Source organism: Streptococcus sp. SPS1 (assembly GCF_030439915.1).
Lineage (GTDB): Bacteria > Bacillota > Bacilli > Lactobacillales > Streptococcaceae > Streptococcus.
This window is the reverse complement of sequence record NZ_JAQFJG010000003.1, coordinates 1-57,671: the sequence shown is the minus strand read 5'-3', so window position 1 is coordinate 57,671 and position 57,671 is coordinate 1. Positions and strand designations below refer to the sequence as shown.

52 protein-coding genes, 1 tRNA gene, 1 pseudogene and 1 riboswitch (1 of these 55 running past the window's edge) are annotated in these 57,671 nt (G+C 39.7%); of the genes and pseudogenes, 9 read left to right on the top strand and 45 right to left on the bottom strand.

Annotated features, from left to right (window positions below; all coding sequences use genetic code 11):
* The 14 genes from PCY12_RS03470 to PCY12_RS03405 form a co-directional block, all read right to left on the bottom strand.
* On the bottom strand, positions 1-183 hold the 5' portion of the coding sequence (locus tag PCY12_RS03470; protein ID WP_301351548.1) for a 6-phospho-beta-glucosidase. Its footprint begins 1,248 nt before the window's first position; 183 of the gene's 1,431 nt are visible here — the first part of the coding sequence; it begins with the start codon at positions 181-183; its stop codon lies beyond the left edge, outside the window.
* Positions 184-331: 148 nt separating this feature from the next.
* Positions 332-1,084 (bottom strand): MurR/RpiR family transcriptional regulator, encoded by a 753-nt coding sequence (locus PCY12_RS03465; protein ID WP_023932686.1) that lies wholly within the window; start codon positions 1,082-1,084, stop codon positions 332-334.
* Between the two features lie 8 nt (positions 1,085-1,092).
* The gene (locus tag PCY12_RS03460; protein WP_173218358.1) at positions 1,093-1,815 is read right to left on the bottom strand and encodes a MurR/RpiR family transcriptional regulator; all 723 of its coding nucleotides are present in this window, start codon (positions 1,813-1,815) and stop codon (positions 1,093-1,095) included.
* Positions 1,816-2,344: 529 nt separating this feature from the next.
* Positions 2,345-3,700 (bottom strand): 23S rRNA (uracil(1939)-C(5))-methyltransferase RlmD, encoded by a 1,356-nt coding sequence (gene rlmD / locus PCY12_RS03455; protein WP_301351545.1) that lies wholly within the window; start codon positions 3,698-3,700, stop codon positions 2,345-2,347.
* A gap of 73 nt (positions 3,701-3,773) precedes the next feature.
* Positions 3,774-4,748 carry a DUF1002 domain-containing protein gene (locus PCY12_RS03450; RefSeq protein ID WP_301351543.1) on the bottom strand — a complete coding sequence of 325 codons (975 nt, stop codon included), beginning with the start codon at positions 4,746-4,748 and terminating at the stop codon, positions 3,774-3,776.
* Between the two features lie 72 nt (positions 4,749-4,820).
* The gene (gene pmp23, locus PCY12_RS03445; protein ID WP_301351541.1) at positions 4,821-5,435 is read right to left on the bottom strand and encodes a cell wall hydrolase Pmp23; all 615 of its coding nucleotides are present in this window, start codon (positions 5,433-5,435) and stop codon (positions 4,821-4,823) included.
* Positions 5,435-6,409 carry a nucleoid-associated protein gene (locus PCY12_RS03440; RefSeq protein WP_061477793.1) on the bottom strand — a complete coding sequence of 325 codons (975 nt, stop codon included), beginning with the start codon at positions 6,407-6,409 and terminating at the stop codon, positions 5,435-5,437. The genes pmp23 and PCY12_RS03440 overlap by 1 nt, the downstream gene beginning before the upstream one ends.
* A 7-nt stretch (positions 6,410-6,416) precedes the next feature.
* Entirely contained in the window at positions 6,417-7,673 is a 1,257-nt protein-coding gene (gene glyA, locus PCY12_RS03435) for a serine hydroxymethyltransferase (RefSeq protein ID WP_301351539.1), read from the bottom strand.
* Positions 7,674-7,733: 60 nt separating this feature from the next.
* Complete coding sequence (locus PCY12_RS03430) at positions 7,734-8,165, bottom strand: GNAT family N-acetyltransferase (protein ID WP_301351537.1); 432 nt, start codon at positions 8,163-8,165, stop codon at positions 7,734-7,736.
* Position 8,166: 1 nt separating this feature from the next.
* Positions 8,167-8,769, bottom strand: a complete 603-nt coding sequence (locus PCY12_RS03425) for an L-threonylcarbamoyladenylate synthase (RefSeq protein WP_301351535.1) — start codon at positions 8,767-8,769, stop codon at positions 8,167-8,169.
* Positions 8,753-9,589 (bottom strand): peptide chain release factor N(5)-glutamine methyltransferase, encoded by an 837-nt coding sequence (gene prmC / locus PCY12_RS03420; protein ID WP_301351533.1) that lies wholly within the window; start codon positions 9,587-9,589, stop codon positions 8,753-8,755. Before prmC ends, PCY12_RS03425 begins: the two co-directional genes overlap by 17 nt.
* A complete protein-coding gene (gene prfA / locus PCY12_RS03415; RefSeq protein WP_001028819.1) occupies positions 9,589-10,668 on the bottom strand; it encodes a peptide chain release factor 1 in 1,080 nt (359 codons plus the stop codon). Before prfA ends, prmC begins: the two co-directional genes overlap by 1 nt.
* A 9-nt stretch (positions 10,669-10,677) precedes the next feature.
* Positions 10,678-11,157: a GNAT family N-acetyltransferase gene (locus PCY12_RS03410; protein ID WP_173283042.1), complete on the bottom strand. Its 480-nt coding sequence runs from the start codon at positions 11,155-11,157 to the stop codon at positions 10,678-10,680.
* The gene (locus tag PCY12_RS03405) at positions 11,147-11,746 is read right to left on the bottom strand and encodes a thymidine kinase (RefSeq protein ID WP_301351531.1); all 600 of its coding nucleotides are present in this window, start codon (positions 11,744-11,746) and stop codon (positions 11,147-11,149) included. The genes PCY12_RS03410 and PCY12_RS03405 overlap by 11 nt, the downstream gene beginning before the upstream one ends.
* Before the next feature lie 122 nt (positions 11,747-11,868).
* Here PCY12_RS03405 and PCY12_RS03400 point away from each other — a divergent pair, with 122 nt between their 5' ends.
* Entirely contained in the window at positions 11,869-12,051 is a 183-nt protein-coding gene (locus tag PCY12_RS03400) for a 4-oxalocrotonate tautomerase (RefSeq protein ID WP_001117401.1), read from the top strand.
* 137 nt (positions 12,052-12,188) lie between these two features.
* A complete protein-coding gene (gene mnmE / locus PCY12_RS03395) occupies positions 12,189-13,562 on the top strand; it encodes a tRNA uridine-5-carboxymethylaminomethyl(34) synthesis GTPase MnmE (RefSeq protein WP_301351529.1) in 1,374 nt (457 codons plus the stop codon).
* 45 nt (positions 13,563-13,607) lie between these two features.
* Here the strand turns inward: mnmE and dapA are convergent, their stop codons facing one another.
* The 5 genes from dapA to PCY12_RS03370 all read right to left on the bottom strand — a co-directional run bounded on the left by dapA (position 13,608) and on the right by PCY12_RS03370 (position 16,954).
* Complete coding sequence (dapA, locus tag PCY12_RS03390) at positions 13,608-14,543, bottom strand: 4-hydroxy-tetrahydrodipicolinate synthase (RefSeq protein ID WP_000121606.1); 936 nt, start codon at positions 14,541-14,543, stop codon at positions 13,608-13,610.
* 56 nt (positions 14,544-14,599) lie between these two features.
* The gene (locus PCY12_RS03385; RefSeq protein WP_301351527.1) at positions 14,600-15,676 is read right to left on the bottom strand and encodes an aspartate-semialdehyde dehydrogenase; all 1,077 of its coding nucleotides are present in this window, start codon (positions 15,674-15,676) and stop codon (positions 14,600-14,602) included.
* A gap of 225 nt (positions 15,677-15,901) precedes the next feature.
* Positions 15,902-16,156 carry a hypothetical protein gene (locus tag PCY12_RS03380; RefSeq protein ID WP_301351525.1) on the bottom strand — a complete coding sequence of 85 codons (255 nt, stop codon included), beginning with the start codon at positions 16,154-16,156 and terminating at the stop codon, positions 15,902-15,904.
* Positions 16,157-16,272: 116 nt separating this feature from the next.
* Positions 16,273-16,345: transfer RNA gene (locus PCY12_RS03375), tRNA-Thr, on the bottom strand.
* Positions 16,346-16,444: 99 nt separating this feature from the next.
* Positions 16,445-16,954, bottom strand: a complete 510-nt coding sequence (locus PCY12_RS03370) for a QueT transporter family protein (protein WP_000737071.1) — start codon at positions 16,952-16,954, stop codon at positions 16,445-16,447.
* A riboswitch (PreQ1 riboswitch) is annotated at positions 16,952-17,048 on the bottom strand. Its footprint overlaps the gene before it by 3 nt.
* A 28-nt stretch (positions 17,049-17,076) precedes the next feature.
* Here PCY12_RS03370 and PCY12_RS03365 point away from each other — a divergent pair.
* Together PCY12_RS03365 and mscL are read left to right on the top strand one after the other, a co-directional pair.
* On the top strand, positions 17,077-17,508 hold the full coding sequence (locus PCY12_RS03365) for a GtrA family protein (protein WP_262078757.1): 432 nt from the start codon (positions 17,077-17,079) through the stop codon (positions 17,506-17,508).
* Positions 17,509-17,589: 81 nt separating this feature from the next.
* A complete protein-coding gene (gene mscL, locus PCY12_RS03360) occupies positions 17,590-17,967 on the top strand; it encodes a large conductance mechanosensitive channel protein MscL (protein ID WP_000916792.1) in 378 nt (125 codons plus the stop codon).
* Positions 17,968-18,007: 40 nt separating this feature from the next.
* Here mscL and hemH read toward each other — a convergent pair whose 3' ends face one another.
* Positions 18,008-19,102 carry a ferrochelatase gene (hemH, locus tag PCY12_RS03355; RefSeq protein WP_301351523.1) on the bottom strand — a complete coding sequence of 365 codons (1,095 nt, stop codon included), beginning with the start codon at positions 19,100-19,102 and terminating at the stop codon, positions 18,008-18,010.
* Positions 19,103-19,248: 146 nt separating this feature from the next.
* Between hemH and pepT the strand changes: the two genes are divergently transcribed.
* On the top strand, positions 19,249-20,472 hold the full coding sequence (gene pepT / locus PCY12_RS03350) for a peptidase T (RefSeq protein WP_301351521.1): 1,224 nt from the start codon (positions 19,249-19,251) through the stop codon (positions 20,470-20,472).
* 38 nt (positions 20,473-20,510) lie between these two features.
* On the opposite strand, the gene PCY12_RS03345 is transcribed toward pepT, so the two are convergent.
* The 4 genes from PCY12_RS03345 to adcAII all read right to left on the bottom strand — a co-directional run bounded on the left by PCY12_RS03345 (position 20,511) and on the right by adcAII (position 28,280).
* Complete coding sequence (locus PCY12_RS03345) at positions 20,511-24,050, bottom strand: pneumococcal-type histidine triad protein (RefSeq protein ID WP_301351519.1); 3,540 nt, start codon at positions 24,048-24,050, stop codon at positions 20,511-20,513.
* A gap of 210 nt (positions 24,051-24,260) precedes the next feature.
* Positions 24,261-27,134, bottom strand: a complete 2,874-nt coding sequence (locus tag PCY12_RS03340; protein ID WP_301351711.1) for a pneumococcal-type histidine triad protein — start codon at positions 27,132-27,134, stop codon at positions 24,261-24,263.
* Positions 27,113-27,355 (bottom strand): pneumococcal-type histidine triad protein, encoded by a 243-nt coding sequence (locus tag PCY12_RS03335; protein ID WP_301351517.1) that lies wholly within the window; start codon positions 27,353-27,355, stop codon positions 27,113-27,115. The genes PCY12_RS03340 and PCY12_RS03335 overlap by 22 nt, the downstream gene beginning before the upstream one ends.
* Before the next feature lie 7 nt (positions 27,356-27,362).
* Positions 27,363-28,280, bottom strand: a complete 918-nt coding sequence (gene adcAII / locus PCY12_RS03330) for a zinc-binding lipoprotein AdcAII (protein ID WP_301351515.1) — start codon at positions 28,278-28,280, stop codon at positions 27,363-27,365.
* A 153-nt stretch (positions 28,281-28,433) separates the two neighbouring features.
* On the opposite strand from adcAII, the gene PCY12_RS03325 reads away from it, so the two are divergent.
* Positions 28,434-28,649: a hypothetical protein gene (locus tag PCY12_RS03325; protein ID WP_301351513.1), complete on the top strand. Its 216-nt coding sequence runs from the start codon at positions 28,434-28,436 to the stop codon at positions 28,647-28,649.
* Here PCY12_RS03325 and PCY12_RS03320 read toward each other — a convergent pair.
* The 5 genes from PCY12_RS03320 to PCY12_RS03300 all read right to left on the bottom strand — a co-directional run bounded on the left by PCY12_RS03320 (position 28,622) and on the right by PCY12_RS03300 (position 32,834).
* On the bottom strand, positions 28,622-30,013 hold the full coding sequence (locus tag PCY12_RS03320) for an amino acid permease (RefSeq protein ID WP_301351511.1): 1,392 nt from the start codon (positions 30,011-30,013) through the stop codon (positions 28,622-28,624). The two genes, PCY12_RS03325 and PCY12_RS03320, sit on opposite strands and share 28 nt — an antisense overlap.
* Before the next feature lie 120 nt (positions 30,014-30,133).
* Positions 30,134-30,691, bottom strand: a complete 558-nt coding sequence (sdbB, locus tag PCY12_RS03315) for a thiol-disulfide oxidoreductase-associated lipoprotein SdbB (protein ID WP_301351509.1) — start codon at positions 30,689-30,691, stop codon at positions 30,134-30,136.
* 10 nt (positions 30,692-30,701) lie between these two features.
* The gene (ccdA2, locus tag PCY12_RS03310) at positions 30,702-31,409 is read right to left on the bottom strand and encodes a thiol-disulfide oxidoreductase-associated membrane protein CcdA2 (protein WP_301351507.1); all 708 of its coding nucleotides are present in this window, start codon (positions 31,407-31,409) and stop codon (positions 30,702-30,704) included.
* Positions 31,410-31,612: 203 nt separating this feature from the next.
* Positions 31,613-31,888: an HU family DNA-binding protein gene (locus PCY12_RS03305; protein WP_001284637.1), complete on the bottom strand. Its 276-nt coding sequence runs from the start codon at positions 31,886-31,888 to the stop codon at positions 31,613-31,615.
* Between the two features lie 106 nt (positions 31,889-31,994).
* A complete protein-coding gene (locus PCY12_RS03300) occupies positions 31,995-32,834 on the bottom strand; it encodes a DegV family protein (protein WP_261061081.1) in 840 nt (279 codons plus the stop codon).
* 141 nt (positions 32,835-32,975) lie between these two features.
* Here PCY12_RS03300 and PCY12_RS03295 point away from each other — a divergent pair, with 141 nt between their 5' ends.
* Positions 32,976-33,824, top strand: a complete 849-nt coding sequence (locus PCY12_RS03295) for a YitT family protein (RefSeq protein ID WP_301351506.1) — start codon at positions 32,976-32,978, stop codon at positions 33,822-33,824.
* 87 nt (positions 33,825-33,911) lie between these two features.
* Here PCY12_RS03295 and PCY12_RS03290 read toward each other — a convergent pair whose 3' ends face one another.
* The 5 genes from PCY12_RS03290 to PCY12_RS03270 form a co-directional block, all read right to left on the bottom strand.
* The gene (locus tag PCY12_RS03290; RefSeq protein WP_054363885.1) at positions 33,912-34,829 is read right to left on the bottom strand and encodes a bifunctional riboflavin kinase/FAD synthetase; all 918 of its coding nucleotides are present in this window, start codon (positions 34,827-34,829) and stop codon (positions 33,912-33,914) included.
* Between the two features lie 257 nt (positions 34,830-35,086).
* Entirely contained in the window at positions 35,087-35,947 is an 861-nt protein-coding gene (locus PCY12_RS03285; RefSeq protein WP_301351504.1) for a methionyl aminopeptidase, read from the bottom strand.
* Positions 35,948-35,962: 15 nt separating this feature from the next.
* Positions 35,963-37,240 (bottom strand): CBS-HotDog domain-containing transcription factor SpxR, encoded by a 1,278-nt coding sequence (spxR, locus tag PCY12_RS03280; protein ID WP_049511172.1) that lies wholly within the window; start codon positions 37,238-37,240, stop codon positions 35,963-35,965.
* Complete coding sequence (locus PCY12_RS03275) at positions 37,233-37,784, bottom strand: GNAT family N-acetyltransferase (RefSeq protein ID WP_301351503.1); 552 nt, start codon at positions 37,782-37,784, stop codon at positions 37,233-37,235. The genes spxR and PCY12_RS03275 overlap by 8 nt, the downstream gene beginning before the upstream one ends.
* Before the next feature lie 15 nt (positions 37,785-37,799).
* Complete coding sequence (locus tag PCY12_RS03270; RefSeq protein ID WP_175879955.1) at positions 37,800-39,059, bottom strand: UDP-N-acetylglucosamine 1-carboxyvinyltransferase; 1,260 nt, start codon at positions 39,057-39,059, stop codon at positions 37,800-37,802.
* A 459-nt stretch (positions 39,060-39,518) separates the two neighbouring features.
* Here PCY12_RS03270 and PCY12_RS03265 point away from each other — a divergent pair, with 459 nt between their 5' ends.
* Positions 39,519-40,784 carry an ISL3 family transposase gene (locus tag PCY12_RS03265; RefSeq protein ID WP_301351501.1) on the top strand — a complete coding sequence of 422 codons (1,266 nt, stop codon included), beginning with the start codon at positions 39,519-39,521 and terminating at the stop codon, positions 40,782-40,784.
* A 140-nt stretch (positions 40,785-40,924) separates the two neighbouring features.
* Here the strand turns inward: PCY12_RS03265 and eno are convergent, their stop codons facing one another.
* Positions 40,925-42,229, bottom strand: coding sequence for a surface-displayed alpha-enolase (eno, locus tag PCY12_RS03260; protein ID WP_000022821.1), 1,305 nt, complete (start codon positions 42,227-42,229; stop codon positions 40,925-40,927).
* 163 nt (positions 42,230-42,392) lie between these two features.
* Between eno and PCY12_RS03255 the strand changes: the two genes are divergently transcribed.
* Positions 42,393-42,839, top strand: coding sequence for a DUF1694 domain-containing protein (locus PCY12_RS03255; protein ID WP_301351499.1), 447 nt, complete (start codon positions 42,393-42,395; stop codon positions 42,837-42,839).
* Here the strand turns inward: PCY12_RS03255 and PCY12_RS03250 are convergent.
* The 10 genes and pseudogenes from PCY12_RS03250 to PCY12_RS03205 all read right to left on the bottom strand — a co-directional run.
* Positions 42,836-43,951, bottom strand: coding sequence for a glycerate kinase (locus tag PCY12_RS03250; protein ID WP_301351497.1), 1,116 nt, complete (start codon positions 43,949-43,951; stop codon positions 42,836-42,838). The genes PCY12_RS03255 and PCY12_RS03250 overlap by 4 nt on opposite strands.
* Before the next feature lie 8 nt (positions 43,952-43,959).
* Complete coding sequence (serB, locus tag PCY12_RS03245) at positions 43,960-44,604, bottom strand: phosphoserine phosphatase SerB (RefSeq protein ID WP_301351495.1); 645 nt, start codon at positions 44,602-44,604, stop codon at positions 43,960-43,962.
* 58 nt (positions 44,605-44,662) lie between these two features.
* The gene (gene glgA, locus PCY12_RS03240; RefSeq protein WP_301351492.1) at positions 44,663-46,096 is read right to left on the bottom strand and encodes a glycogen synthase GlgA; all 1,434 of its coding nucleotides are present in this window, start codon (positions 46,094-46,096) and stop codon (positions 44,663-44,665) included.
* Positions 46,093-47,232 carry a glucose-1-phosphate adenylyltransferase subunit GlgD gene (gene glgD, locus PCY12_RS03235; RefSeq protein ID WP_000687041.1) on the bottom strand — a complete coding sequence of 380 codons (1,140 nt, stop codon included), beginning with the start codon at positions 47,230-47,232 and terminating at the stop codon, positions 46,093-46,095. The genes glgA and glgD overlap by 4 nt, the downstream gene beginning before the upstream one ends.
* Entirely contained in the window at positions 47,222-48,364 is a 1,143-nt protein-coding gene (locus tag PCY12_RS03230; protein WP_049512069.1) for a glucose-1-phosphate adenylyltransferase, read from the bottom strand. Before PCY12_RS03230 ends, glgD begins: the two co-directional genes overlap by 11 nt.
* Positions 48,354-50,282, bottom strand: coding sequence for a 1,4-alpha-glucan branching protein GlgB (glgB, locus tag PCY12_RS03225; RefSeq protein WP_301351490.1), 1,929 nt, complete (start codon positions 50,280-50,282; stop codon positions 48,354-48,356). The genes PCY12_RS03230 and glgB overlap by 11 nt, the downstream gene beginning before the upstream one ends.
* A 382-nt stretch (positions 50,283-50,664) precedes the next feature.
* Positions 50,665-52,944: a type I pullulanase gene (gene pulA / locus PCY12_RS03220; RefSeq protein WP_301351489.1), complete on the bottom strand. Its 2,280-nt coding sequence runs from the start codon at positions 52,942-52,944 to the stop codon at positions 50,665-50,667.
* A gap of 112 nt (positions 52,945-53,056) precedes the next feature.
* Complete coding sequence (ligA, locus tag PCY12_RS03215; protein WP_301351487.1) at positions 53,057-55,015, bottom strand: NAD-dependent DNA ligase LigA; 1,959 nt, start codon at positions 55,013-55,015, stop codon at positions 53,057-53,059.
* Positions 55,016-55,078: 63 nt separating this feature from the next.
* Positions 55,079-56,980: an ABC-F family ATP-binding cassette domain-containing protein gene (locus tag PCY12_RS03210; RefSeq protein ID WP_301351485.1), complete on the bottom strand. Its 1,902-nt coding sequence runs from the start codon at positions 56,978-56,980 to the stop codon at positions 55,079-55,081.
* Between the two features lie 161 nt (positions 56,981-57,141).
* Positions 57,142-57,671 (bottom strand): annotated as a pseudogene (locus PCY12_RS03205) (hypothetical protein); the annotation flags it as partial.

Here is a 57,671-nt window from a genome sequence, read left to right as displayed (position 1 = left end):
ATCATGATTCGGATAATATTCGTCAGGTAAGACGCTATCAGTAATCTGTCGAGAGTGGCTAGCACTTCCAACCGTCATCACATCGGCTATCGAAATGCCTTTTCCACCTTTATCATATCCTCCTTCAATTTGGTGAGCAGCAACTGCCCCACCCCATAAAAAGCCTTCTGGTATTTTTGCCATTTTACCAATCCTTTCTGTATTTTGTACTAGCGCTATGAACAAGTCTATTTTATAACATACTGTATCTGCTGACAATAGATATTGAGATAGAAAATAAATGTACAGTCGAACAATATTTGTTACATAAAAAAAACAAGAGTTTTCACTCCTATTTTTTTAAATAAACTTGGTAACGTAAGGATTCTAAAAAATAGACAACTGGAATCTGAGTGGTCAAATTAGTGGAACGTAGCGAGGAATCTGCGTAGGCAACTGGCATAAAGTAGGATAAATTTATATCCGATAGCTGTGATAAAGTGGAAATATCTGTATTTGTCAGACTAACAATCTTAGCATTTCTTTCTTTGAATCCCTGTACCAGAGTTAGAACTTCTTCTGTCTCACCGCTGACACTTAGAGCAATAACCAAAACATCCTCCAAATTAGAATGATGCAATTTCAGAGAATAAAATGGGTTAGTAATAGCAAAGCTAAGAATACCGATTCCAGAAAAAAGATATGAGCCATATTCTGCCAAACTTAGACTAGTACCCACCCCTAAAAAGATAACTTGTTTGGCTTGAACGATCAAGTCTGCTATCTCTGATAGTTGTTTTTTTAAAGCTTCATCTTGGACACTAGTCTGTAAAAATTGTATTGCTGGAATATCAATAGGAAAGTAGTGACGATGTTTATTTTCCTTATCTTCCGACCTTGACAAGGCATATTTTAAATCATTGTAGCTATCAAATCCCATCTTTTTCGCAAAACGAATGATGGTTGTTGTCGATAGATTTATAGATGTCGATAGCTCTCTGATAGTCATCGTAGCAACTTTATCTCTATGTTGCAATATAAAATTATACACGCTTAATTCACTATTATTTAGCCCTTTTACTTTATGATAATCAAATAAATTCATAGACACCCTTATGCTTTTGTAGTATATAGTTGTTTCATTAACATTTCAATAATGAGAATAACAGGTACCTGCGTCGTAATATTAAACCCATTTAAAAATAATTGAGGAACATGATAGGTTATGGAGCAATCAGATAGCCTTGACAATGTTGATTCCAATGTATTTGTGATGGCAATAACTGGACAACCTTTTTCCTTTAATTTTTGTACAATTTTCAATGTTTGAGAAGTCTCACCAGATTCGGATAAGGCAATGACACAAGTTTTTTCCATACTGTTTTGTAGCACTGGTTGCCAAGGATCTTCAATACACATACTAAATTTGCCAATATTTGAAAAATAGCGCGCTCCATATCGACCTAAAGTTCCAGAGGAACCAATTCCGACAAAAACAATCTGTTCAACTTTCTTTAAGATTGCCACAGCCTCCATAATCAGCTGTAAAAAAGTATCTTGCTCAGTATAATCAATGAATAGCTTCAAAGAATGATTGTCTTGATTGTTTAAAATAATTTGCTCATTTTTTAAATATTCTTTATAAGCAATCTTAAAATGGCTATATCCATCAAATCCTAGATGCTTGCAAAATCGTTGTACGGTTCCAACTGATACATGTGCAAGTTGGGACAATTCCTTGATTGTCATAGAGGATATATTTTCATTTTCTAAAATAGTTGTATAAATAGCATTTTCTAAGTCGTTAAAACTTGCTACAACCTCATAACTAAACATATAATTCCTTTTTCTATCTCTATTGATTTGCTTACAATGTAACAAAAAACTAATAACCAAAGTGTTCTACACTAAAATAATGGAGAGCATAATGGCTATAAAACCAAGTCAGCATTAAAATCTATTAGAAAACCAGACGAATCAGATTTGTCTAACGAGACATGGTTAAGAGAAAATACTTTAAAACAGTATTGCCTTATGTCCTAGATTATATCATATTTTTGAGCATACTTTGAGTATTGTTAGTTAATTGACTTAAAAGAAACATAACAAGAGCTTATCTCTATTAAATTGTCTCAATTTCAATCGCCCATTCTGGAGATATGTAAGGTGGGGACGTTTCTATTCCCACAATCTCCTTGTCAATGGAAACAAACACGTACCCACAGGGTAAATGGAAATAGAAACTGATAATTTCTAGCTATCACTTCTATTCATTCCAAAAATTTTCTCACTCTGATACTTCCCCACGCCAATACAAAAAGCCTTGCAATCAAGGCTTTTCGTTATCCCTTTCATTCAAAGGTTTCTAGGTTTTTACGAGCAGAGCAACACACTCCACATGATGCGTTTGAGGAAACAAATCAACCGGCTGGACTTTCTTCAATTCATATCCTAACTCTTGGTAGAGTTTGATATCACGCGCCATGGTTGCGACATTGCATGAGATATAGGCGATGCGGTCTGCTCCTGTTTGGCTACTTGCCTTGATAAAGCTTTCGGTTAAGCCCTTGCGTGGAGGATCAACCAAGATAACGGTTGGTTGAATTCCTTCCTTGAGCCAATTCTTCATGGCATTTTCAGCTGTATCACAGACATAGTTGGCGTTTGAAATATTGTTCAGCTGAGCATTCTTTTTGCTATTCTCAACCGCTTCTGGAATGACTTCAACACCATAAACTTCCTTGACGTGTTTCGCAACAGAGAGGCCAATCGTTCCGATACCAGAATAGGCATCAATGACCACATCATCTTCTTTTAATTCAGCAAAGTCAATGGCTGTTTGATAAAGCTTCTCTGCCATTTCAGTATTGACTTGGTAAAAAGCGGGGCCAGCGATTTGGTAGTCATTTCCCAACATCTGGTCAGTGATAAAGTCTTGTCCATAAAGTGTGCGCCATTCCTTACCAAAAATAGCATTAGTGTTCTGGTCATTGATATTTTGCATAACAGACACAATCTCTGGAAACTGCTTGATTAGTTGTTCAATCACTTGCTCCACACGAAAAACTTTGGGACGAGTTGTCACCAAAATGACCATGATTTGACCTGAATAGTGTCCGCGACGCACCACAAGGTTTCGAATCAAGCCAGCTTGTTCCTTTTCATCATAAGGTTTCAAATCATAACGGCGGAGCAAGTCGCGTAGGGCTACTACTAGCTCGTCAATTACAGGATCCTGGATAAAGAAATCTTCCAGTGGCATGAGATCGTGGGAATTCTTACGGAAAAACCCAGTTTCCAAGACACCATTTACTCGACGAACAGGGACCTGTGCCTTGTTGCGGTACTTGATTGGATTTTGCATACCTAGCGTTTCAGTAACCTCTATATCAGAAATTCCTGCAATCTTATATAGACTGTCCTTAACTTGCTTGGTTTTAAACTTAAGCTGTTCTGGATAGGCAAGATGACCTAAATCAGCAATTCCTGAACGCAGATAAGCCAAATCTAAATCTTGATTACGGTGTGGCGACTGGACTAGGTATTCTTCCACTTTCCCAAAACCAATCTTTTTATTGACCTTGAGGACACGCATGAGGATTTTTTCACTCGGTAAAGCATTCTCTACAAAAAAGACCAAACCATCCACCTTGGCAACTCCTGCGCCTTCATGGGTCAAGTCAACAATTTCAACTTCTACAATATCATTTTTCTTTAACATTCTCTTCTCTTTCTATTGGCCGACAAAAAAGACGGCAACGTTACGGTTACCATCTATTATACCATGAAATTTCTTAAGAACCAAAACTCTTGAAGAAGTTGACAATGGCTTGCCAGAGGGAGCTTAAGAAGTTACCACCTTCTTCTAGCGCCTTATCCGCATCAAAGTTAAGGTTAATATTTTTAAAACTGTCGCCAGCTTGTGAAACAATACTTTGTTTCAGATCATTTAGGGTTTTAGTGAAGTCTGCGTTGCTGAGGATATCACTTTTTGAGAGATTTAAAGCAAAATTGATGATGATATTGATCTGGTTTCCTGTTATCACCTGATCAAGTTTGTAATTTTTTAAGGTATCTTCAACGATTTTACGGACATCTTCCTCTGTCAGATTTCCCTTGCTTTCTTTAGCTTTGGCAAGTCCTGACTTAATATCGGCTAGGGCAACGTTTAATTTATTAGCATCATAGCCTGTTTTGTCCTTGTTTTCAGCATTGATATCTGACAAAGCCTTTAGCTCTTCTTGAGCCAAGTCTTTGTTGGCCTGCGGCACCTTAGCTCCATTATCTTCTAGCGAATAGTAAATCCCGGCTAAGGCACTCTCACCTGTAACTGGAATAGGGGCTGCTACAGTGATTTTGGCGTGTTCCACACCCAAAGTTACGGCCGCATTGCGGTACATATCCTGCGTCACCTTAGTAATGTTTTCTGGTGTTTCAATCTTGACCTCAAGTGGCGACTTGTCTCCTAGCTTTTGAATCTTGGCTGATGAATACAACTGTAAGCTAGAGGCATTGGCCACATTCATAATCTTAGAATAGACATCAGGTGTCATGGTCTTGAGTTCTTTGGTGTCTGTCGAGGCATTGTAGCCTAGTTTTTTAAGGGTTTGATTTTTTTGGTCTTCAGATAATGAAGAACCTAGGACATATTCAGGTTGAACATAGGTTTCATCGATAACTTTTTGAACATCTGTTGCTGCATGGGCGCTATTTATAGCTGTTACTGCCCACAAGACCGCAGCACTAGTCAGAAAGAGTTTCTTTCTCATAGGGAATTTCCTCCTTTACCTTTCTAGAGTAATATATCTATCTTAAAGAAAACTTATAAAAAAACACCTGGACTAGCCAGATGTTGAAAAGAGAGTGAAACATTTGATGATGTAAAGGTTGAGTTGCACCTGTCTAGAATAGTAATAATTTCCTCCATTTACATAGAGTTCGGCTCCATGGAAAATGGAAATGGGGTGAATATAACTATAAGTCTTTCCAGTGGTATTGCCAAGCAAGGGAGCAACAGTCTCACGAGAGTACTGTTTGGCCAGAGCCAAGGTATTTTCCTTGCCATTTTGGGAGATAAAATCGATATAGGCAGGGCCAAAATTATAAGCTTGCACAGCCGTCCAGACATCAACGTCCTTCTTTTGGGCCAGATGGAGATTGTCTGTCAGAGTTTGCACACCTTGCCTAATGCTAGAGGCATTATCATTGATGGTGTTGGTGGAACCACTGGCAGACTCACTAGACTGCATAACATCGCCTTCTTTTCCTTTTGTTTCGGTATAAATCATAGCGAGCACAAGCTCTTCGTTTGCTGGGGTGTCTTTTTCACTCAAGATTTCTCGCACCATGGGTTGATAGGTCATAACTTGCTTAACATCTTGGTGAACGCGGTAAGCTTTGTAGCCAGCAAAAAGGAAGACTGCTAGTACAAGCACTCTTCGAATTCGTTTAAACATTATTTACTTTGGATATCCTCGATATTTTTGATTAAGATAGAGTAGGTTCCATTGTCGTTTTGGATAAACTCAACAGACTCGGCGTCTTGATAGACGTTATTAGGAACGATGAGCTCAATTCCATTTGACAAGGAAAGTTTTTGGTTTTCAAATTTTTTAAGCTGACGACTGGCATCAATTTCATCAAATTGAACTGGCTCTGGTACAGCTTCCTTTACTTGATCAATAAAGCTCAAACGAGCTGTCAGATTGTTGTCAAAAAGGTCGTTGGCCAATTTTTCAGGTGACAATTCATTACTTTCTTCCAGATTGTTAAAAATCGCTGATTTGACCTTGGATTGAAATTGAAAATCATCTGTGTTAAAAGTCTCAGCAATTCTCTGGGCCGTTTTTTCCAGTTCTTTGATAGATTTCTTAGGTGAAATCTTAGGGGCTACAGCAAGAAGATTTTCTGAAAAATAGTTCAAGAAAGCCCCATTGTACTTGATTCGTTTTTCAATCAGATGGTACTTGCGACTCTGAAGATTGACCACCAAGGCCTCATCAGCACCCGTTCCAAATCCAGGCAGGTTATTCTGAGTCAGCTTGATTGGATTATCAACTTCTCCACCGAGGTGAGTCAAGGTCTCACGCAGAGCAATTCGCAAGAAAGCGAAATGTTCTACACCTTCTTTAGAAAATTGCACAAAAATCAAGTCATTGGTCTTGAGATTTTCAGAAATACTGAACTCTTCTTTCCAGAGATTAGCCAGTGTTACTGATGTCTCCAACAAATCGTCTGTGATATGATTGAAGAAGGGATTTTCTTCCTCGAAAATCCCAGTCTTGGCTTCATCTGAATACACACGTTCAATTTTTTTACGCAAGTATTCTTCGATTTTTGGAGTAATATTGAGAAGCTTATCCGCTAGGAACAGCTCGGTATCATCCGGACTGAACTGGTGAATAATGGCTTTCTTAATATAAATGTCCATAAAAGTTTTAGTCCTCGTATAGTGGGAAGGCATCTGTCAATTCTTTAACTTCACTTCTCACTTCTTCTAAGACAGCTTTATTTTCTGCATTTTTAAGGGTTTTAATGATCAATTCAGCCACTTTGCGACTTTCTTCTTCACCAAATCCACGCGCAGTAATGGCTGCAGATCCGATACGAATCCCACTTGTCTTGAATGGTGACAAGGTTTCGTAAGGGATTGAATTTTTATTTAGGGTAATATTGACTTCATCCAGCAAGTTTTGAGCAACTTTTCCGTTTTCTACAACCTTAGTCACATCCACTAGGAAGAGGTGGTTTTCAGTTCCGCCAGAAATGATACGGAAATCAGGGTCTTGTAAGAATACATCTGCCATAGCCTTACTGTTCTTGATGACATTGGCAGCATATTCCTTGAAGGCTGGATCCAAAACTTCTTTGAAGGAAACTGCCTTAGCAGCAACAACATGCTCCAAAGGACCACCTTGAATACCTGGGAAAATAGCTGAATTGATTTTCTTGGCAAGTTCTTCGTCATTAGTCAAAATCAAACCACCACGAGGGCCACGAAGGGTTTTGTGGGTTGTGGTTGTCGTGATATGAGCGTATGGTACTGGGCTTGGGTGAAGACCAGCAGCAACCAAACCAGCGATATGAGCCATATCTACCATAAGTTTAGCCCCAACAGCGTCCGCAATTTCACGGAATTTTGAAAAGTCGATAATTTGAGAATAGGCTGAAGCACCTGCTACGATCAGTTTTGGTTTTACTTCTTGGGCTTGTTTCAAGATAGCATCAAAGTCCAAGAGTTCTGTTTCAGGATCCACACTATAAGAAACAAAGTTGTAGGTTTGACCTGAGAAGCTAACTGGAGCCCCATGAGTCAAGTGACCACCTGCAGCCAAATCCATTCCCATAACCGTATCGCCAGGCTCAATCAAGGCCATGTAAGCCGCACAGTTGGCTTGGCTTCCTGAGTGTGGTTGGACATTGGCAAATTTTGCACCAAAAATTTCTTTTGCGCGTTCAATAGCTAGACTTTCTACCACGTCTACCACATCAGTTCCACCATAATAACGGTGGCCTGGGTAACCTTCGGCGTATTTATTCGTCAAGATAGACCCTTGAGCTGCCATAACAGCCTTGGAAACTACGTTTTCCGAAGCAATCAACTCAATGTTGTTTTGTTGTCGTTCTTCTTCTTTGGCAATAGCATTCCAGAGATCAGCATCGTATGCTTTAAAATCATCTTTATCAAAAATCATAGGTCTTCTCCTTTATTGTATGACTAGTCCATTAGTTTGATTTTACAATAAGAAAATAAACTAAAAGATGCGAATAAACCGTTTCTGCACTTTATCACAAGTATAACCAACTTTTTCATAAAATGCATGAGCACCCAGACGATGATCGGCAGAGTTTAAGCGGATAAACCCATAACCACGTCTTTTTGCTTCTTCTTCCAACCCTTGTAATAAGCTTTTACCAATACCTTGACCTTGCGCTTGAGGTGAAACTGCTAAGGCTAAAATATTAAATCCTGCTTTAGAATAAAGGGATTCGTAAACCTCAGCGTGGACATATCCAAGCAAGGCATGACTAGCTTCATCCTCATAAGTAAGTAAGAAATGATGTGAATTCTGAGACAGTCTAGCTAGTTGACTAGACGTGTCCTCTAGACTAAAAGAATAGCCCAAAGCCTCTTGGTTAATTTCACAAATGGCTTTCACATCAGTTTCTCTTAAATCTCTTAGCATCTCATTCCTCCTCAAAAGAAATCTCTGGCAACCTAGCAAGAATATCTTCTCGCTTAATGGCCCCTTGGCGTAAGATTTTCACCTCGTCTCCAGACAAGTCCAAAATAGTTGAATCCTGTCCAGTTAGAAAAGCATCGTCTTCTAGACCCAGAACCTCTTGGTCAAAATCCTCTAGAATTTGATTAAAGGTCACTCCACTTGCCTGACCTGAAATATTGGCAGACGGCCCAATCAAGGGGCCCGTCTCTCTAATCAAATCAAGCGTGATAGGGTGACTGGGTATCCGAAATCCAACAGTCGCGAGGCCAGAATTGACCCAATAGGGAACTCGGTCATTGGCTTCAAGGATAATGGTCAAGGGACCTGGTAAAAAGGTCTCTACAAGTTTTTGAAGATAAGTTGGCTGATTCTTTGAAAAGTACAAGATATCCTCTAAAGAGGCAACATTTAGATTGAGCGCCTTGTCTCTAGGACGATGTTTGAACTGGTAAACATGGTCAACTGCTTTTTCATCTAGCGCCTTGGCAAAAAGACCGTAAACCGTCTCTGTAGGTAGAACGACAGCTCCACCATTTTCCAACTCTTGTCTAATCCTGTCCATCATCAACCACGACCATCCTATCTTGACCAAATTGGTCCTTAAGTGTTCTTACACGTTTTTTAGGAAGATGCTTCCTAAAAAGTTCAGGAACACTTTGACCTTGCTTGTATCCAATTTCAAGGTAAATCTTACCACCATCTTTGAGATAGTCTGTTGCATCTTCCGCAATTCTACGGTAAATAGCTAGGCCATCCTCGTCTGCAAAAAGAGCTAGATGAGGTTCTGAATGCAAAACATTCAAGCCGACCTCTGACGCATCTTCACGAGAGATATAGGGTGGATTGGAAACAATTATATCATATTTTTCAGAAATTTCTGTAAAACAGTCAGATTTTTTTAAAAATAATTGAAGATTTTGATTTTTAGCATTTTCGCTAGCTACATCTAAAGCATTTTGGGAAATATCTGCTGCTGTCACCGACCAATCTGGTCTGTTTTTTGCTAAGGCGAGAGCAATAGCTCCACTACCCGTTCCAATATCCAGAACTGAAAGATTCGTCTCAGGATTTTCAGCCAGGATAAGCTCCACCAACTCCTCTGTTTCTGGACGAGGGATCAATACTCGCTCATCAACATTTAACTGCATTCCATAAAAATCTGCCTGTCCAATGATGTACTGTGCCGGTTTATGAGCTGCTAACTGCTGGAAAATTCCTTTTACAAATACTTCTTCCTCTGTTGTCACCTCCTGCTGGAGGGCAAAAACAAAGTCTGTAAACGTGAGGTCTTTCAGACTACGATAGACAAAAGAGAGGCTTTCTGCTTCCTCTCCTTTTCTTATCAACTCTTCTTCAAAATCTGAAAATAATTGAGCTAATTTCATTATTTGTTTAATTCTTCTAATTTTTGTGTTTGGTCATAAAGAACCAAGGCATCCACAACTTCATCTAGTTTACCAGACAAAATGGTATCTAGTTTTTGGAGGGTTAAGCCGATACGGTGGTCTGTGACACGATTTTGTGGGAAATTATAAGTACGGATTCGTTCTGAACGGTCACCAGTACCAATTGTCGACTTACGCTCAGCGTCTTGTTCATCCTGAGCAATCTGAGCAAAGTGGTCAGCAACACGCGCACGAATGATTTTCATGGCCTTCTCACGGTTCTTCTGCTGGGTACGTTCTTCCTGCATCTCAACCTTGATATTGGTTGGCAAGTGAACGATACGAACCGCAGTCGCAACCTTGTTGACGTTCTGTCCACCAGCACCAGAGGCGTGATAGATGTCGACACGAAGGTCTTTTGGATCAATATCGTATTCAACTTCTTCTACTTCAGGCATGACAAGTACTGTCGCTGTCGAAGTATGAACACGGCCTTGACTTTCTGTCACAGGGACACGTTGCACGCGGTGGGCACCAGACTCATACTTGAGTTTAGAGTATACAGATTGACCTGAAACCATGGCAACCACTTCTTTGAAACCACCAACACCGTTCATAGAAGCTTCCATGACTTCAAAGCGCCAGCCTTGGGCTTCCGCATATTTCTGGTACATGGTTAGAAGGTCACCTGCGAAAAGTGCTGCTTCGTCTCCTCCAGCTGCTCCACGGATTTCAAGGATAATATTCTTGTCATCATTTGGATCCTTTGGAAGGAGCAAAATTTTCAGTTTTTCTTCGTATTCTTCTTTTTCAGCCTTGGCATCTTTGAGCTCTTGCTTGGCCATTTCTTCCAAGTCCGCATCTCCGCTTGATTCCTTAATCATCTCTTCAGCGTCAACGATGTTTTGAAGGACTTGTTTGTACTCACGGTAGGCTGTTACGGTATCACGAGTTGAAGCTTCTTCTTTTGAAAGCTCCATAAAACGTTTGGTGTCAGAGACCACATCCGGGTCACTGAGCAATTCTCCTAATTCTTCATAACGGTCTTCTACAGCTTGTAGTTGATCATAGATGTTCATTTTTTCTCCTTATTTCTCAATTGTTAAATCGTATATTGCTACTACTTCGTTCTCGGATATTTCCCCAGTTTCTTTAAATCCATAACTGAGGTAACAAGATCTTGCATGTTCATTTTCTGGTTCATAAGACAACCAAAGTTTATTGCTTAAACCTGCTGGCGCTGTCCGAACATAGTCTAGTACTTTATCCATAATTGGTTTAAAATATCCTTGATTTTGAAAATTCTTATCAATCATAAAACGAAATAGTAAATAATTTCCACTACTAATTCCGATCTTTTTATCATAAGCTAACATCACAAAACCTATGATTGCATCATTATCATAAACTGCCAATGGAGCTACAAAATCTCCATTTTTAGTGTAGACATATGCTTCAGCTAAACTAATTGCGTTGGTAGCAATAAATTGTTTTTGATATTCCTTAACATCCAAATGCAGAACATCAAAATAATTTTCCATTGTAACATCTCTTAGTTCAATTGTCATAGTTTTGCTCCTTGTTAGAGGTTATCATTGGCGCAAAATAATGTTTACGGCAAACCGAGATATAGGTTTCATTTCCACCAATCTGGATCTGCTCACCATCATAAACGGGTAGTCCATCCTGTGTACGCAAAACCATAGTTGCCTTTTTCTTACAATACTGACAGATGGTCTTAATTTCGTCGATCTTGTCTGCTAAAAGCAAGAGGTATTTGGAACCTTCGAACAGTTCATTGCGAAAGTCATTTTTCAAGCCAAAAGCCATGACAGGTATGTCTAACTCATCAACAACACGAGCTAGATCGTAAACATGGTGACGCTTGAGAAACTGGGTTTCATCGACCAAAACACAGTAAGGCTTTTCTGGTAGGTCTCGGATATAGCCAAAGATATCCGTCGTCTCCTCAATCGCAAGGGCAGGGCGTTTCATGCCAATTCGACTCGACACATAGCCAACACCGTCACGCGTATCCAGAGCCGAGGTCATAATCACAACACCTTTTCCTTGCTCCTCATAGTTATAGGCCACCTTGAGAATCTCAATCGTCTTACCAGAGTTCATGGTCCCATAACGATAATACAACTGTGCCATGTTTCTTGCTTCACGTCCATTTCTAAATTTTTGCTACATTCTAGTATATCATAATTTTCTTAAGCTTTAAACGGCAAAATGTGGTAAAATAGAAGAAATCAAAACTAGTGGAGGAAGCCATTATGCCATTTGTACGCATTGATTTATTTGAAGGACGCACGCTCGAGCAAAAGAAAGCTCTTGCTAAGGAAGTAACGGAAGCTGTTGTTCGCAACACTGGAGCTCCTCAATCTGCTGTCCATGTCATCATCAACGACATGCCAGAAGGAACTTATTTCCCACAAGGGGAAATGCGCACCAAATAAGCTAGCTTAAGCAGAATTGCTTAGGCTTTTTCAATCTCCAAGTAGCATCCATTGAAGAAATAGTTCAAATTTGTTACAATTTGAAAAGAGACTTGGAAAAATTTCCAAGAAAAGAGCCATTTATTAAAGGAAACATTATGATTACACGTGAATTTGATACCATCGCTGCTATCTCTACTCCACTAGGCGAAGGAGCTATCGGTATTGTCCGCCTGAGCGGAACAGAAAGTTTTGCTATTGCGCAAAAGATTTTTAAAGGAAAAGACTTGAGTCAGGTTGCTAGCCATACCCTTAACTACGGTCACATCGTTGATCCTCTGACTGGTAAAGTCATGGACGAGGTTATGGTTGGGGCTATGAAGTCTCCAAAGACCTTCACTCGTGAGGATATTATCGAGATTAACACTCACGGCGGGATTGCGGTGACCAATGAAATTCTCCAGCTAGCTATTCGTGAAGGAGCTAGATTGGCTGAACCTGGTGAATTTACCAAACGTGCCTTCCTAAATGGACGTGTGGACTTGACTCAGGCTGAGGCGGTCATGGATATCATCCGCGCCAAGACAGACAAGGCCATGAACATTGCGGTCAAACAATTAGATGGTTCCCTTTCTGATCTTATCAATAATACCCGTCAAGAAATCCTCAATACACTTGCCCAAGTCGAGGTCAATATTGATTATCCTGAGTACGACGATGTTGAGGAAGCCACTACTGCTGTTGTCCGTGAAAAGACTATGGAGTTTGAGCAATTGCTAACCAATCTTCTTAGAACAGCCCGCCGCGGTAAAATCCTCCGTGAAGGAATTTCCACTGCTATTATCGGACGCCCAAACGTTGGAAAATCAAGCCTGCTTAACAACCTCTTACGTGAGGACAAGGCCATCGTCACAGACATTGCTGGTACTACTCGAGATGTCATTGAAGAATACGTCAACATCAACGGTGTCCCTCTCAAATTGATTGATACAGCCGGTATCCGTGAAACGGATGATATCGTGGAACAAATTGGAGTTGAGCGTTCGAAAAAAGCTCTTAAGGAAGCTGACTTGGTGCTGCTAGTACTAAACGCTAGCGAGCCCTTAACTGCCCAAGACCGACAACTTCTTGAAATTAGTCAGGACACAAACCGCATTATTCTTCTTAATAAAACCGACTTGCCTGAAGCGATTGAAACCTCGGAACTTCCAGAAGATGTCATCCGTATTTCAGTTCTTAAAAACCAAAACATTGATAAGATTGAAGAACGCATTAACAACCTCTTCTTTGAAAATGCTGGTCTAGTCGAGCAAGATGCAACCTACTTGTCCAACGCCCGTCATATTTCCTTGATTGAGAAGGCTATTGAAAGTTTGCAGGCTGTTAATGAAGGACTGGAACTAGGTATGCCAGTTGACTTGCTTCAAGTTGACTTGACTCGTACTTGGGAAATCCTCGGAGAAATCACTGGGGATGCTGCTCCTGATGAACTCATTACCCAACTCTTTAGCCAATTCTGTTTAGGAAAATAGGAAAATCCATGATCGTTCTTGCGGTCATGGATTTTATTGTCTTTATTAGTAATCTGGTCTTAAGACCCCTGTTACAGTTGCCTTAGTTGCTTCGTAGTCGCCATCTACGACAACCTTGATAATGCGTTTGGCATCTTCTTCTGGTGCTGGAACAAGAGGTAGACGAGTTGGACCAGCTTCAAATCCCATATAGTTGAGAACTGCCTTAACTGGAGCAGGACTTGGATAAGAGAAGAGGGCATTGACCTTAGGAATGAACTTGCGCTGAATAGCCGCTGCTTTTTTCATATCGCTTTCTGCAATGGCAGTAAACATCTCGTGCATTTCATCCCCATTTGTATGGGATGCAACAGAAATAACCCCGTCAGCACCAAGGTTCATGGCATGGAAAGCATCTCCATCCTCACCTGTATAAATCAAGAATTCTTCAGGCTTGTGCTCAATCAAGTAAGCCATATTAGCCAAGCTAGTACATTCTTTGACACCGATAATATTAGGATGGTCAGCTAAACGAAGCATGGTTTCTGGAGTCAATTCGACAACCACACGACCTGGAATGTTATAGATAATAATAGGTAAGTCAGAAGCATCTGCAATAGCTTTAAAGTGCTGATACATTCCTTCTTGAGAAGGTTTGTTGTAGTAAGGCACAATAGCAAGCCCAGCAGCAAAACCACCAAATTCTGCTACTTCTTTGACAAACTCGATCGAGTCACGCGTATCATTGGTACCTACACCTGCAATCAAAGGGACACGTCCATTAACAATCTTTTGTACAGCCGCAAAGAGCTCCAACTCTTCATCGTGAGTCAATGTCGGACTCTCAGCAGTCGTTCCCGCAAGAAGAATTCCGTCTGTATGATGCGCCAATAAATGCTCAATCAAGGCTGGAATGGCATCAAAGTTGATAGAGCCATCCTCGTGGAAGGGAGTAATAAAGGCTGTGATGATTTTACACTCTTTTAAATCTTGATAAGACATGAGAAACACCTCTCTATTTCAAAGAAGGAGCTCATCTGAACTCCTAAACGATATGACTATTTTAATTCAAATTTCAATTCGGCAGTTGGACGAACCAAGCCACGTTCATGAAGAGTTTCAGCAATCTGAACTGAGTTCCAAGCAGCACCTTTGAGAAGGTTATCTGAAACAACCCACATGTGGATTCCTTTTTCAGCATCCAAGTCTTTACGGATACGACCAACAAAGGTATCACGCGATCCCACTGCATTGATGGCTTGAGGATAAATTTGATGAGCGACATCATCTTCAAGGACAGCGCCTGGGAAAGCTGCGATAGCTGCTTTCACTTTTTCAATTGGAGCCACTTCTTTTGTTTCGATGTAAACAGACTCAGAGTGAGCTGACAAGACTGGAATACGCACACATGTTGCAGATACTGCAATGCTGTCATCTTCCATAATTTTCTTAGTTTCCTTGGTCATCTTCATCTCTTCGTATGTGTAATCATTGTCAGTGAAGACATCGATTTGTGGAAGAGCATTGAAGGCGATAGGATAATGTTTCTTGTCACCACCTGAAGGCAAGATTTCCGCATGCAAATCACGTGGGTTTACACCATCATTCAAGACTTCACGAAGTTCACGTTGTGTTTCAAGAATCGCTCCCATACCAGCACCTGAGACGGCTTGGTAAGTTGAAACGATGATACGATCCAAGCCCCATTTTTGACGGACAGGTTCAAGCGCCACCATCATTTGGATTGTTGAACAGTTAGGGCAAGCAATAATCCCGTTGTGGGCATCAAGTGCGTGAGCATTGACCTCTGGAACAACCAAAGGAACATCTGGATTTTGACGGAAGTAAGATGTATTATCTACTACTACCGCACCAGCTTTCACTGCGTATGGTGCATACTTAGCTGATGTAGAACCACCTGCTGAAAAGAGAGCGATGTCAACTCCTTCAAAAGCTGTTTCAGTCGTTTCTTCAATCGTAATGTCTTGGTCTTTAAATTTCAAAGTCTTGCCTGCTGAACGTGCAGAAGCAAGTAAACGAATTTTATCGATTGGAAGTGTTGATTCTTCCAACATTTTTATCATCTGAGCTCCGACAGCACCTGTCGCGCCGACTACAGCAACTGTATATCCCATAAATAACCTCTTTCGGAATTTTCTAAAAATTTCTATAATAGAAGTATTATACTACTTTTTCCATGAATTGCAAAGCTTTTTCATCATTTTTTGGAAAATAAAAATCCCCAGTCGCTAGACTAGGGACTAAGAGGCATCTTCATGTGATGAGCAGGTTCACACAACTCATCAAGGTCCGCTCCTGCGTTATGACCTCCTTATGCTCAATAGTAGTCCGAAGACTACCTATCGACTCATCGCATATTCTATTCTACTAAAGAGAATGACTTTTGTCAACAGACGAAACTCTTTATACTCTTCGAAAATCTCTTCAAACTTCGTCAGCATCGCCTTACCGTATATATGGTTACTGACTTCGTCAGTTTCATCTACAACCTCAAAAACATGTTTTGAGCTGACTTCATCAGTTCTATCTACAACCTCAAAGCAGTGCTTTGAGCAAGCTGCGGCTAGCTTCCTAGTTTTCTCTTTGACTTTCATTGAGTATTAGTTTTATTTACACAAGTGCATAAGAAACATCTTTGAAAAATTTGGGGCAGATTTGGGGCAGACATAACAAAAACCCTTGATTTACAAAGGTTTTCTTGTCTATTTAATGCTAATTGCCGGGATTGAACCGGCGACCTCATCCTTACCATGGATGCGCTCTGCCAACTGAGCTAAATCAGCTTACTTGAAAAGTATACTATAATCAGAAAAGCTTGTCAAGTTTCCTTAGAAATTTTCTATAAGAAAAAGCCAGGTAAAGGCTACCTAGCTTATCTTCTTCTATTTGCTTAAATCGATTCGACGACCAATTTTACCGATAATAATCGCTCCAATAATCAATGAGGCAAATTCACCAATCCCTGTTGTAAACCAAGTAAGGAAGAATGGTAATTCTGCTACAATATTTAACTCTGCAGCGATAGTAAACATGGAAATTGAAAAGAGGATTGAAAAGAAGAAATGATCTTTTCGAATCAATCCGTTAAAGAGGTAATCCTTGCTGTATTTTGCAAAAAGCCAAACACCTAAACTGAGGAATACCAAGGTTGATCCACCACCAACAAAGACATCTAGGAGTCCGAAGCTAAAGAAATTAGCAATCATACAACCGATAGTAACTCCGATGATGTACTTGGGATTGTAAAAAGCCATAAAGTTCATCATTTCTGAAATACGGAACTGATAAGCACCATAGCTAATGGCATTTAGAGGCGGTGTGACAGTCAAAACGACATAGATAGCAGCGACGATTGCAATATCTGCAACATCACGAATAGTTAATTTTTTCATCTTTTCTCCTTTAGCGGTTATCCGCGTGTAATATGCTTGGTGAAAGAAGCTAAGCACCAAGGGTTGCTTTATTCAACCTTACTAGTATAGCACAATAGCCTGCTTTATGCTATACTTAAAGCATGAAAAAACCTATTCAAAATTTTTTTAACAATGAAATCTTAGCCTATCTCTTTTTTGGCCTTGCAACAACTCTAGTTTCGATTCTCTCACGACTAGTCATTTATCAACTAAGTCATCAGGAACTCCTTGCTACCGCCCTAGCAAATAGTATTGGTATCCTATTTGCCTTTATCACAAATGATACGATTGTATTTAAGCAAAAAAAGAAAAATAGACTTATCCGTTTAGTGAAATTTTTTCTTGCCCGCCTTTCTACTTTTCTATTAGATTTGCTCTTTACTTTTCTGTTTGTGACTCAATTCCCTCATATCATAGGGCAATTCGTAAATGAAAATCTTGATAAAGTAAATGCAATTGAAACGATTATTGCACAAATACTCATTATTATCATCAATTATATCTTGAGCAAGGTCTATATTTTTAGAAAATAATATTCCATTTATGAGCCTTTTAATTGCCTTCTATAATGATTTAGGATACAATGAAACACGAAACGTTGAAAGGAAAACAGTATGTTAAAAAATCTAAAATCATTCTTGCTTAGAGGAAATGTTATTGACCTTGCTGTCGGTGTTGTCATTGCCTCTGCTTTTGGTGCTATCGTCACTTCGCTTGTAAATGACATTATCACTCCTCTTATTTTAAATCCCGCTTTGAAAGCTGCTAAAGTCGAACGTATCGCTCAACTGTCTTGGCATGGAGTCGGCTATGGTAACTTTTTAAGTGCTATTATCAATTTTATCTTTGTCGGTACCGCCCTCTTCTTTATTATCAAGGGTATTGAAAAAGCACAGAAACTGACTGGCATAAAGGAAGAAAAAACTGACGAAAAAAAACCAACCGAATTGGAAGTACTTCAAGAAATCAAAGCTCTCCTTGAGAAAAAATAATCGTTTAAAAGGATCTAGCGCAAAGCTAAATCCTTTTTCTTTACTCTTTGGGTAACTTGCCTGCTTTTTCTAGCATCTTCTTGATAAGATAAGGCATCTTGACATTCTCCCGACCTTTTTTCTCAATCAGTTTTTTCACAAATTCTGGCATTTGTAAATCTTCAGATTCAGCCAAAATGTTTTTCGTCTCGTCTGAAGGAACTAACTCATCAAAGGTCTCTTCTTCTGGGAGAAATTCCTTAAACTCTTGATGTTCATTGGCTCTAACTGTATTGACCAAGGCATCAATTAAGCGAGAATCTGTATTTGGCATTGGTGGACGATGGTAGTTGACACCCAATTCCTGACACAAGTCATAACATTCCACATCATTGTCAAACAAGACTTCAATATGCTCGCTGATGAAGCTGATAGGAACAAAAATATAATGGTCTGGATGTTCTGTCTGTTCTCTGAGATATTCTAATACATCTGGCTTAATCCATGGAATCCCAATATCACTCTCACTTTGCCAGGTATTTGTATATTGCTCGGAACTCAAACCTAGTTTTTCAGCAACTAACTTGCTATTTTCAAAAATTTGGTCAATATATGGGTCACCAAAATCCAAGGCAAAAATGGGCACACTATGGGCTGAAAAGATGACTTTAACGCTATCCTGCTTTACTTCTTCTTTTAAAATCTTGGCAATTTCATCTGCCCAATAATTTAAGAGCGCCTCTTCTTGATACCAGTCCTTAATGACCAAAAATTGAATTTGTTTGCTTTCTAAAAATTTTTCATAGCCCATGACAGAGTAAAAAGAATAGTGAGGCTCCAAAATCAAACAAATACACTGTTCAATTCCGTCTGCTTCCATCTGACCAATCACATCTGGAATAAAAGGTCTGGAAAATTTATTGGCAAAATAGACACTATATTCATTTCCCAGTCTAGCTTCTACCAAGGCAACTTCTTGACGGGTAATTCTTTGCAGAGGTGTGCCTCCAATTCGTACATAATTATCATAGAGAGTTTGAATCTCATGGTCTTGAGGTCTTACTCCACGACGAATATTTGTGAAAAAATCAGCTACACCTTCAAAGGTAATCTCTTCCGGTGAACCGAAGGTCATCATTAAAATTGCTTTTTTCATAACTGCTTCCTTGTGATATTTTTATCAAATTTATTTTATCATGAATCCACTGATAAGTAAACGCTAACATAGCGACATTCACAATCTTTTGTTTTTCTCTTCTTTCTATGATACAATGGAAAAAATGAATTCAAAAGGAGTTTTTTATGACTTACCCCAATCTCTTGGACCGCTTTTTAACCTACGTTAAGGTCAACACGCGCTCTGATGAACACTCTACTACTACTCCAAGTACACAGAGTCAGGTTGACTTTGCAACCAATGTTCTTATTCCTGAAATGAAACGTGTTGGACTGCAAAATGTCTACTACCTTCCGAATGGTTTTGCTATTGGAACCTTGCCAGCTAACGATCCATCTTTAACACGTAAAATTGGCTTCATCTCCCACATGGATACTGCTGATTTTAATGCCGAAGGAGTTAATCCTCAGGTAATTGAAAACTACGATGGTGGTGTGATTGAACTAGGGAATTCTGGTTTCAAACTCGATCCAGCCGACTTCAAGAGTCTTGAGAAATATCCAGGACAAACGCTCATCACAACCGATGGAACAACCTTGCTGGGGGCTGATGACAAGTCAGGAATTGCTGAAATTATGACAGCCATTGAATATCTGACTGCCCACCCTGAAATCAAACACTGTGAAATTCGTGTTGGTTTTGGTCCAGATGAAGAAATCGGTGTTGGTGCTAATCAATTTGATGCAGAAGATTTTGATGTGGATTTTGCCTACACAGTTGATGGTGGCCCACTAGGTGAACTTCAGTACGAGACCTTTTCAGCAGCGGGTGCTGAATTGCATTTCCAAGGACGTAATGTCCACCCTGGTACTGCCAAAGGGCAAATGGTCAACGCCCTTCAGCTAGCAATTAATTTTCACAATCAACTTCCAGAAAAGGACAGACCTGAGTTAACGGATGGTTACCAAGGTTTCTATCATCTAATGGATGTAACAGGTAGCGTTGAGGAGGCAAGTGCTAGCTACATCATTCGTGATTTTGAAAAAGATGCCTTTGCAGCGCGTAAAGCAACTATGAAGTCTATCGCTGATAAGATGAATCAAGAACTTGGGAGCGACCGTGTCACTCTCAACTTGACAGACCAGTACTACAATATGAAAGAAGTCATTGAAAAAGATATGACTCCAATTACCATTGCTAAAGCCGTTATGGAAGATCTGGGTATCACTCCTATTATCGAACCAATTCGTGGAGGGACAGACGGCTCTAAGATTTCCTTTATGGGAATCCCAACTCCGAATATCTTTGCGGGTGGTGAAAACATGCACGGACGTTTTGAATACGTCAGCCTTCAGACTATGGAACGTGCAGTTGATACAATCATTGGTATCGTAGCTTATAAATACTAAAAAGACGAGGTAGCTCAGCTACTTCGCCTTTCTTTTTATTATGCTGGTTTTTCTTGATTTCCAGCACTTGTTGTAGATTCTGCTGTTTCCTTTTCTGAAGTTGATTCAGCAGGTTTAGAATCTGTTGCGTTGCTCGGTTTGTTTTCGTCGCTAGCAGTTTCACTGTTAGATTCTGTAGCTACATTTGGTTGGCTCTCAGCACTGGTGTTATCACCATTTGCCTCGGCATTTCTTGCTGGACTTGTTTCTTCACTTGCGCTAGCTTTTGACTGGATTTGGTGATTCAAAACTAGAATAGCTTTGGTCAATTCAAGTAAAGCGGCTTTGTCTTTACTCTTAGCTGAAAGTTGATCTAGTAATGCATCCACTTTATCAAAGTCCTCATCAGAACCATTATTACTTTCTAAATAAGAGTGAAGCGATATGAGAATATCGTAGAGTTTTTGATAGAGTACAAGTGTCTGAGGATCTTGTTCAGCATTTTCCTTTTCTTGTTGAAGGGCGCTAGCGATACGAGTCAAGACATCTTTTACCTGGCTGTTTACTTCATCCAAGTCTGCATCAGCCTTGTTTGTGGCAGCTTTGAGATTTTCTACTTCTTCTGCCAAGGATTGTCTGATTCCTTCTTCTTGGATTTGCTCCAAGAGTTGAGTTGCCTTGCTCAAGAGGCTTTCTACTTCTTCCTTGCTAACATGATTGACATGCTCTTCTTTTTTAAGATCAGGATAAAGATCTTTCAAAAATTCATAAATCGCTTGCTTAGCAGATTGGTTATCAACTTTTTCTTTATCTAAAACTGTTTCATTTACTTTTGTAGAAGCTGGCTGATTTTTCAAAGCCTCTTCTACTTCTTGTTTTGTTTGGTAAATGCTTGGGAACAGTTTATTCAAGTCCACAGCCTTACGGAAGGATTGGGATTGATATAAAGTAAAAGTCAAATTAGCTACTTTATTACGAAGATCCTCATTTAAACGACTATCATTTACATTCTCATAGAAGTACTTGATGTATTCCACTGTTGTATCACCAGTACGATCATTAAAGTCTTGAAGAGCTTGAAGTTGTGATTCAACCGCTGCTAAAGCAGCCTCATCTTTAGCCAATTTAGCTTCTTGGAGTCGAACGAGAAGGTCTTTCTTTGGAAGTCCATAAGAGTCTGTATCCAAGGTATTGATTTTATCAATCAAGGCCTGATATTTCTTATCTAAAGCACTTGTTTCAACAGGTTTGATACTTTCATCAATATGGATATATTGCTTATCAAAGAGTTCTAATGTCGCAAGATAACCTGCTGTAGAGTTAGTTGCCAGTTTCTTCATGTTTTCAGTAAACTGACCTAAGGCTAACTCAATCTGTCTTTGTTCAATAGGCTTGTCTTTGTAGATACTTCTGCTATCAGCTAGAAGTTGATCTACTTTTGCCAAGACTGCCTTCTCATCAAAAGCTCCTGGTTGGTAGTTGGATTGTAGGGCTGGAATCTTGTTTTTCAAAGCCACTTCATATCCCTTAGTTTGCACCTTGATGTAGTGATTATGGTCGCCATGAGGAATCACAAAACTACCATTTTCTACCTGTAAACTATAAGGAGACACACCATCACGTAAGGCAGTCGTATAAAGTTCATTTAGGAAATCAAGTTCTGGATTTCCAGTTTGGAGTGGCAAACGAACATGTTCCTTACGAACAGCATAGGGATGGATATGAGTTGGATCATAGGCTTGGTCTGGATTTCCAAAGACAAAGAATCCGTTTGAAATTCTAATCGCTTCAAGTGGAACACCATAGGTCTTAGAAATGTAAGCAATCTTTTCTTCATCACTAGCATCTCTTGAGAAAGACTCTACCGTTTTAGCAAGAGGTTTTACAGGCTCTGCATCATGATGTGTTTTCAGATGATCCTGTGCGGCCTTAATTTGCTCTGCTGTCAAATCTTTCTTGAAGAAGTAATGATTGTGGTCTCCGTGACTCATGACAAAGCCTTGCTCATCCTCACTAATGACACGATCGGCATCAAAACCGTGATCGTGATCTTCACCATGATGGTGGTCATGCTCATCATCATCGTGATCATCATGGGCTGGACTTGGTGTTGCTGGCGTTTTACCTCTCAAATGATCCTGCGCTGCCTTAATTTGGTCTGCTGTCAAATCTTTCTTGAAGAAGTAATGATTGTGATTACCATGAGTCATGATAAATCCTGCCGCATCTTCCGCAATAATGCGATTAGCATCAAAGCCGTGCCCATCTTCTTCATGTTCCTCATGTGAAGTTCCTGGATTGATTGGAAGAGATGGCGAAGGTGTTGTTAGACTATTACTTGGAAGAGTCGGTTGTCCAATTTGATTCAACTTAGGAATGTAATGGAAATGATCACCATGTCTTACGATATAAGCTGTTGCTGTTTCCTCAACAATATCTTTTGGATTAAAAATATAGCCATCAGATGTTGAAGAGATAGGCTTATTTGTAAGTAATGAGGCATGATTCAAAGTAGATGGACTACTTGAAAGACTTCCTAGACTAGACGCTACTTCATGAGGTTTTGCATTTGTAGAAACCGTAGAACCAGTTCCACCGATAGGCACCATTCTAGCAATCTTTTCTTCTAAAGCAGAAAGTTTGCTATAAGGAATAAAGTGATAATGGTCGCCATGCGGAATCGCAACTCCATTTGCCGTACGACTGATAATCTTAGCAGGGTCAAAGACCAGACCGTCTGATTCACTGTAACGTTGGTCGCTAGGTGAATCATAGAGTTCTTTCAATAGACTTTGGAGATTTTCAGCCTTACTTTCTGGCTTGCTAGTTAATCCTTGCACTGTAGATTGAGTATTATTGTCACTAGCTGCTGAAGAATAGCTTAACTGACTCGGTTGCGTATTTTTACCAGCTAGATGAGCTTTTGCTGCTGCTAATTCACTAGCAGATAAATCACTTTTTGGAATGTAGTGATAGTGACCTCCGTGGGGAACGATATAAGCATCACCCGTATCTTCGATAATATCAGCTGGATTAAAGACATAACCATCATCTGTCGTATAACGTCCCTGAGACCTTGCTGCAGCAACATTAGAGTTGACCTTCTCATTATCTTTGACATGTTCTTGTTTTTGACGATTGATTTCATCCTTGGTTCGAACATTATCAGCATGAGCTGCATCTTTTAGGTAGACATAATATTTTCCATCGACCTTGATGATATAACCACCTTTGACTTCATTGACAATATCAGCGTCTTTAAGTTGATAGTTTGGATCCTTCATCAAGAGTTCTTCACTAAAAAGGGCATCATAAGGAACTTTCCCATTATAGTAATGATAGTGGTCACCGTGTGACGTCACATAGCCCTGATCTGTAATTTTGATGACAATTTGCTCAGCCTGAATTCCTTCTTTTTGGCTGACCTGGTCTGGTGTCAGGTTTTCAGTTTTCTGACTTGACTGATTACCATCCACATAAGAAACACGATTATTGTCCTTATTTTCCTGCGAACGATGCTGGTTCAGTGCATAGGCGCAAAGACTCAAGGATACGATAACAGCTGATCCAGCTGCTATATACTTTTTACTGAATTTCATAAATCCCTCATTTCAATAAATGATGAAGCTTTTTCTCAACTTCTTTTTCTCGGTTAAACAATTTTTCTAAACCGGTTATTTAACCGTTTAATTAACCAGTAAATAGTTTACCTTTTTTAAGTTTATCTGTCAAGATTTTTATATCATTTAAAAAAATAAAAGCCAGTATTACTACTGACTCTTACATTATATCGATTTAATAGGATAAACTTATGCTTCTGGCTTCGTCTCAATTGACTCACTACCTTTTAACAAAGCAAGTAATTTTTCTGCCTCTGTCATGATGTCATTATTATCCATGGTTTGCAGGCTCAAGTTACCTCGTAAACTAGCCAGGGTTTCAGTCGCAGTAGCTTTCAGACTAGCATCCGTTACTTTATCAAGTAAAGCTTCTACTTCTTTGAGTTTAGCTTCTACTTTTGCAGTCTCTACTTGATGGACTTCTGGCTCTTCTGTAGTATCTTCAGCTTCTTCCTCTGTCTCGTCTTCATCAGTGCTTGGTCTATAAAGATTATCTGCTGAAGGATTTAAACCAGCGTGATTCTCTTTTTCATCAGATTCAGAGCGAGTTGGCTCACTTACTTCATCATGTTCCTTATTTTCATCAGGTTTACCGTCTTGGTCTGCCTTATTTTTACGAACATGGTCGCTAGCATTACCCCAACCATTATCTGAATGAGGACGTTGGTCCGGATGTTCAACGTAGTATTTTACAGTCGCAAATAAATCTTCTAAGGTATAACCCTCAGGTGCCTTATAGAGTCCTTCGTCAAACCATGCAAACTTAAGATTATGATAGTGATCAAAGTGAGGAATTATAAAGTAACCATTCTGTACAGCTACAGTATACTGTAAATGATTTGGTATTTTTTCTAATGGTACCTTGTTCTCAGCTGTTACGCGGTTATAGATAGCTTCTGTCCCTGTTGCCTCTGGTTTTGCTTCAGTAGAATTTGGAGCTTGTAAGCCTTTTTCTTTAGCATAAGCCTGAGCTGCTGCCCTTTCAGCTTCAGATAAGCTGTCTTTTTTAATCCAGTGGCTATGGTTCAAGTGTGGAGTGACGTAGGCATTTCCTGCATCACTTTCAATATCATGTTCGTCAAAAATGTAGCCATCTGAGGTTGTATATTTACCTGCTAATTTCGCTAATTTAATTTCATCGTTTGTATAGGCAATTTGAGCATTTGGTTTGCCAAGGCGTTCTGGATGGGTAATTGGTGCTAGAAATGCCAATAAATCATCTACCAATTTTACTTTATTATTAGAAGATTCATTATTCAAGCGTTCTGCTAATTTGTCTAAGGCTTGGAAATCAACAGCACGCCCCTTATTTTCAGACAAGGCTTTATGAGCCTGGGTTAACAGATTATAAGCTTTATCATAAAATTCTTTGTCACGAGAAGAGACGTTTTCTTTCTTCGCAACTAGAGCATGTGTCTCTTGAGTTTTCTTAGACAAGAGATTTTCAATAGCATCAATCTTATCCTTAGCCAAGTCTTTAGCAAAAACATAGTGACTGACACCAGCAATTTCCACAACATATCCTTTTCCAACTTTTCTAACAACCTGTTCTACTGCAAAATTAGTTTGTTTTTTCTCAGTTGACGGTTGAGCTTGCGGTTTTGGTGCTGGTTTCAAATAATGCATTCCTGGCAAGACTATACCATTTTGTCCTTTTAACGGAATCATGCTTGCAATCCTCTGCTCTAAATCAGACATTTGTGAATAAGGGATAAAGTGATAATGATTTCCGTGAGGCACAGCAACACCATTTGCTGTACGATCTGTTATTTGTGCTGGGTCGAATACCAAGCCATCCGATTCCACATGTCGTTCTGACAAAGGTTTGGCATACAATTCACGTAAAAGGCTTGAAATATCTTCCCCTTGATTCTGATGATAAGTTGGAGTGACAGTTAGATTGTGGTTCTCTGACAAGCTTGGTTGAGCTGGATTTGCATTATGACTAAAACTTGAAGAAGGACGAGACCCCTGCTTCCCATTCCAATAGGCTTGAGCAGCAGCCAATTCTCCTGCTGACAAAGCGCCTTTTGGTATATAGTGAAAATGGTTGCCGTGCGGTACAATAAAAGCGTCTCCTGTATCTTCAATCACATCTGACGGACTAAATACATATCCATCATCCGTTGTATAGGCGCCTCCAGTTCCTCGATTCGATGCTTGCGTATTGAGATTAAAGTTTGGTTTAATGGTTGAACTTGGTTTAGCAGGACTACTTGGTTTCGTATTGTCAGAATGACTTTGAACTGGCTGACCTCCAATTGGTAGATTTCGAGCCAATTTTTCTTCCAAAGCAGACATTTGTGAATAAGGAATGAAATGGAAATGATCTCCGTGAGGTACTGCCACACCATTTGCAGTACGTTTTATAATCTGTGCTGGGTCAAATACTAATCCATCAGACTCCACATGACGTTGGCTAAGTGGCAAAGCGTACAATTCTTGAAGGAGACTAGCTAAATCCTCACTTTGACTTTCAGAATCTGTTGCAGGATTTTGAGGTGTCTCAGATGGACTCCTTCTCACACTAGATCTTGTTTCTCCCCTGCTTGAACGGTATTCAACCGTACTTAATTGGCCACCTTTTCCAGATAAGAAGGCTTGGGCTGCAGCTAATTCACTAGCAGACAAGTCACTCTTAGGAATATAGTGGAAGTGATTACCATGAGGAACGATATAGGCATCACCTGTATCTTCTATAATATCAGAGGCATTAAAGATATAACCATCATCCGTTGTATAGCGCCCTTGAGCTCTGGCTACAGCAACAGCATTATCTGTGCTTGAATTATGATTATGACTGTGTTCTTGCTTCTGACGTTTAATCTCTTCTTTTGTCCGAATATTGTCAGCATGGGCGGCATCCTTGAGGTAAACATAGTATTTCCCGTCTACCTTAATGACATAGCCACCCTTGATTTCATTGACAATGTCTGAATCCTTCAACTGATAATTCGGATCTTTCATGAGAAGTTCTTCACTGATGATGGCATCATAAGGAACCTTACCATTATAGTAATGATAATGGTCTCCATGAGAGGTCACATAACCTTGATCCGTAATCTTGATGACAATTTGTTCGGCGTTGATTCCCTCTCTCTCTTACTGACTTCATCTGGTGTCAAATTTTCTGCCTTTTGACCAGCCTGATCACCGTCTATATAAGCAACTCGATTAGACTCTTTCTTAGCCTGACCAGCTTGGTAACGACCAAGTTCATAGGAACAAACACTTAGGGCAAGAACTGCCACTGAACCTGCTACATATTTTTTATTGATTTTCATTCTTTCCTCACTTTAATTCTTCTGCTAAAACACTTATATTTTCTTCAAGATTTTCTAAATAGGTCTTGTCATTTTGTGGGTCTGCCTCTAAAGGATTCAGAGTTTTAAGACCCACACCTGTTGATTTGACAAGAGTTTCAGCTACTTTTGAAGAAGCATTGCTTTCTGTAAAAATTGTTTTAACTTTATAGGTTTTAACAAATTCCTGAATTTCTGTTAGTTGTCTTGGACTTGGTTCTTGTTCTGGAGAGATACCAGCGATTCCAAGTTGATTAAGTCCAAATCTCTTCGCTAGATAAGAAAAGGCTGTATGTTGTGTTACAAATGTTTTCTGACTCGCTTTTTCAAATTTAGGCTGGAATTTCTTAGTTAGTTCTTGAGCTTTTTTGATAAAGGCTTGCGCATTTTTCTGGTAAGTTTCTTTATGCTCACTATCAACCTCTGAAAGTTTATCAGCGATAATCTGAGCTTCTTCTCCAGCTTTTTCAGGATCTAGCCATGTGTGAGGATCATAAAGCGTTTTTTCATCAACTCCATCACCTACTTCCACATCTTCTAGCCCTGAGACGCGGTCTAAAGTCATTCCCTCTGAAGCCTCTAAGACCTTCACTTTAGATTTTTTTAGATTGGGATCTAAACTTCCTGCCCAAGATTCGAGTGTATGAGAATGATAAACAAAGACATCTGCATCATAGATGGCCGCGATGTCATTTGCCGAAGGCTCAAAGGAGTGAATCCCACTACTTGACTGAATCATCCGAACATCATTCAAGTCACCAGATACTTCCTTAACCATAGCGTAGATAGGATAAAAACTGGTCACAATTTTCATCCCTTTCCCTGTCTGGCTTTCCTTTTGACCACAGGCTCCTAGCAACAAAAGAAAAACACTTAACAAGACTAAAAATAAATTTTGTTTTTTCATGGATAACCCCTTAACTATTTAATTAACTGGTAAACATTCTACTCCTAAAAATTTAATCTGTCAAGATATTTTTAGAAAAAATTTGAAATTTCTTTCACATATAAAAATCTGCGGAGTTTCAACAACTCAACAGATTCTCACTTTATATACTCAATGAAAATCAAAGAGCAAATTAGGAAGCTAGCCGCAGGCTGCTCAAAACACTGTTTTGAGGTTGTAGATAAGACTGACGAAGTCAGCTCAAAACACTGTTTTGAGGTTGTGGATAGAACTGACGAAGTCAGTAACCATACCTACGGTAAGGCGAAGCTGACGTGGTTTGAAGAGATTTTCGAAGAGTATTATTCTTCTATGGTAGAATGCTTATAACCATAAGTAAAGTAAATAATACTTCCTATCAACAAAGCAACTAGGAAAGCAATCCAGGTTTCCATATTATACTGTAACATGAAGGATAAACAAATGATAATTGATAAAATTGGTAACAGAGGTACCAAGGGTGTTTTAAATTCTCCAGCTTTGGGCATTCCTTTTTCTTTCCGTAAGCGAATCAAGCCGTAAGCAAGCATAATCAAGTAGGCTAAGGTACAAATATTTAAGAAGGCTGCGATACTGGCAAGAGGGAACATTCCTGCTGCTACTGCTGAAGCTATACCTGTCAAGATAGTAGCATTCTTTGGTACCTTGCTTGTCTTCGTCAGTTCCTTAAAGATGGCAGGCATTAAGCCATCGCGCGCTAAACTGTAAATCATACGCGATAGGGCATAGGTCATCGAAATACAAACTGTAATCAAGGTTAAGATAGCCACCAATGACACATAGTTGGCTGCCCAACTAATCCCAACACTACGAAGGGCAAAGGCAACGGCATCGTCGACATTTAGATGGCTATAATGGACCACACCAGTTAAGACAAGCGTCACCAAGGCATAAAGAATGGTTACGATAGAAAGCGATAAGACAATCCCTCTAGGAATATTTTTTTGAGGAGTCTTGACTTCATCTACAGCCATAGAGATGGATTCAAAGCCCAAAAAACCAAAGAACATCAAGGATGCACCAGCCATGATACCGGTACTAGCGCCATAGATTTGTCCAAAACCATAAGGAGCAAAATTACTCCAATTATCAAGTTTGATATGCCAAATTCCTACTAAAACAAAGAGAGCTAAAGCCGAGAATTTCAGAATGACCAAAATTGAATTAAAGCGTAAGGCTGCTTTAGCATTGAGTAAAACAAGCGAAGTCACCAAGACCAAGACAAGAATAGGCAATAAATCAACAAATGTCCCTGCTTGAGGATTAAAGGTACCATTTAAAGCATGAGGAAGGGCTATCCCGTATTGAGAGAGCAAGCCTTTAAAATAAGCTGCCCAACCCGAAGCCACACCTGATATAGCTGTCATGAACTCCATCATGGTTAACCAGCCAGCCAACCAGGCTGGGAATTCTCCTAAGATAGCATAGAGATAACTGTAGGCACCACCTGTAGCAGGTACTCGTGAAGCAAATTCTGCAAAAAAGAGGGCTGATAATCCTACACACAAGGCAGAAATGACGATTGAAATCACTAGGGCTGGACCAGCAAGTGTTGCAGCTGCAGTACCTGTGATTGTAAAGACGCCTGTCCCTACCATGGCTCCGATACCCAGCAAAATCAAATCCCATAACTTCAAATGCCTGTGCATCTCCGTTTTATCCAAACTTACATTCTTTGTTCTAAATATATTCATCTTTTTCTCCAAAATAAACTGATGATTCTATTTTACCATAAATATAGGAGATTTGTGAATATTTATAAAATGATTTTCTAAAAAAATCTGACTACATCTTGTAATCAGATTTTATCGTTTCTAGTTCATTTCTTTAAAGGCTGCTTCTGCATCTGCGTTGCTGATAACACCAAATTGAATCTTTCCAATCTTTCCTTGACTATCAATTAGGTATTCTGTAGGAATGCTTCGAATTTGATAAGCTTGGAAGGTAGTTGCTTTGGTATCATAAAGAACTGGGATATCCTTATAACCTTGATCTTGGAACCATTGGGGGAATTGCTCAACAGTTTTTTCACCTTGAATTCCTGGTGCAATAACACTAAGAATTTCGAAATCGCGATCTGGTTTTGCCGCTAGTTCCATCAACTCAGGCATACTTTTCTTACATGGACCACACCAGGAAGCCCAAAACTTCAAGTAAACCTTTTTACCCTTAAAATCAGATAACTTAACTTCTTTGCCATCCATGGATTGTAAGGTGAAGTCTGGAGCCTCTTTTCCAACAGCGATTTGTTGTACAGTCGTTTGTTGTTTTGGCTGTTGTGCTGCTTGAGTCTTTTTAGTCTCTTCCTCACCACAGGCCATCAATACAACTAATGACAAGAGGCTTAAGCCAGCAAACATTACTTTTTTCATTTGTTCTCCTTTATTCAAAAATTCCAGCTAGAACATTTACTTGTCCTAATAGTAACAAAATTCCCATTAAAATAATGAGGAAACCACCAATTTTCTTCAGTAGCATCATATGACGCTTGATTTTACTAAAATAAGGCATGACTAGGCCTGAAGCTAGGGCCAAGACCAAGAAAGGAAGGGCCATGCCCAGAGTGTAAATGAGAGTATAGATTGCTCCTTGCCAAGCGCCATTACCTCCAGAAGCCGCAAGTGCTAAAACAGAACTTAAAACTGGACCAATACAAGGCGTCCAACCGAAGCTAAAGGTAATACCAAGTAAAAAGGCCGACCAATAACGATTGGCTTCTGATTTCTTAAAAGTAAAGCTTTTTTGAACCTCTAATTTCTTAAAATGAAAAATTTCCATCTGGTGAAGGCCCAAAATAATGATAATCGTACCCATGGTATAGCGAAACCAATTGGCATAGAGAATATGACCAAAGTAACCAGCACCAAATCCTAGAATAAAGAAAATGAGTGAAATGCCTGCGATAAAGCAAAGTGTTCGAATCAAACCTGACCAAGCAACTTTTCTCCCAAACAAGGAAAAACTTTTTGCACTTTCCTGATCATCCAATAAAATTCCAGCATAAACTGGCAGAAGAGGAAAAATACAGGGAGAAAAGAAGGACAAGACCCCTGCTAAAAAAACGGAGATTGAAAATACTATCGTTTCCAATAAAGAACCAACTTTCTTAAGATTTCTAATCCTATTTTACTATAATCAATTTTATTTGTATGATTTCTGCTACGCAAATTGAATTATCCTATAATGGAATAATCTTATCCTTTACTAGTCGATTCGAATTTTGCACCCTATACACAAAAAAAGCCTGTCACACAAGCTCAAATGCTTGATATGACAGGCTTTTCAAAGGCTGATTATTTAACAGCGTCTTTAAGAGCTTTACCAGCTTTGAATGCTGGAACTTTAGAAGCTGCAATTGTGATTTCTTTACCAGTTTGTGGGTTGCGACCTTTACGTGCAGCACGCTCACGAACTTCAAAGTTACCAAAACCGATCAATTGAACTTTTTCACCAGCTGCAAGATAGTCAGCTACTGCTGCAAATACAGCTTCAACTGCTGCTGCTGAGTCTTTCTTAGTCAATTCTGTAGCTTCTGCTACTTTAGCGATCAAATCTTGTTTGTTTGCCATGTTAATGATTCCTCCAAATAATTTCTAATTAACAAATATAATCATATCCTAAAATCCCTTTTAGGTCAAGTTAAAAACGCTATTTCTTCCCATTTTCTTTATTTTTTTAGGAGTGGTAACGTACCAAAATAGCCCAAGCGTTCTCACCCGTGTGAGTTTGAATAATAGAACCTGTTTCCAAAACAGAAATTGGTTTTTCAACATAGGCTTGTAAGCTTTCTTTCATCTCTTTTGCCCAATCAGCACTACCAGAATATGATATTCCAATCTCTGCTACAGAACGTTCAGAGAGCGATGTTATCAACTCATCTAACCATTTTTTAAAAGTTTTAGCTCCACGACCTTTAACCATTGGCTGCAATTCATGGTCTTTCATCTGCATGACAACACGGATATTGAGAAGTGAGCTCAACAATCCAGTTACACGGCCAATTCGTCCACCTTTGACAAGATTTTCCAAAGTTGAAACGCCAATATAAAGTTCTGTGTGGTTTTTAACCTCTTCTACATGAGATAAAATTGTCTCCATGTCTTTGCCTTCTTGAGCTAATCTAGCAGCCTCAACAACTTGGAATTTCAAGGCTTGGTCAGTGAAGGAACTATCAACAACAGTCACATCTGCAGTAGATAAACTAGCACCCTGGCGTGCTGCTTCTACAGTACCAGAAAGGGCATGGGACATATGAATAGCAAGAATCTGGCTACCATCCTTGCATAGGTCTTCAAAAACTTCAGCGAAGACACCTACAGGTGGCTGACTTGTTTTCGGAAGATTCTTAGCTTCTTGCATCAACTGAAGAAATTTACCTTCTTCTTTTAAATCAGCATCAGAATAAACAACATTATCAATCATTACAGATAATGGAACAATTGTAATATCTAATTGCTTTACTAGTTCTGGTTCAATAGTAACAGATGAATCGGTTACAATCTTAATTTTTGTCATAGTATCAATCTTTCTATTTTAGGATTCAGATTGGTTTTCTTACTTCTAATTATATCAAAAAAAGATTAAAAATCCTAATGGAGTCACTCAAATTTTCCGTAAAAATTTGATATAATCAACTTATAAGAAAAGAGGTGTCCTATGATTAAAAAAATTTATCCCATTTTAACCATTTTACTAGGTGCTGCTATTTATGCTTTTGGGCTGACTTATTTTGTAGTTCCTCATCATCTCTTTGAAGGAGGGGCGACAGGCATTACCCTTATCACCTTTTATCTTTTTAAAATCCCTGTTTCTCTCATGAACCTGCTGATTAACATTCCCCTTTTCATCCTAGCTTGGAAAATCTTTGGAGCAAAATCTCTCTATTCTAGTTTGCTTGGAACCTTATCTTTGTCCGCCTGGTTGGTTTTTTTTGAGCGTATTCCCATTCATATTGATCTTCAGGGTGATTTACTGATCACAGCCCTTATAGCGGGAATCCTATTGGGAATTGGCCTTGGAATTATTTTTAATGCTGGAGGTACAACTGGCGGAACTGATATTCTAGCTCGTATTCTCAACAAATACACTCATATATCAATGGGGAAACTACTGTTTATCTTAGATTTTTGTATTCTCATGCTCATTCTCCTTATCTTCAAAGATTTGAGATTGGTTTCCTACACACTCTTATTTGATTTTATCGTTTCGCGTGTTATTGATTTGATTGGCGAAGGTGGCTACGCAGGTAAAGGCTTTATGATTATCACAAAACGTCCTGACCAACTTGCTAAGGCGATTAATGATGACCTAGGTAGAGGCGTTACTTTTATTTCTGGTCAAGGCTACTATAGTCAAAAAGATTTGAAGATTATCTACTGTATTGTCGGTAGGAATGAGATTGTGAAAATGAAGGAAATGATTCATCGAATCGATCCGCAAGCCTTTATAACCATTACAGAAGCCCACGAAATCCTTGGAGAAGGATTTACCTTTGAAAAAGAATAAAAAGAGGTAGTGTAGTGACCTCAAAAGTTAGACTAATTCATCTACCTTTTGGGTTACAAACAACCTCTTTTTTAATTACCAAAACTCTTAAGACCAATTCCGAGCTACTTCTTCATCAGCTTTTAACTGATCCACTAATTGGTCAACTGAGTCAAATTTGGTCATATCTCGAATGCGATCAAGCCAATAAACCATGACGGTTTCCCCATAAATATCTTGATTAAAATCAAAAATATTGACTTCAAAACGTGCTTCTTCTCCATCAAAGGTCACATTTTTCCCGACACTAGCCATAGCACGATACTTCTGTCTTTGAATCTCAACATCAACGACATAAACGCCATCTGCTGGCATATAAGTACGATCTAAAAGCACCAAATTAGCTGTTGGATAACCAATCGTACGACCACGAGCATTGCCATGAACCACCATACCTCTTGATGGAAGCGGTGCCCCCAAAAGTTCTCCTGCTTCTTTCACATTTCCATCTAAAATAGCTTGACGGATACGAGTTGAACTAATCTTTCCTTTCTCATCTTCTACAGGTGGAACAATGATAACTTCTCCATCAAAGTAATCCTTTAAATCTTCTGCCTTTTTTTGGTCAGAACCAAATGTATAATCAAAACCTGCAACAATAATTTTGGCATTCATAGCCTTGATATAAGTTGCAAAAAATTCTTCTGCCGTGAGACTAGCAAATTGACTACTAAAATCAAGGAGATATAATTCTTCTACACCTTCACGCTTTAGTTTCCTCTCACGTTCAGCAGGGTTCAAAATATGTAAAAACAGATCAGGATGATAAGGCTCTAAAGCGATCTTTGGAGATTCATTAAAGGTCATAACCACGATAGGCAACAAATCCTTTCTCGCAGCCTTATTGGCAACACGAAATAATTCTTGATGCCCCTTGTGTATACCATCAAAATAGCCGAGAACAACGACTGAATCAGATGGTGTGCCAATATCTTTTTGGTTTTTTATAGGAATAGTAATAATCATAAACTAATTATATCATAGCGATAGCTATTTCTGGAACAGAAAATCTGAAATGTCGTTTTTTTCACCTGAAGTGTATCATTTTAGAAGTATTTTGTTTTTCAAATCATAATAAAGTACAAGAGATTGAGTCAAGAATCTTAAAATCAGAAAAACGCATTATATCAGCTACCTAAGACTTGATATAATGCGTTTACTTAATATGAAACGGTCTACTGAATTTCTTCAAAATAAACTTCCAGTAGCCTTTTCACTTTCTTTTAATAAGTTCCTTCTTCACCTTGACTAGTCAAGATAACAGGACCATCTTTCGTAATCACGAATTGGTGTTCATACTGACATGACAATCCACCGTCGATGGTCTTATGGGCCCAACCGGTCTTCATATCTGTATCAATTTCCCAGTCACCTGTATTGATCATTGGTTCAATAGTCAAGACCATTCCTTCACGAAGACGAAGTCCACGACCAGCAATACCATAGTTAGGAACCATTGGTTCTTCGTGCATGGTTGGGCCAACACCATGACCAACCAAATCACGCACTACACCGTAACCACGGCTTTCAGCGTATTCTTGAATAGCCGCACCGATATCCCCGATACGATTTCCAACAACAGCTTGCTCAATCCCCTTGTACATAGCTTCTTTGGTTACATCCATCAAGTTTTTCACTTCTTCGGACGGTGTACCTACAGCATAAGCCCAACAAGAGTCTGCTAGACCACCAGAATAGCTCTGAGTGTATTTCTTCATTTGCTCAACATTGTTGAAGTTTAATTTTGAGACATTCAAATCAGATTTGGCAATTGGGCCTCCCAAAACCATATCAACTTTGAGCAAATCACCATCTTTCAAGATATAGTGACGAGGGAAAGCATGAGCCACTTCATCATTAAGAGAGCAGCAGGTAGCATAAGGATAGTCCATCATGGCACCGTCAACTCCAATCTGAAGCGGAAGGAAATTTTCTTCCTTACAACGACGGCGAACGTATTCTTCAACTTCCCACATATCTAGGCCAGGCTTAATCACATCACGTAAGCCGATATGAATACTTGCTAGAAAATCACCGGCCTTATCCATAGCTTCAATTTCACGAGCTGATTTTAATGTTATCATTTTTTCTCCTAGTTTCTAATTAATTTTAACAGTCACATTTGCTTTTGAAACAATCTGATGACCATGATAAATATCGTAATCAATAATAGCTGACCGTCTAGTATGGTGGATAATACGTGCTTGAATGCGCAGTATATCATCTATCTGAACAGCCTGCAAAAAGTAGATCAGCATTTGCTCGATGATGAGGTTGCGCCCACTATTCACAACTAAATCTTGGGTCATATGGGTCAGAATTTCTGCCAAAACACCATTAGCCAAAACACCATTTTTCTCTAGCATAAAGGGCTCAACTGTAATGACTACTTCATCATGGTGATAAGAAAGTTTTTGACCAATCTGCTCTGAAAAAGTTGGTAAGGTAGAAACTTGAGAACGGCTCATCTTTTCCATGACATCTCGTCTGGTCACAACTCCAAGCAAGGTTTGATTATTCCGAACAACTGGTACCATTTCAAAGTCTTCAGCAATCATCCGTTGACTCACATTGGCAATATTTGTCGATAATCCAACCAAAAATAGACTACGAGACATGACCTTATCAATTGTCGTACTTGGTGACTTATCACCCGCATCTCTCATAGTAACAACCCCAACAACGACCTGATGTTGATTGATAACAGGGAAACGACTACTACGATTCTTACGAACTAAGTCCAAATAATCTTTAACGGTGTCGGTCTCTCTCAGAAAACCATACTCATGACTCGGACGATAAAGTTTCTCAACTGTCAGAATATCAGTCTTGATTTGGACATTTGACAAGGCTTTATTGATCATGGTCGCGACAGTGAAAGTGTCATGCTTGCTTCTCAGAACAGGAATTCCTTTTTGATTGGCCAGTTTAAGAACATCATCATGAATCTGAAATCCCCCTGTAACCAAAACGGCATTTTCATTTTCAAGTGCTAACAGTTGGATACGGGTACGGTCTCCGACAATCAAGAGTCCCCCATCATGAAGGTAAGACAAAATATTTTGTTCGGTCATAGCACCGATTGAAAACTTACTAAATTCTCTCTCTAAACCTTCTTGCCCAGCCAGAACCTCAGAAGAAGTCACTTCTGCTATCTCAGCAAAAGTTAATCTTTCGATAGCAACTTTCTGGGATTTAACACGGATAGTACCACTTCTTGGACGAGTCTCTACAATTCCACGATTTTCAGCTTCTTTAATGGCCCGATAAGCCGTTCCATCACTGACTCCCAGATGATTTGAAATACTACGAACACTGACCCTTTTACCAACAGGTAATTCTTCCAAATAGCTTAGAATTTCTTGGTGTTTACTCATTAACTTCTCCCTTTACAAAGCGAAACTCAAGATAATCTCGCATTTTCCTTGTATAGCGATCACTTCCTCTAAACTGACGAAACAAACGGAATCCAGACTTAAGAGCAACCCGTTGGCTAGCTTCATTTTCAAGGTGGGTAATGATAGATAATTGTTTTAAGTCAAATTCCTCAAAAGAAAGCTGACAAATTTTTCTAACAACCTCTGTCATAAATCCTTGCGACCAAGCATCTTTTCTCAAAAAATAGCCAAGTTCTGCTTCTTTTTTAATTTCATCTAACTTTTCAAACTTAACAGAACCAATCATTTTTTCAGTTTTCTGGTCACAAATAGCCCATACTCCCAAAGGGGACTTCATAAAGTAATTGGTCAGTGCATATTGACTTTCTTCCAGACTTGCCTGAGTCGGGAAAATAAATTGAAGATTTTCTGGATTTGAGGCTATCTCATGGAAGTCTTGACTATCACTAAAAAAGAAAGGACGCAAATACAAGCGATCCGTTTCAAAAAAAGAAAACATTGCTAATTTGGTCCAAATATTCATAAACACCTCTACGGTTTAATCCTCAACAAGTGTAATATCCGCTCCTAGATTACGTAATTTTTCGATAATATCAGAATAACCACGTAAGATAAACTCGATATTGGTAATTTCAGTTTGTCCCTCGGCCATCAAGCCAGCAATAACCAAAGCTGCACCAGCTCTTAAGTCGGTCGCTTTAACACTGGCTCCACGCAAATTACGTCCACCCGTGTACAAAATATGACCATTTGTTGTCGAAATATCCGCATCCATCTTTGCTAGTTCAAAAACATGATTTACACGTTTTTCGTAAATCGTATCGACAATTGTACCACGACCATTAGCTGTTAGTAAAAGAGGAGTAAGTGGTTGTTGCAAATCAGTTGCAAAGCCCGGGTAAGGAGCTGTCTTAATATTGATTGCTTTCAAATTAGACTGCTCTTCGACAAAAATGCTGTCTTCAGATACAGTCATTCTCACTCCCATTTCTTCCAACTTAGCAATAAATCCTTCTAGGTGTTCGTAAAGAACATTATTGATACGAATTCCTTTACCAACTGCAGCAGCTAAAGAAATATATGTTCCAGCTTCAATACGATCTGGAATCACCTGATGACGGGTTCCATGTAATCTTTCAACACCATCAATAATGATGATATTAGTTCCTGCCCCACGGATATGGGCACCCATATTATTCAAGAGAGTAGCTACATCAATAATCTCAGGTTCACGGGCTGCATTTTCAATAATAGTACGACCATTCGCTTTAACCGCAGCAATCATCGTATTGATCGTTGCCCCTACACTAACCGTATCCATGTAAATACTTGCGCCATGGAGTCCTGTATCTTTAGCAGATAACTTCATGTTATCTCCCTCGTAGCTAACAGTGGCACCCATAGCTTCAAACGCCTTAAGGTGTAAGTCAATCGGACGAGGACCAAGATCACATCCTCCCGGTAGGCCAACTGTCGCTTCACCAAAACGCCCCAAGAGGCTCCCATAAAAATAGTAAGATGCACGAAGACTGTTGATTTTTCCATAAGGCATTGGAATATTTTGAACACCTCTTGGATCAATCTCCAATACATCGTCATAACGCTTAACAGTAGCTCCCATCAATTCCATAATTTCGACAAGACTCGCTACATCCGAAATATCTGGAACACAATCCAAAGTCACCACATCATCAGCCAAGATAATAGCCGGAATTAAGGCCACAACACTATTTTTAGCACCACTAATAGTGATTTCACCTTGTAGTGGTAATCCACCATTGATAACAATTTTTCTCATTCTAAGTTTTCAATACTCTTTCAAGATTTCTAATAAGGTCTTTAAAATAAATTATATCATAAATGCAACCTTTTTTCCATTCTTTTCAATTTTATTGGATAAATCAAAGTTGACGAGTTAGTAACTGAATTACTAATATTCAATGAAAATCAAAGAGCAAACTAGGAAACTAGCCGCAGGCTGCTCAAAACACTGTTTTGAGGTTGTAGATAAGACTGACGAAGTCAGTCACATATATACGGCAAGGCGACGTTGACGTGATTTGAAGAGATTTTCGAAGAGTATAATCTTTCTCGAAGCGCTATTACCCCCTTTTTGCCCCCTAAATACAAAAATGGCTCTATAATATTTGTAGTGGGTAAATCCCCTATAGATATTATGGAGCCGTTTTTATTGTAGAAAAAAAGTCCCATAAGCTCTATAATGAAAAGCGACCAAACCATCATTAGAAAGAATCCTATGGAACAATTACATTTTATCACAAAACTACTAGACATTAAAGACCCTAATATCCAATTTATGGATGTCATCAATAGGAATACCCACAAAGAAATCATCGCTAAACTGGACTATGAGGCCCCATCTTGCCCTGATTGTGGAAGGCAAATGAAGAAATATGACTTTCAAAAACCGTCTAAGATCCCTTACCTAGAAACGAGTGGTATGGCTACTAGAATTCTACTTAGAAAATGTCGTTTTAAGTGCTATCAGTGTTCAAAAATGATGGTTGCTGAGACTCCTCTAGTAAAGAAAAATCATCAAATCCCTCGTATCATCAACCAAAAAATTGCTCAGAAGCTGATTGAAAAAACTTCTATGACTGATATTGCCCATCAGCTGGCCATCTCAACTTCAACTGTCATTCGCAAGCTCAATGATTTCCGTTTTAAGCATGATTTTTCTCGTCTGCCTGAGATTATGTCTTGGGATGAGTACTCCTTTACAAAGGGAAAAATGAGTTTCATTGCACAAGATTTTGAAAAGCTCAATATCATCACTGTTCTCGAGGGAAGAACACAAGCTATTATTCGAAATTACTTTCTTAAATATGATAGAGTCGTCCGATGTCGAGTGAAAATCATTACTATGGATATGTTTAGCCCTTACTATGACTTGGCTAAACAGCTTTTTCCAAACGCTAAAATCGTGTTGGATCGTTTCCATATTGTCCAACACATGAGCCGTGCTATGAGTCGTATGCGTGTCCAAATCATGAATCAGTTTCATCGAAAATCCCATGAATACAAGGCTATCAAGCGTTACTGGAAACTCATCCAACAAGATAGTAGGAAACTCAGCTATAAACGTTTTTATCGCCCCACTTTTCGCATGCACTTGACGAATAAAGAAATTCTAGACAAGATTTTGAGCTATTCAGAAGACTTGAAACACCACTACCATCTCTATCAACTCTATCAACTCTTCCTTTTTCACTTTCAGAATAAGGAACCGGATAAATTTTTCGGGCTCATTGAGGACAATCTAAAGCAGGTTCATCCTCTTTTTCAGACTGTCTTTAAAACCTTCCTCAAGGATAAAGAGAAAATTGCCAACGCCCTTCAACTACCCTATTCCAACGCCAAACTGGAAGCCACCAATAATCTTATCAAACTTATCAAGCGCAATGCCTTTGGATTTCGGAACTTTGAAAACTTCAAAAAACGGATTTTTATCGCTCTGAATATCAAAAAAGAAAGGACGAAATTTGTCCTTTCTAGATATTAGCTTTTCTTCAACCCACTACAGTTGACAAAGAGCCCAAAAATAGCCCTTCGGATAAAATCCGAGGGGCTAGAAACGTTGTTAAATCAACGGCCGAACTTTTGAGTTTCAAGGTTCGGGATAAAATAGTTCACTGAACTATTTTATTTTTTCAAGTTGTAGAATGATTTCAATCCACGGTACTCAGCTACTTCACCAAGTTGATCTTCGATGCGAAGCAATTGGTTGTATTTAGCGATACGGTCTGTACGTGAAAGTGAACCAGTCTTGATTTGTCCTGCGTTAGTTGCAACTGCGATGTCAGCGATTGTTGAATCTTCAGTTTCACCTGAACGGTGTGATACAACGGCAGTGTAACCAGCTTCTTTCGCCATTTCGATAGCGTCGAATGTTTCAGTAAGAGTACCGATTTGGTTAACTTTGATAAGGATTGAGTTAGCAGCACCTTCTGCAATACCCTTTTCAAGGTAAGAAGTGTTTGTTACGAAGAAGTCGTCACCAACCAATTGAACTTTACCACCAAGACGTTCAGTAAGAGCTTTCCAACCGTCCCAGTCATTTTCATCCATACCATCTTCGATAGTGATGATTGGGTATTTGTTTACCAATTCTTCAAGGTAGTCGATTTGTTCTGCAGCAGTACGTACAGCTGCTCCTTCACCTTCAAATTTAGTGTAGTCGTAAACTTTACGTTCTTTATCGTAGAATTCTGATGAAGCACAGTCAAATCCGATAAATACATCTTTACCAGGAACATATCCAGCAGCTTCGATAGCAGCAAGGATAGTTTCAACTCCGTCTTCAGTTCCTTCAAAACGAGGAGCAAATCCACCTTCGTCACCTACGGCTGTTTCCAAACCACGAGATTTAAGGATTTTCTTAAGAGCATGGAAGATTTCAGCACCCCAACGAAGAGCTTCTTTGAATGATGGCGCACCAGCAGGTACGATCATGAATTCTTGGAAAGCGATTGGAGCGTCAGAGTGAGAACCACCGTTGATGATGTTCATCATTGGAGTTGGAAGAACTTTAGTGTTGAATCCACCAAGGTAGCTGTAAAGTGGGATTTCAAGGTAGTCAGCAGCAGCACGAGCTACAGCGATAGACACACCAAGGATTGCGTTTGCACCCAATTTACCTTTGTTAGGAGTACCGTCAAGAGCGATCATAGCACGGTCGATAGCTTGTTGATCACGTACATCGTAGCCAATGATAGCTTCAGCAATGATGTTGTTTACGTTGTCAACAGCTTTTTGTGTACCAAGACCACCGTAACGAGATTTGTCACCGTCGCGAAGTTCAACTGCTTCGTGTTCACCAGTAGAAGCTCCTGATGGAACCATACCACGTCCGAAAGCACCTGATTCAGTGTAAACTTCTACTTCAAGTGTTGGGTTACCGCGTGAGTCTAGGACTTCGCGAGCGTAAACATCAGTAATAATTGACATTTTTTACTCTCCTTATGAGTTAAATTTTTTACACCTCTATAATACCTTAAAACCCCTCCTTTTTCAAGAAAAAACGTTATCTTTGTGCAAATTTTCCTTAACTTTATAAAGTAATCGCTTTCTTTTGTCTGTTTTATTCTAACTTTTATGATATACTGTTTTCATGACAGATTTATCAAAACAATTACTTGAAAAAGCTCATGGTGGGGCAAAAATAAATCCGGATGAGCAAAGACGCTATCTTGGAACTTTTGAGGAAAGAGTTCTTGGATATGCAGATATTGACACAGCAAATAGCCCTCAGTTAGAAAAAGGATTTTTATCTATTTTAGAAAACCTTCAGGAAAAAGCAGAGCCACTATTTGTAAAGATTTCACCAACTATCGAATTTGACAAACAAGTTTTCTACTTAAAAGAAGCAAAAGAAACTGATAGTCAAGCTACCATTGTATCTGAAGAGCATACTTCTTCTCCTTTTGGCCTGATTATCCATAGCAATGCACCAGTACAAGTAGAAGAAAAGGACCTTCGACTTGCTTTTGCAAAACTTTGGGAAGGTAAAAAGGAAGAACCAGCCAAAACATCCATCTGGAAGAAATGGTTTGGCTAAATCTTGTGCATATTTAATAAATGCCCTATATTAGCAGCCGTGTGCTTCAGATAGAGACTGGCATTTTTCAAACTATCTTCTAAAGGTTCACTTTTCTCCAAAATAGAAAAGGCAGCTTGGATATTTTCAAATGGTAGGGAAGGTAAATCTTCAGCAAGACTACCACAAATAGCAATGACAGGAACTCCGACAGGGGTTCTTTTTGCTACGCCTATCGGCGCTTTCCCAGCAAAGCTTTGACTGTCCAGTCTACCTTCGCCAACGATAACCAAGTCAGCATCTAAAACTTTCTTATCAAAGTTGATTAGGTCCAAGCAGGTATCAATTCCAGACACGATATTTGCCTGAGCAAAGGCACACAAACCAGCAGCAATGCCTCCACCAGCTCCTGCTCCTTTAATTTCCAATGTTGCAGGTGAGATTTTTTCATAAAAATCTTGGATTGCCTGATCTACGACTGCAAACATAGTAGGATGTAAACCTTTTTGTTTGCCAAAAGTGTAAGTCGCACCTTGAGGACCACATAAGGGACTCACGACATCTGCTAAAATACGAATTTGCACATCTTCAGGAATTTCATAGCGATTTTCTGTTGAAACAGAAGATAAGTTCAATAAGGATTGACCGCATGCAGGCAAGACATTTCCATCCCTATCATAAAATCGATAACCTAATCCAGTAGCGATCCCAATTCCTCCGTCATTACTGGCCGTGCCACCAACGCCGATATAGATTTCTGTAATCCCTTTAGCAATGAGATGACGAAGCAACTCTCCAATACCACAAGTTTGGATTTGCAGTGGATCTCGTTTCTCTATCGGAATTTTTCCAAGGCCAACTAAATCAGCAACTTCAAATAGTGCCAGTCCCCCTTTTTGAAAATAGCGCATGGCTTCTTTTTGTCCAAAAGGTCCTGTAACTTGGATCCATTTTTCTTCTAGGTCAAGAGAATGTCGAATAGCATCAACAGTACCTTCTCCCCCATCACCAACAGGGCAGAGGAGACATTCTACATCTGCTATCGATTGTTGGAAGCCTCTTTTAATAGCTTCAGTCACCTCTTCAGCTGTCAAGCTTTCCTTAAACGAATCTGGTGCAATTACAATCTTCATATTTCCCCTCATTCTAAACAGTCAATCAAAGGAAGAACTTCTAAAAAATCTCTCTTATCAACATGATTCGGTATTTCTTTTTTGAGCACTTCTTTGGCACAAAAGGCGATTCCCAGTCCTGCTGACTTCAACATAAATAGATCATTGGCCCCGTCACCGATTGCAATCGTTCTTTCTTTAGGAAGTTTTAGTTTCTCTCTCCATTTTTCCAGAGTCTCTTTTTTGACCTGGGGACTGATAATTTGTCCAACTAATTTCCCTGTTAGAAAGCCATCTTTGACTTCAAGTTGATTGGCAGAGCAATGGGCAATGCCAAGTGATTTTGCTAATCTCTCAACTATTGGTGTAAATCCACCGGACACCAGACCAACTTGAATACCATTCTTTTGGAGAATGGAAATGAATTCCTGGGCATTTGGCGATAGATGAATAGAGTTGAAGACTTTATCAAAGACCGAAACAGGAAGACCTTCCAACAAGGACACTCTGTCTCGTAAACTGCTTTCAAAGTCTATCTCTCCTCGCATTGCCTGACTTGTAAGCTGCGCAATTTCCGCCTCACGACCTGCCTCTCTTCCAAACAAATCAATCACTTCTTCTAGGATTAAGGTTCCATCTACATCCATAACACACAAGCCTTTTACTTGAGACATTAGTTCTCCTCTCTAAACAGCCCAAAAATCGTATGAAGTCATCATACGATTTTATCTATTAATTAACTAAACTATGGTACAAGTCAAGGTATGACCTGCAGGCTGTATCCCATGAGAAATCACACTCCATAGCTTGTTTTTGTAGGTTTCTCCAAACGTCAGGATGATTTCTATACAAATCCAATGCTGTTTGGAAAGTCCAATTTAACCAGTAAGGAGATAGATTGTCAAAGCTAAAGCCAGTACCGCTTCCTTCGATTGGATTGAAAGCGCGAACGGTATCTCGCAAGCCTCCAACTTCATGAACCAATGGCAAGGTTCCGTAACGCATCGCCATCATTTGAGACAAGCCACACGGTTCAAAACGACTTGGCATGAGGAAGAGGTCACAAGCAGCGTAGATTTCTTGAGCAAGTTGAACATCAAAAGTGATATTTGCTGATAGCTTGTCAGGATAAACTTGAGCAAACCATGAGAAAGCTCCTTCAAAGGCTGGATCGCCAGTTCCCAAAAGAACAATCTGAACATCATTTTGCAAGATATGGTGAAGACTTTCGACCACCACATCAAAACCTTTTTGACGTGTCAAACGAGAAACAATTCCCACCAGTGGAACGTCAGCTCTAACTGGCAAGCCAACTCTTTCTTGCAATTTTGCCTTGTTTTTGGCTTTCCCAGACAAATCTTCCTGATTGAAATGATAGTCTAAAAGAGCATCCGTCTGAGGATTATAAAGATCAGCATCAATCCCATTCACGATACCAGATACTTTACCAGACTCCATTCTAAGAATCTGATCCAAGTTACATCCGAACTGACTGGTCATGATTTCATGAGCATAGCTAGGTGAAACGGTTGAAACACGGTCTGCGTAAAGAATTCCAGCCTTCATCCAGTTCAGACAGTTGTTCCAGCGAAGGGTTCCATCAGCATAACGTTCAAACCCAACTCCAAACAAATCCCATAACATTCCTTCTGAAAATTGTCCTTGAAATTCCAAATTATGAATGGTTAAAACAGTTTTAATACCTTGATAGGCTTGAATCCAACGGTATTTTTCCTTTAACAAGAAAGGAATCATAGCTGTATGGTAGTCATGAACATGGAGAAGGTCAGGAATGAAGTCAATCCTTTCCATAGCCTCAATGGCAGCAAGTTGGAAGAAAGCGAAACGTTCCCCATCGTCAAAATCACCGTAAACATGACCACGGAAGAAATAATATTGGCTGTCAATAAAGTAGAAGGTTACACCGTTTAAGACGGTTTTCTTAATCCCACAGTACTGTCTGCGCCAACCAACACTCACCTCAAAATGAAGCACATCTTCAATCTGATTTCCAAATTTAGCCTCTACCATGTCATAGTAGGGTAAAATCACTGCAACTTCATGTCCCGCTTTTACTAGTGATTTAGGAAGAGCGCCAATGACGTCTCCCAAACCACCTGTTTTTGAAAAGGGTGCACCCTCAGCTGCTACAAATAAAATTTTCATGAATGAATATCCTCTGTTACTTTGCTACCTTTCTTAACTACAACAGGATGTTCTGCAGTTCCTCGAATCACAACACCAGGCTCAACTTCAACACCCTTGTCCAAGATAGCATATTCGACCTGTGCACCTTCTCCAATCACAACACGAGGGAAGAGTAGACTATCTTTAACCAAGCTATCCTTATGTACATGAATATTACGTGATAGAACAGAATTAGCCACTTGACCTTCAATGATACTACCAGAAGCAAACTGAGAAGTACTTACCTTAGATGTATTGGCATAGTAAGTTGGCTCTTCGTTTTTGACCTTTGTATAAATCTTTTGGTTTGGTGAGAAGAGAGAATAGAACTTTTGCGATTCAAGCATATCTTTATTAGCTTGGTAATAAGACTCTACAGAGTGAATATTTGCCAGATAACCTGTGTACTCGTAGGCGAAAGCTCCCTCTTTTGCAGCCAAATCCCGTAAAACATAACGCAACTTCTCCGGATGTTCTTTTTTAGCTTCTTCTTCCAAGCGTTCAATCAACCACGGTGTATCAACGACAAAGATATCTGTAGACATATTGAACGTTTCAGCTGTTGACTTGCTATCAAATAGTTTATGAGAACGAACATGGTCTGTTTCATCCACTTCTAAGATTGCATTTACTTCTGAAATATCTTTCTTAGCTAGTTTTTTATAAACTACAGTGATAGGCCCTTTTGTTGTACTATGTAGATGGAAAACTTGGTTCAAATCAATATTAATCAAAACATCACAGTTAAGTGAAACTGTTTGGTTTGAGCCAGAACGTTTCAAATAAGTAAGAAGCTGTTGGTAGTATTCTTTTCCAACTGTACTACTTTCCACACGGGTATTGTAAATACCTAGATAATAGTGGCTAAGAAGGGTTGACAAGCCCCACTCGCGTCCTGAACGAATATGGTCAAAGACTGAGCTGATATTATCCTGCTGGAAAATACCAAAGACACTACGAACACCTGCATTAGCAAGGCTTGAAAGTGGGAAGTCAATCAAACGATATTTCCCACCAAATGGCAAACTTGCTACTGGACGGTGGTCCGTCAATGTCGACATATCATGAAAACCAACTGTATTTCCTAAAATGGCAGAATATTTATCAATCTTCATCTGTTGCTACCCCCACTACTTCATCATATCCTACAACTTGTACTTCATCTGTTCCATCAATTTCGACACCGTCAGAAATAATCGCACCTTCACCAATAATGGCACGTTTAATCTTAGCTCCTTGACCAATGATAGCTCCACTCATGATAACTGAATCAACAACTTCCGCTCCTTCGCGAACTTGCGCGCCTGTTGAAAGGATAGAATGTTTAACAGTTCCATCAACGAAACATCCATCTACAACTAATGAGTCTTCCACATCAGCATTTGCCCCGAGGAAGTTTGGTGGTGAAATCAAGTTTCTTGAGTAAATCTTCCATTGACGGTTACGACTATCCAAGGCATTTTCTGGAGAAATGTACTCCATATTCGCTTCCCAAAGCGACTCAATCGTACCAACATCTTTCCAGTAACCGCTAAATTCGTAAGCATAAACACTTTCACCTGACTCAAGGTAATTTGGAATGACATTTTTACCAAAGTCTGACATGTCAACCTTGCTCTTTTCAGCAGCGACTAACATATTACGAAGGCGTTGCCAATCAAAAATGTAGATTCCCATAGAAGCTTTTGTAGATTTAGGTTGAGCTGGTTTTTCTTCAAATTCAACAATACGATTGTTAGCATCAGTATTCATGATACCAAAACGGCTCGCTTCTTTAAGAGGGACGTCTAAAACTGCTACTGTCAAACTAGCATTATTATCCTTATGAGACTGGAGCATATCATCATAGTCCATTTTGTAGATGTGGTCCCCAGACAAAATCAAGACATACTCAGGATTGACACTGTCGATATAATCGATATTTTGGTAAATAGCGTGACTAGTTCCTTCGAACCAACGATTTCCTTCACTGGCAGAATAAGGTTGAAGAATAGAAACACCAGAATTGATACCATCTAGTCCCCAGCTTGAACCGTTCCCAATATGATTGTTGAGAGCAAGGGGCTGGTACTGTGTAATGACTCCAACATTGTGAATCCCTGAGTTGGCACAGTTTGAAAGAGCAAAGTCAATGATACGGTAGCGCCCACCAAATTGCACAGCTGGTTTTGCAATACTTTGAGTGAGTTTACCGAGACGAGTTCCTTGCCCACCAGCAAGAATCAAAGCTAACATTTCATTCTTCATTTTCTACTCCTTTTTGGTTTTTACTTGTGACGGTTTTTGCAGATTTCAAGCGGCGTTTGATTTTCCATACACTAGCTCCCATAGCCGGTAGGGTAAAGGTCAAGGTCTGCTCATAATCTTTCCATAGTCCTTCTTGCGTTTGAACAGTTTGATTATGTTCTTTCCAAACGCCTCCCCACTCTTCTAGCTCAGTATTCCAGATTTCTTCGTAAATTCCTGCAACGGGTAGTCCGATTGTAAAATCTTTCCGTTCAACAGGTGCCATATTAAAGATACAGACTAACATTTCTCCCTTCTTACCCTTACGGATGAAGGAAAGAACACTCTGGTCTCGATTATCCGCATCAATGATTTCAATACCATCATAGCTGGTATCAATTTCCCACAGACAGCGGTTGTCTTTGTAAAACTGGTTTAGCTGAGAAGTGAAATACTTCATCTTAGCATTCATTGGGTCTTCTAGGTTAGACCATTCCAACTGTTCTTCAGATTTCCATTCTAGGAATTGACCATATTCGCTACCCATGAAGAGCAATTTCTTACCAGGGTGACAAATTTGGTAAGTGTAGAGATTGCGCAAGCCTGCGAATTGATTGTAACGATCTCCCCACATCTTATGCATCATACTCTTCTTACCGTGAACCACTTCATCGTGCGAAAATGGTAAGAGATAGTTTTCATTGAAAACATACATAAAGCTGAAAGTCACCAAATTAAAGTCATACTTACGATAAATCGGATCTTCTTCGTAGAAACGGAGGATATCATTCATCCAGCCCATGTTCCATTTGTAGTCAAATCCTAGACCACCAAGCTCTCTCCTTCCCGTAATCTTGGTTGCAGACGAACTTTCTTCTGCAATCATCATCACATCTGGATATTCTAACTTAATAATATCATTCAAGCGTTGAAGGAAATAATAACCTTCATAGTTGAGATTTCCCCCATCTTTGTTAGGTGTCCATGGAGCATCATCATAGTCCAAATAGAGCATGTTGCTAACAGCATCCACACGAATACCATCCAAATGATAGACATCAATCCAATGCTTAATACAAGAAATCAAGAAGGACTGGACTTCATTTTTTCCAAGGTCAAAATTGAGAGCACCCCAACCATAGTTATGAGCCTTATTATGGTCTTGGTACTCAAAAGTCGGTGTCCCATCATAATAGGCTAAGGCATCATCATTGATGGTAAAGTGACCAGGTACCCAGTCTACAATAACCCCAATATTATGGATATGACACTCCTCGACAAAATCTTGAAACTCCTCTGGTCTACCATAAGCATGCTCTAAAGCGAAGTAACCCATAAGCTGATAACCCCAACTCAAGCCCAAAGGGTGGGACATCAAGGGCATAAACTCAATATGAGTATAGTTCATTTCAACGAGATAAGGAATCAGTTCATCCTTGAGCTGGGCAAAACTATAAGGACTACCATCAGGATTTCTTTTCCATGACCCAGCGTGAACTTCATAGATATTGACAGGACGTTCAGCAAAACCCCAACGTTTTCTTCGTGCCAGCCAAAGTCCATCCTTCCATTTCTTCTCAGGAAGCTCTGTTACGATTGCCCCTGTTCCTGGACGAGCCTCATATCTGATAGCAAAAGGGTCAATCTTCATCAGTTGATGACCATTTTGACGTGTGACATGATATTTGTAAATATGCCCTGCTTGAGCCATATTGGTAAAGACTTCCCAGACTCCAAAGTCATTTCTTACCATTGGAATCTGACCCTCAATCCAGTTGGTAAAATCACCAACCAAGTGAACAGCCTGAGCATTAGGTGCCCAAACACGGAAAGTATAGCCACACTCTCCATTCACTTTCTCTTTATGTGCTCCTAGATAATGTTGAAGGTGAAAATTTTCTCCTGTCATAAAGGTGCGCAAAGCTTCTCTATTATCCATAATACCTCCTCTTTTCTGTAAGCGTTTTCTATGTTTTTATTATACTACCTTTTTATAGAAGATTCAAGTAAATTACTATACTTCTTTAAAATTATTTTGAAAATCTACAAAAAGTTCACTTTCTCGTTCAATTGTAAGGCAATATTTTTTCAAAAAAATGTGAAAACGCCTTTCTTTTCTCTACTATAATACCAAAAAGTTCGTATTTTTTCTATGATTATTATTGTTTTATAGCAAAAAAATAAAATCAGGAAAACAATTTCCTGACTTTACACGTTTGATGAAAGTATTTATCAAATTTTCTATACAAGTGAGTTGTTAGCTAAGCTCTTTCTATTCGTTCACTTCCAATGATGTGTTAGAATAGCGAGATAGATGGTCTTTATAAAACACTCAAGACGGCTAGACTAATATCATCTAAAACATTATCTTCTTTTGAACGACTATTAGTTACCAACATAGCTAAATTTCCTGCATTTTCAAATTGATAGGGTTCTGATTTAGCATTCACAACCACCAAGAGGTGTTCTTTCCCATGAACTTCATAGATAAGGCAGCCGCTATGTTCAATCGCGGAATGCACAAAGACATGATGGTAAATTTCATCATAGCTAGAGTAAGAAAAGGCACCAGTTTTTGTCTTCAATCGGATGACTTGACGAATAAATTCAATACTGTCTTGACGCTCATTGATCAAATCCCAGTTGACTTGGTTCACACTGTCAGGAGCATTATAGCTATTCATCGCACGCTCTCTATCATCATGTGTCAACTCACCATTCTCACCAGTCGCAACCAGTTTGGTACGACCAAATTCTTGACCGATTTCCATAAAGGCCATCCCCTGCATGAGTAGATTCATGGCTGTGGCTGTCTCAACCTTGCGCATGATTTGTTCTGAACTTTGGTCTGGATGAAGGGTTGCCAATAAATCGTGAAGATTGTAATTGTCATGGGCTTCCACATAGTTAAGCACCTGATTGGGATGTGTATAGGTTCCTAATTCACGACTTCCTAGGATTGCTTTAGCTAGAATTGGCTCTGTCGCAGCACCACTGACAAAACCTGACTTGATAGCACCGTAAACTTCTCCACCTTTGACAGCATCACGCTGATTGTCATTAAAGAAACCAATATTTGGCATTTCGTAGGCGTTGTCTTTCTTAGCCTTATCATAAGGGGCAAGGCCTGTTCCCATATCCCATCCTTCTCCATAGAGGATAATGTTAGGGTCGATTTCATCCAAGCTCTGACGAATCATCTGCATGGTCTTGACATCATGAATCCCCATCAAGTCAAAACGGAAGCCGTCAATATTGTATTCCTGCACCCAGTATAGAAGAGAATCAATCATATACTTGCGGAACATTTCGTGTTCACTGGCTGTTTCATTTCCAACACCCGTTCCATTCTGGAAGGTACCGTCTGGATTCATACGATAATAGTAATCAGGGACTGTTGTTTGGAAAGGTGCATCAACAACTGAGAAGGTATGGTTATAGACCACATCCATAATAACACCAATACCCGCATCGTGGTAAGCTTGAACCATGGTCTTCAAATCACGAATGACCTGAGCTGGATCCTCTGGATTAGTTGAAAAACTAGTTTCTGGTGCGTTATAGTTTTGTGGATCATAACCCCAGTTGTAGGTTACATTTCCATCCTCATCGTATTCTTTATGACGGTCTGCAATTGGTTGCAACTGAACATAATTGTAGCCCAACTTCTTGATGTGATCAAAAGCAGTTGACTGACCGTACTGGTTAACCGTGCCAGTCTGAGCAGCACCCAAGAACGTTCCTCGAAGATGTTCATCCACACCTGAGGTCGGTGATTGGGTCAAATCACGGATGTGCATTTCACAAATAACTGCCTTACATGGATTTTCCAAACGCCAAGTAGCCTCCAAACCGTGCTTAACCTCAAAGTTTTCAACTTGCTTTTCTGCATGACTCAAAATAGCTGAACGTTTGCCATCAGGGCTGGTCGCGATGGTATAAGGATCACGTGTCAGTGTTTCGTGATGAGGGAATTGGACTTGATACTGATAGGCCTTACCAGTCAAATCTTCCTCAACATCCAAACTCCAGACACCGATTGTATTGTCCTTATGATTATAGGAGTAGCTATTCCCTCGCTCCATCTCAAAAGTTTTCCAAACAGGTGCATCATTAGCAGCTGTTTCATAAACGACAACTTGCACTGCTGTCGCTGTAGGTGACCAGAGGGAAAAATGAGCCTGATTGTCCTCTACACGGCACCCCAATTCTCCTTGGTACCCCCAATGGTGGTCGAAACTAGCGCTATTGATAGCCTTGTCAAAGGCAAAAGGATTTTGATTCTTATAGAAAGGACTGGCAATAGCAGGATTTTCAGAGTAATAAATCCGATCATCGCCTTCCAAAATCCAGACCTCTGTTAATAGGGGATAGTGATTAAAACGGATAACATATTCTTTACTAGTTTGACCTGTATGAACCACAAAATTCAAGCTTTCTAAGGGATGAACACTTAGGTGTTCAAAGCTAAATAAGGCTCCAAAATAATCTTCTTGGTAAGTTAGTAAATCAATTCGTTGATCCTTACTCTTTACAAAAGAGCAAGTGTCGTATTCACCATTCTTGCGATGGTAATGAATGCGCATAGGGTAGGTATACATTTTTATTTTTTCCTTTTTTTAATTTGTTTCTGTTTCACTAATATTTTTTTGTCAATCACGTCTCAATTAACAGACATAGTCATATTATCTAAACTCTGTTTTTAAACGATCATTACAAACTTTCTAGCCAAGCTTCATCTCGAACCTCGATTCCAAGTTCTTGTGCTTCTTGAAGTTTACTTCCAGCATCTGCTCCTGCAACGACGAGGTCAGTCTTTTTAGAAACACTGCCTGTTACCTTGGCACCCAGACTTTCGAGTTTGCTTTTAGCTTCTGAGCGCTTGAGCCGTTCCAATTTTCCAGTCAATACAACGGTCAAACCTGACAAGGCTGCATCTGCTACTACAGTCTGACCTTTATAGTCCAGATTGACCCCAGTTTCTTTCAATTCTCTGAGGAGAATTTCAGAGCCTTCTGTAGCAAAATAAGTCTGAAGACTCTTGGCAATCACGCCACCCAGACTTTCAATACTAGCCACTTCATCTGGATCTGCCTGAGCCAGATTTTCAATTGAGTGGAAATGTTGAAGTAAGAGCTGGCTGGCCTTACTTCCTACATGGCGAATTCCCAAACCAAACAAGAGTTTTTCAGCAGAGTTTTCCTTAGATGCTTGAATGGCTTGATACAGTTTAGCAGCGGACTTTTCCTTAACCCCCTCTAAAAGGAGGAAATCTTCTTCTTTCAAGCGGTAAATATCCGCCACGTCCTTAACCAGATTGGCAGCAAATAACTTCTCAACTACTGATGGACCAAGACCTGTAATATTCATGGCATCTCGAGAGGAAAAGTGAATCAAACCTTCCATAATTTGGGCAGGGCAACGCGGATTGATACAACGGAGAGCCACTTCATCTTCAAAGTGCAACAAGTCAGAGTCACAACTTGGGCAGTTTGTAGGGATATTTAGTTTTTCTTCAGAAATCCGTTTGGACTCTACCACACGCAAGACAGCAGGAATGATATCTCCTGCCTTATAGACGATAACCGTATCGTCCTTGCGAATGTCTTTTTCAGCAATATAGTCAACATTGTGCAAGGTTGCACGGCTAACAGTTGTTCCGGCTAGTTGTACTGGTGTTAGATTGGCAGTCGGAGTTACAACACCAGTACGGCCTACTGTCCAGTCAACTGACAGAAGCTGAGCTTCTTTTTCTTCTGCAGGAAACTTGTAGGCTACTGCCCACTTTGGAGCCTTAACGGTAAAACCAAGTTCTTCTTGACCTGCTAGGTCATTGACCTTGATCACCACCCCATCGATATCATAAGGCAGATTGTCCCGTTCTTGTCCTACTTCTTGGATAAAATTCCAAATCTCATCCATGCTTTCAGCCAAAATCCGCTTAGGATTGACTACAAAACCGAGCTGTTCTAGGTGCTTCAAAACTTTTTCTTGACTATCACGAGTTGACGGGCTGGCTTCTTGATAGAGAAAAGTGGCAAGATTGCGCTTTGCTACTACTGCTGTATCCAACTGTCGTAGGGTGCCTGCTGCCGCATTACGAGGATTAGCAAATTCAGGCTCTCCATTTTCTTGGCGAGCTTGGTTGACCTGGTCAAAAGAAGCGCGTGGCATATAACATTCCCCACGAACTGTGATATCTAGTTCTTCTGGCAAGGTCAAAGGAATGTCCTTGACACGCTTGAGATTTTCTGTTATATTTTCACCAATAGAACCATCTCCACGTGTTGCCCCAGCAAGCAAAATCCCCTTTTCATAAGTAAGAGAGATAGATAAGCCATCGATTTTCAGCTCACAAATATAGGTTGGATGAGCCACTTCCTTACGAACACGCGCATCAAAAGCTTCAAGCTCCTCACGTGAAAAAGCATCCTGCAAACTATAAAGAGGATACTGATGACTGTATTTTTCAAAACCATCTAAAACCTTGCCACCAACACGATGGGTCGGACTGTCTGCTAACACTTGATCTGGATAGGCAGTTTCTAACTCAACCAACTCTCGGTAAAGACGATCATACTCACTGTCTGAAATCGATGGATTATCGCTGGTATAGTACTCAGTCGCATAGCGATTGAGCAAGGCGACTAACTCATTCATTCTTTTATTCATAAGACCATTTTACCATAAACTAAGCCCTCCTCACAAACGAGAAGGGCGGATAACTTAGAAATCTTACACCTGCTCTGATAATTCTTCCCACTCAAGCATAGCTTCTTCCTGACGGTGGCTGATTTTGTCCAGCTCCGCCTGCAATTCCATGAGTTTACCTGCATCGTTGGTTTCCAACATTTGTTCAGAAATGGTTTGACTTTGGATTTCTAACTCTTCAATTTCAGCTTCTAGACTTTCAATTTGTCGCATGAGTTTGCGAACCTCTTTTTGACTTTCTTTCTGAGCTTGATAGTCATTAACTGGACTTGCTTCTTTTGCTTGATTGCTGGTTGAAGCTTCCCCAGCCTGAGTCATTTCTACTTCTGCTTTCTTCTCAACATAGTAGTCGTAATCTCCCAAGTAGAGAGTCGAGCCATTCTCAGACAGTTCTAGAACATGAGTTGCCACACGATTGATAAAGTAACGGTCATGGCTGACGAATAAAAGAGTTCCATCAAAGTCAATCAAGGCATTTTCTAGCACTTCCTTGCTATCAATATCCAAGTGGTTGGTTGGCTCATCCAGAATCAAGAAGTTGTTGTTTTCCATAGACAATTTAGCCAAAAGCAAACGAGCTTTCTCGCCACCTGACAGCATGCCTACTGATTTTTTAACATCATCTCCTGAGAAAAGGAAAGCACCTAGACGATTGCGGATTTCAACTTCTGGTGTCAGTTTGAAATCATTCCAAAGTTCATCAAGGACCGTATTACTTGCTGTCAGCTTACTTTGAGTTTGGTCATAGTAACCCACCTCCACATTAGCGCCAAATCGCTTCTCTCCCTTGATAAAAGGAATCTGGTCCACAATTGACTTGATAAAGGTTGACTTTCCAATGCCGTTTGGTCCAACAATAGCAACAGCGTTCATCTTACGAAGGTCTAGATTGATAGGCTCTGACAATATTTCCCCGTCATAGCCAATAGCTGCATTTTCGACAGTCAGAACAACATTACCAGACGTTTTTTCCGACTGGAAAGTCATATTGGCTGATTTCTTGCCAGCTTCAGGTTTGTCCAAACGCTCCATTTTTTCCAATTGTTTACGGCGAGATTGGGCACGTTTGGTCGTTGAAGCTCGGACTAGATTGCGATTGACAAAATCTTCCAGAGCAGCGATTTCCTTTTGTTGCTTTTCATAATTTTTGGCTTCAGTTAGAAGTTTTTGCTCTTTCAACTCGACAAAACGAGAGTAGTTGCCCACATAGCGATCCAAGGAATGCTTGGTCAAATCCAGCGTAATCGTCGCAACCTTGTCCAAGAAATAACGGTCGTGGCTGACAATAATAAGGGCACCACTATAGTTTACCAAGTAATTCTCTAGCCAAGCAATAGTTTCGATATCCAAGTGGTTGGTTGGCTCGTCCAATACCAAGAGATTGGGCTTTTCAAGGAGCATTTTAGCTAGAGCCAAACGAGTATTTTGACCACCCGAAAGCTCGGCAATTTTCATCTGCCACATAGATTCGTCAAACTTGAATCCATTTAAAATCGCTCGAATATCAGCTTCATAGGTAAAGCCGCCTGCTTGGCGAAAATTCTCAGATAAGCGATCGTAATCTGACATCAGTTTATCCAAATCAGCACCAGACTTTTCTCCCATCTCTAGCTCCATCTGACGAAGTTGTTTCTCAGTCCGACGCAGGTCATCAAAGACATGAAGCATCTCATCGTAGATGGTATTTTCAGACTCAAAACGGCTATCTTGGGCTAGGTAAGACAGAGAAATATCTTTTTTCTTATTGATTTCTCCGCTAGTTGGCTCCTCTTCTCCAACCAAAATCTTCAAAAGAGTAGACTTCCCTGCACCATTTTTCCCAACAAGTGCAATCCTATCACGTTCATCAACCTGCAGGTTGATATTATCAAAAAGAACCTCTCCTGCAAAAGAACGTTCAATTTTATTAGCTTGTAAAATAATCATACAAGTAGTATAGCATGTTTCCCTAAGGCATTCAAGATAATCGTAAGTCTTAACCCAAATATCCTAGAAAAACCAGCTCTGCTTATGCTTGGTATTAAAAAATATTTGGATTAGAAACTCTATTTATTTTGCAAGATAGATGGTAAAACATTTCTACTCGCTCACAAGAGTGATTCAAATTCAGAGACGGTCATGCCCAATTGTTCACTCGCAACCTCAGAAGTCAGAAGACCTTGGCGAACCATATCCAGAAAAGCAAAAAGTTTCCCTTCTTCCCTTCCTTCAACTTTCCCACGCTCCAGTCCCTGTTCAATGCCCTCTGCACGACCTCTCTCTAAACCTTTTTCTTCAGCTTGTTCCAAGGCATAGTCCTGTGCTAACAAGGCTTGTTCTTCGCGTCTGCGTTGTTCACTAAACATCTCCCTATCCTCCTCGGACCAGCTCTTGTAGTCCAGTAGTTGATCTGCCTGGCTGATAGCTCGCTCCGGTTGTTGGGTAAAGGGTTTATTCCCGAAAAACTCCAACCACGGCTTGCGAACCTCGTCTTTGCTGGTTTCTCTGTATTTTATTTGAAAAAAGACAGTAAAAAAGCGCAAAAAATCACTTCCTGTGCTATACTGTAATTGAAATTTTTTTAGTTTGGGCGTTAGAACTGTTTCCTCAGTCCTATCGCCTTTTCTTTTTGATAAGT

Coding starts and splice junctions, on each gene's coding strand:
- PCY12_RS03465 (WP_023932686.1), bottom strand. CDS start 1,084: ATGAATTTATTTGATTATCATAAAGTAAAAGGGCTAAATAATAGTGAA.
- PCY12_RS03460 (WP_173218358.1), bottom strand. CDS start 1,815: ATGTTTAGTTATGAGGTTGTAGCAAGTTTTAACGACTTAGAAAATGCT.
- rlmD (WP_301351545.1), bottom strand. CDS start 3,700: ATGTTAAAGAAAAATGATATTGTAGAAGTTGAAATTGTTGACTTGACC.
- PCY12_RS03450 (WP_301351543.1), bottom strand. CDS start 4,748: ATGAGAAAGAAACTCTTTCTGACTAGTGCTGCGGTCTTGTGGGCAGTA.
- pmp23 (WP_301351541.1), bottom strand. CDS start 5,435: ATGTTTAAACGAATTCGAAGAGTGCTTGTACTAGCAGTCTTCCTTTTT.
- PCY12_RS03440 (WP_061477793.1), bottom strand. CDS start 6,409: ATGGACATTTATATTAAGAAAGCCATTATTCACCAGTTCAGTCCGGAT.
- glyA (WP_301351539.1), bottom strand. CDS start 7,673: ATGATTTTTGATAAAGATGATTTTAAAGCATACGATGCTGATCTCTGG.
- PCY12_RS03430 (WP_301351537.1), bottom strand. CDS start 8,165: ATGCTAAGAGATTTAAGAGAAACTGATGTGAAAGCCATTTGTGAAATT.
- PCY12_RS03425 (WP_301351535.1), bottom strand. CDS start 8,769: ATGATGGACAGGATTAGACAAGAGTTGGAAAATGGTGGAGCTGTCGTT.
- prmC (WP_301351533.1), bottom strand. CDS start 9,589: ATGAAATTAGCTCAATTATTTTCAGATTTTGAAGAAGAGTTGATAAGA.
- prfA (WP_001028819.1), bottom strand. CDS start 10,668: ATGAACATCTATGATCAACTACAAGCTGTAGAAGACCGTTATGAAGAA.
- PCY12_RS03410 (WP_173283042.1), bottom strand. CDS start 11,157: ATGACAATTGAACTAAGAGATGTTACAATGGAAAATTATTTTGATGTT.
- PCY12_RS03405 (WP_301351531.1), bottom strand. CDS start 11,746: ATGGCACAGTTGTATTATCGTTATGGGACCATGAACTCTGGTAAGACG.
- PCY12_RS03400 (WP_001117401.1), top strand. CDS start 11,869: ATGCCATTTGTACGCATTGATTTATTTGAAGGACGCACGCTCGAGCAA.
- mnmE (WP_301351529.1), top strand. CDS start 12,189: ATGATTACACGTGAATTTGATACCATCGCTGCTATCTCTACTCCACTA.
- dapA (WP_000121606.1), bottom strand. CDS start 14,543: ATGTCTTATCAAGATTTAAAAGAGTGTAAAATCATCACAGCCTTTATT.
- PCY12_RS03385 (WP_301351527.1), bottom strand. CDS start 15,676: ATGGGATATACAGTTGCTGTAGTCGGCGCGACAGGTGCTGTCGGAGCT.
- PCY12_RS03380 (WP_301351525.1), bottom strand. CDS start 16,156: ATGAAAGTCAAAGAGAAAACTAGGAAGCTAGCCGCAGCTTGCTCAAAG.
- PCY12_RS03370 (WP_000737071.1), bottom strand. CDS start 16,954: ATGAAAAAATTAACTATTCGTGATGTTGCAGATATTGCAATCGTCGCT.
- PCY12_RS03365 (WP_262078757.1), top strand. CDS start 17,077: ATGAAAAAACCTATTCAAAATTTTTTTAACAATGAAATCTTAGCCTAT.
- mscL (WP_000916792.1), top strand. CDS start 17,590: ATGTTAAAAAATCTAAAATCATTCTTGCTTAGAGGAAATGTTATTGAC.
- hemH (WP_301351523.1), bottom strand. CDS start 19,102: ATGAAAAAAGCAATTTTAATGATGACCTTCGGTTCACCGGAAGAGATT.
- pepT (WP_301351521.1), top strand. CDS start 19,249: ATGACTTACCCCAATCTCTTGGACCGCTTTTTAACCTACGTTAAGGTC.
- PCY12_RS03345 (WP_301351519.1), bottom strand. CDS start 24,050: ATGAAATTCAGTAAAAAGTATATAGCAGCTGGATCAGCTGTTATCGTA.
- PCY12_RS03335 (WP_301351517.1), bottom strand. CDS start 27,355: ATGAAAATCAATAAAAAATATGTAGCAGGTTCAGTGGCAGTTCTTGCC.
- adcAII (WP_301351515.1), bottom strand. CDS start 28,280: ATGAAAAAACAAAATTTATTTTTAGTCTTGTTAAGTGTTTTTCTTTTG.
- PCY12_RS03325 (WP_301351513.1), top strand. CDS start 28,434: ATGAAAATCAAAGAGCAAATTAGGAAGCTAGCCGCAGGCTGCTCAAAA.
- PCY12_RS03320 (WP_301351511.1), bottom strand. CDS start 30,013: ATGAATATATTTAGAACAAAGAATGTAAGTTTGGATAAAACGGAGATG.
- sdbB (WP_301351509.1), bottom strand. CDS start 30,691: ATGAAAAAAGTAATGTTTGCTGGCTTAAGCCTCTTGTCATTAGTTGTA.
- PCY12_RS03305 (WP_001284637.1), bottom strand. CDS start 31,888: ATGGCAAACAAACAAGATTTGATCGCTAAAGTAGCAGAAGCTACAGAA.
- PCY12_RS03300 (WP_261061081.1), bottom strand. CDS start 32,834: ATGACAAAAATTAAGATTGTAACCGATTCATCTGTTACTATTGAACCA.
- PCY12_RS03295 (WP_301351506.1), top strand. CDS start 32,976: ATGATTAAAAAAATTTATCCCATTTTAACCATTTTACTAGGTGCTGCT.
- PCY12_RS03290 (WP_054363885.1), bottom strand. CDS start 34,829: ATGATTATTACTATTCCTATAAAAAACCAAAAAGATATTGGCACACCA.
- PCY12_RS03285 (WP_301351504.1), bottom strand. CDS start 35,947: ATGATAACATTAAAATCAGCTCGTGAAATTGAAGCTATGGATAAGGCC.
- spxR (WP_049511172.1), bottom strand. CDS start 37,240: ATGAGTAAACACCAAGAAATTCTAAGCTATTTGGAAGAATTACCTGTT.
- PCY12_RS03275 (WP_301351503.1), bottom strand. CDS start 37,784: ATGAATATTTGGACCAAATTAGCAATGTTTTCTTTTTTTGAAACGGAT.
- PCY12_RS03270 (WP_175879955.1), bottom strand. CDS start 39,059: ATGAGAAAAATTGTTATCAATGGTGGATTACCACTACAAGGTGAAATC.
- PCY12_RS03265 (WP_301351501.1), top strand. CDS start 39,519: ATGGAACAATTACATTTTATCACAAAACTACTAGACATTAAAGACCCT.
- eno (WP_000022821.1), bottom strand. CDS start 42,229: ATGTCAATTATTACTGATGTTTACGCTCGCGAAGTCCTAGACTCACGC.
- PCY12_RS03255 (WP_301351499.1), top strand. CDS start 42,393: ATGACAGATTTATCAAAACAATTACTTGAAAAAGCTCATGGTGGGGCA.
- PCY12_RS03250 (WP_301351497.1), bottom strand. CDS start 43,951: ATGAAGATTGTAATTGCACCAGATTCGTTTAAGGAAAGCTTGACAGCT.
- serB (WP_301351495.1), bottom strand. CDS start 44,604: ATGTCTCAAGTAAAAGGCTTGTGTGTTATGGATGTAGATGGAACCTTA.
- glgA (WP_301351492.1), bottom strand. CDS start 46,096: ATGAAAATTTTATTTGTAGCAGCTGAGGGTGCACCCTTTTCAAAAACA.
- glgD (WP_000687041.1), bottom strand. CDS start 47,232: ATGAAGATTGATAAATATTCTGCCATTTTAGGAAATACAGTTGGTTTT.
- PCY12_RS03230 (WP_049512069.1), bottom strand. CDS start 48,364: ATGAAGAATGAAATGTTAGCTTTGATTCTTGCTGGTGGGCAAGGAACT.
- glgB (WP_301351490.1), bottom strand. CDS start 50,282: ATGGATAATAGAGAAGCTTTGCGCACCTTTATGACAGGAGAAAATTTT.
- pulA (WP_301351489.1), bottom strand. CDS start 52,944: ATGTATACCTACCCTATGCGCATTCATTACCATCGCAAGAATGGTGAA.
- ligA (WP_301351487.1), bottom strand. CDS start 55,015: ATGAATAAAAGAATGAATGAGTTAGTCGCCTTGCTCAATCGCTATGCG.
- PCY12_RS03210 (WP_301351485.1), bottom strand. CDS start 56,980: ATGATTATTTTACAAGCTAATAAAATTGAACGTTCTTTTGCAGGAGAG.